57 protein-coding genes, 3 pseudogenes and 1 other annotated feature (1 of these 61 cut by a window edge) are annotated in these 56,281 nt (G+C 56.1%); of the genes and pseudogenes, 39 read left to right on the forward strand and 21 right to left on the reverse strand.

Features of this window, described 5'->3' with window-relative positions:
* Positions 1-212: 212 nt before the first annotated feature.
* The gene (locus APU11_RS26215) at positions 213-452 is read right to left on the reverse strand and encodes a BrxA family protein (protein WP_001353740.1); all 240 of its coding nucleotides are present in this window, start codon (positions 450-452) and stop codon (positions 213-215) included.
* A gap of 812 nt (positions 453-1,264) precedes the next feature.
* Between APU11_RS26215 and pstS the strand changes: the two genes are divergently transcribed.
* The 5 genes from pstS (at position 1,265) to phoU (ending at position 5,842) form a co-directional block, all read left to right on the forward strand.
* A complete protein-coding gene (gene pstS / locus APU11_RS00060) occupies positions 1,265-2,305 on the forward strand; it encodes a phosphate ABC transporter substrate-binding protein PstS (RefSeq protein ID WP_013099410.1) in 1,041 nt (346 codons plus the stop codon).
* A 126-nt stretch (positions 2,306-2,431) separates the two neighbouring features.
* On the forward strand, positions 2,432-3,391 hold the full coding sequence (gene pstC, locus APU11_RS00065; protein ID WP_013099411.1) for a phosphate ABC transporter permease PstC: 960 nt from the start codon (positions 2,432-2,434) through the stop codon (positions 3,389-3,391).
* The gene (gene pstA / locus APU11_RS00070) at positions 3,391-4,281 is read left to right on the forward strand and encodes a phosphate ABC transporter permease PstA (RefSeq protein WP_020690249.1); all 891 of its coding nucleotides are present in this window, start codon (positions 3,391-3,393) and stop codon (positions 4,279-4,281) included. The genes pstC and pstA overlap by 1 nt, the downstream gene beginning before the upstream one ends.
* A gap of 47 nt (positions 4,282-4,328) precedes the next feature.
* On the forward strand, positions 4,329-5,102 hold the full coding sequence (pstB, locus tag APU11_RS00075) for a phosphate ABC transporter ATP-binding protein PstB (protein ID WP_008500183.1): 774 nt from the start codon (positions 4,329-4,331) through the stop codon (positions 5,100-5,102).
* 14 nt (positions 5,103-5,116) lie between these two features.
* Positions 5,117-5,842 (forward strand): phosphate signaling complex protein PhoU, encoded by a 726-nt coding sequence (phoU, locus tag APU11_RS00080; RefSeq protein ID WP_008500182.1) that lies wholly within the window; start codon positions 5,117-5,119, stop codon positions 5,840-5,842.
* Positions 5,843-5,892: 50 nt separating this feature from the next.
* Here the strand turns inward: phoU and yieH are convergent, their stop codons facing one another.
* Positions 5,893-6,558 carry a 6-phosphogluconate phosphatase gene (gene yieH, locus APU11_RS00085; protein WP_038982282.1) on the reverse strand — a complete coding sequence of 222 codons (666 nt, stop codon included), beginning with the start codon at positions 6,556-6,558 and terminating at the stop codon, positions 5,893-5,895.
* A gap of 165 nt (positions 6,559-6,723) precedes the next feature.
* Between yieH and adeP the strand changes: the two genes are divergently transcribed.
* Complete coding sequence (adeP, locus tag APU11_RS00090; protein ID WP_023621401.1) at positions 6,724-8,061, forward strand: adenine permease AdeP; 1,338 nt, start codon at positions 6,724-6,726, stop codon at positions 8,059-8,061.
* Between the two features lie 61 nt (positions 8,062-8,122).
* Here the strand turns inward: adeP and APU11_RS00095 are convergent, their stop codons facing one another.
* The 8 genes and pseudogenes from APU11_RS00095 to rpmH all read right to left on the reverse strand — a co-directional run bounded on the left by APU11_RS00095 (position 8,123) and on the right by rpmH (position 13,846).
* On the reverse strand, positions 8,123-8,689 hold the full coding sequence (locus tag APU11_RS00095) for an NADPH-dependent FMN reductase (protein WP_013099415.1): 567 nt from the start codon (positions 8,687-8,689) through the stop codon (positions 8,123-8,125).
* Positions 8,690-8,725: 36 nt separating this feature from the next.
* Complete coding sequence (locus tag APU11_RS00100; RefSeq protein ID WP_013099416.1) at positions 8,726-9,472, reverse strand: hypothetical protein; 747 nt, start codon at positions 9,470-9,472, stop codon at positions 8,726-8,728.
* A 149-nt stretch (positions 9,473-9,621) separates the two neighbouring features.
* Positions 9,622-9,927 (reverse strand): annotated as a pseudogene (locus tag APU11_RS00105) (hypothetical protein); the annotation flags it as partial.
* Positions 9,928-10,028: 101 nt separating this feature from the next.
* Complete coding sequence (mnmE, locus tag APU11_RS00110) at positions 10,029-11,393, reverse strand: tRNA uridine-5-carboxymethylaminomethyl(34) synthesis GTPase MnmE (RefSeq protein ID WP_058650550.1); 1,365 nt, start codon at positions 11,391-11,393, stop codon at positions 10,029-10,031.
* Positions 11,394-11,465: 72 nt separating this feature from the next.
* Positions 11,466-13,106 (reverse strand): membrane protein insertase YidC, encoded by a 1,641-nt coding sequence (gene yidC / locus APU11_RS00115; protein ID WP_020685445.1) that lies wholly within the window; start codon positions 13,104-13,106, stop codon positions 11,466-11,468.
* 2 nt (positions 13,107-13,108) lie between these two features.
* Positions 13,109-13,366: a membrane protein insertion efficiency factor YidD gene (gene yidD, locus APU11_RS26220; RefSeq protein WP_001307474.1), complete on the reverse strand. Its 258-nt coding sequence runs from the start codon at positions 13,364-13,366 to the stop codon at positions 13,109-13,111.
* Positions 13,330-13,689, reverse strand: a complete 360-nt coding sequence (gene rnpA / locus APU11_RS00120) for a ribonuclease P protein component (protein WP_028028049.1) — start codon at positions 13,687-13,689, stop codon at positions 13,330-13,332. The genes yidD and rnpA overlap by 37 nt, the downstream gene beginning before the upstream one ends.
* 16 nt (positions 13,690-13,705) lie before the next feature.
* The gene (gene rpmH / locus APU11_RS00125) at positions 13,706-13,846 is read right to left on the reverse strand and encodes a 50S ribosomal protein L34 (protein WP_000831330.1); all 141 of its coding nucleotides are present in this window, start codon (positions 13,844-13,846) and stop codon (positions 13,706-13,708) included.
* A gap of 637 nt (positions 13,847-14,483) precedes the next feature.
* On the opposite strand from rpmH, the gene dnaA reads away from it, so the two are divergent.
* The 4 genes from dnaA to gyrB are packed head-to-tail and all read left to right on the forward strand — an operon-like array spanning position 14,484 to position 20,499.
* Positions 14,484-15,881, forward strand: coding sequence for a chromosomal replication initiator protein DnaA (dnaA, locus tag APU11_RS00130; protein WP_014830027.1), 1,398 nt, complete (start codon positions 14,484-14,486; stop codon positions 15,879-15,881).
* Between the two features lie 4 nt (positions 15,882-15,885).
* Complete coding sequence (dnaN, locus tag APU11_RS00135) at positions 15,886-16,986, forward strand: DNA polymerase III subunit beta (protein ID WP_008500170.1); 1,101 nt, start codon at positions 15,886-15,888, stop codon at positions 16,984-16,986.
* A complete protein-coding gene (gene recF / locus APU11_RS00140; protein ID WP_013094779.1) occupies positions 16,986-18,059 on the forward strand; it encodes a DNA replication/repair protein RecF in 1,074 nt (357 codons plus the stop codon). The genes dnaN and recF overlap by 1 nt, the downstream gene beginning before the upstream one ends.
* Positions 18,060-18,087: 28 nt before the next feature.
* Positions 18,088-20,499: a DNA topoisomerase (ATP-hydrolyzing) subunit B gene (gene gyrB, locus APU11_RS00145; protein WP_013094780.1), complete on the forward strand. Its 2,412-nt coding sequence runs from the start codon at positions 18,088-18,090 to the stop codon at positions 20,497-20,499.
* A gap of 33 nt (positions 20,500-20,532) precedes the next feature.
* Here gyrB and APU11_RS00150 read toward each other — a convergent pair whose 3' ends face one another.
* The gene (locus APU11_RS00150; protein WP_058650551.1) at positions 20,533-21,468 is read right to left on the reverse strand and encodes a LysR family transcriptional regulator; all 936 of its coding nucleotides are present in this window, start codon (positions 21,466-21,468) and stop codon (positions 20,533-20,535) included.
* A 110-nt stretch (positions 21,469-21,578) separates the two neighbouring features.
* Between APU11_RS00150 and APU11_RS00155 the strand changes: the two genes are divergently transcribed.
* From APU11_RS00155 to APU11_RS00190, 8 genes are all read left to right on the forward strand, one after another.
* A complete protein-coding gene (locus APU11_RS00155) occupies positions 21,579-22,604 on the forward strand; it encodes an NAD(P)-dependent alcohol dehydrogenase (protein WP_058650552.1) in 1,026 nt (341 codons plus the stop codon).
* Positions 22,605-22,718: 114 nt separating this feature from the next.
* A complete protein-coding gene (gene yidA / locus APU11_RS00160; protein ID WP_020685441.1) occupies positions 22,719-23,531 on the forward strand; it encodes a sugar-phosphatase in 813 nt (270 codons plus the stop codon).
* A gap of 226 nt (positions 23,532-23,757) precedes the next feature.
* Positions 23,758-24,447 carry a D-galactonate utilization transcriptional regulator DgoR gene (gene dgoR, locus APU11_RS00165; protein WP_003861109.1) on the forward strand — a complete coding sequence of 230 codons (690 nt, stop codon included), beginning with the start codon at positions 23,758-23,760 and terminating at the stop codon, positions 24,445-24,447.
* Positions 24,444-25,322 (forward strand): 2-dehydro-3-deoxygalactonokinase, encoded by an 879-nt coding sequence (locus APU11_RS00170; RefSeq protein WP_058650553.1) that lies wholly within the window; start codon positions 24,444-24,446, stop codon positions 25,320-25,322. Before dgoR ends, APU11_RS00170 begins: the two co-directional genes overlap by 4 nt.
* Positions 25,306-25,923 carry a 2-dehydro-3-deoxy-6-phosphogalactonate aldolase gene (locus tag APU11_RS00175; RefSeq protein ID WP_020685439.1) on the forward strand — a complete coding sequence of 206 codons (618 nt, stop codon included), beginning with the start codon at positions 25,306-25,308 and terminating at the stop codon, positions 25,921-25,923. The genes APU11_RS00170 and APU11_RS00175 overlap by 17 nt, the downstream gene beginning before the upstream one ends.
* A complete protein-coding gene (gene dgoD, locus APU11_RS00180; protein WP_038982421.1) occupies positions 25,920-27,068 on the forward strand; it encodes a galactonate dehydratase in 1,149 nt (382 codons plus the stop codon). The genes APU11_RS00175 and dgoD overlap by 4 nt, the downstream gene beginning before the upstream one ends.
* A 180-nt stretch (positions 27,069-27,248) precedes the next feature.
* Positions 27,249-28,586, forward strand: coding sequence for an MFS transporter (locus APU11_RS00185; RefSeq protein WP_162780502.1), 1,338 nt, complete (start codon positions 27,249-27,251; stop codon positions 28,584-28,586).
* A 50-nt stretch (positions 28,587-28,636) separates the two neighbouring features.
* Complete coding sequence (locus tag APU11_RS00190; RefSeq protein ID WP_058650555.1) at positions 28,637-29,866, forward strand: DUF3748 domain-containing protein; 1,230 nt, start codon at positions 28,637-28,639, stop codon at positions 29,864-29,866.
* Here APU11_RS00190 and APU11_RS00195 read toward each other — a convergent pair.
* A complete protein-coding gene (locus APU11_RS00195; RefSeq protein WP_020685435.1) occupies positions 29,863-30,195 on the reverse strand; it encodes a YceK/YidQ family lipoprotein in 333 nt (110 codons plus the stop codon). The two genes, APU11_RS00190 and APU11_RS00195, sit on opposite strands and share 4 nt — an antisense overlap.
* A 248-nt stretch (positions 30,196-30,443) precedes the next feature.
* Positions 30,444-30,516 (forward strand) — a sequence feature (ROSE (Repression Of Heat Shock gene Expression) occurs in the 5'-region of heat shock genes and acts as an RNA thermometer to modulate expression.).
* Here APU11_RS00195 and ibpA point away from each other — a divergent pair.
* The 3 genes from ibpA to APU11_RS00210 all read left to right on the forward strand — a co-directional run bounded on the left by ibpA (position 30,510) and on the right by APU11_RS00210 (position 33,311).
* Positions 30,510-30,920, forward strand: a complete 411-nt coding sequence (ibpA, locus tag APU11_RS00200; protein ID WP_006177605.1) for a small heat shock chaperone IbpA — start codon at positions 30,510-30,512, stop codon at positions 30,918-30,920. Its footprint overlaps the feature before it by 7 nt.
* A gap of 136 nt (positions 30,921-31,056) precedes the next feature.
* Positions 31,057-31,485, forward strand: coding sequence for a small heat shock chaperone IbpB (ibpB, locus tag APU11_RS00205; protein WP_013094790.1), 429 nt, complete (start codon positions 31,057-31,059; stop codon positions 31,483-31,485).
* 164 nt (positions 31,486-31,649) lie between these two features.
* Positions 31,650-33,311 (forward strand): putative transporter, encoded by a 1,662-nt coding sequence (locus APU11_RS00210; protein WP_013094791.1) that lies wholly within the window; start codon positions 31,650-31,652, stop codon positions 33,309-33,311.
* On the opposite strand, the gene APU11_RS00215 is transcribed toward APU11_RS00210, so the two are convergent.
* On the reverse strand, positions 33,279-34,025 hold the full coding sequence (locus APU11_RS00215) for a GntR family transcriptional regulator (protein ID WP_013094792.1): 747 nt from the start codon (positions 34,023-34,025) through the stop codon (positions 33,279-33,281). The genes APU11_RS00210 and APU11_RS00215 overlap by 33 nt on opposite strands.
* 222 nt (positions 34,026-34,247) lie before the next feature.
* On the opposite strand from APU11_RS00215, the gene APU11_RS00220 reads away from it, so the two are divergent.
* The 4 genes from APU11_RS00220 (at position 34,248) to APU11_RS00235 (ending at position 37,966) form a co-directional block, all read left to right on the forward strand.
* Entirely contained in the window at positions 34,248-35,870 is a 1,623-nt protein-coding gene (locus tag APU11_RS00220; RefSeq protein ID WP_013094793.1) for an alpha-glucoside-specific PTS transporter subunit IIBC, read from the forward strand.
* Entirely contained in the window at positions 35,867-37,189 is a 1,323-nt protein-coding gene (locus tag APU11_RS00225) for a 6-phospho-alpha-glucosidase (RefSeq protein WP_013094794.1), read from the forward strand. The genes APU11_RS00220 and APU11_RS00225 overlap by 4 nt, the downstream gene beginning before the upstream one ends.
* Before the next feature lie 92 nt (positions 37,190-37,281).
* Positions 37,282-37,629, forward strand: coding sequence for a DUF202 domain-containing protein (locus APU11_RS00230; protein WP_058650556.1), 348 nt, complete (start codon positions 37,282-37,284; stop codon positions 37,627-37,629).
* Positions 37,619-37,966, forward strand: a complete 348-nt coding sequence (locus APU11_RS00235) for a DUF202 domain-containing protein (protein ID WP_013094796.1) — start codon at positions 37,619-37,621, stop codon at positions 37,964-37,966. Before APU11_RS00230 ends, APU11_RS00235 begins: the two co-directional genes overlap by 11 nt.
* A 32-nt stretch (positions 37,967-37,998) precedes the next feature.
* Here APU11_RS00235 and dsdA read toward each other — a convergent pair whose 3' ends face one another.
* From dsdA to APU11_RS29105, 3 genes and pseudogenes are all read right to left on the reverse strand, one after another.
* Entirely contained in the window at positions 37,999-39,285 is a 1,287-nt protein-coding gene (gene dsdA / locus APU11_RS00240; RefSeq protein WP_058650557.1) for a D-serine ammonia-lyase, read from the reverse strand.
* Positions 39,286-39,302: 17 nt separating this feature from the next.
* Positions 39,303-39,554: pseudogene (locus APU11_RS00245) on the reverse strand (D-serine transporter DsdX); the annotation flags it as partial.
* A pseudogene (locus APU11_RS29105) lies at positions 39,555-39,677 on the reverse strand (hypothetical protein); the annotation flags it as partial.
* Between the two features lie 204 nt (positions 39,678-39,881).
* On the opposite strand from APU11_RS29105, the gene dsdC reads away from it, so the two are divergent.
* Both dsdC and APU11_RS00255 read left to right on the forward strand, forming a co-directional pair.
* Complete coding sequence (gene dsdC / locus APU11_RS00250; protein ID WP_013094799.1) at positions 39,882-40,808, forward strand: DNA-binding transcriptional regulator DsdC; 927 nt, start codon at positions 39,882-39,884, stop codon at positions 40,806-40,808.
* An 84-nt stretch (positions 40,809-40,892) separates the two neighbouring features.
* Positions 40,893-41,981 carry a cellulase family glycosylhydrolase gene (locus APU11_RS00255; protein ID WP_058650558.1) on the forward strand — a complete coding sequence of 363 codons (1,089 nt, stop codon included), beginning with the start codon at positions 40,893-40,895 and terminating at the stop codon, positions 41,979-41,981.
* Here the strand turns inward: APU11_RS00255 and emrD are convergent.
* The 4 genes from emrD to tisB form a co-directional block, all read right to left on the reverse strand.
* The gene (gene emrD / locus APU11_RS00260) at positions 41,884-43,068 is read right to left on the reverse strand and encodes a multidrug efflux MFS transporter EmrD (protein WP_023620624.1); all 1,185 of its coding nucleotides are present in this window, start codon (positions 43,066-43,068) and stop codon (positions 41,884-41,886) included. The genes APU11_RS00255 and emrD overlap by 98 nt on opposite strands.
* Before the next feature lie 175 nt (positions 43,069-43,243).
* On the reverse strand, positions 43,244-44,077 hold the full coding sequence (locus tag APU11_RS00265) for an EamA family transporter (protein WP_029881854.1): 834 nt from the start codon (positions 44,075-44,077) through the stop codon (positions 43,244-43,246).
* Between the two features lie 62 nt (positions 44,078-44,139).
* Positions 44,140-44,586, reverse strand: coding sequence for a GNAT family N-acetyltransferase (locus APU11_RS00270; protein WP_013094803.1), 447 nt, complete (start codon positions 44,584-44,586; stop codon positions 44,140-44,142).
* 64 nt (positions 44,587-44,650) lie between these two features.
* Positions 44,651-44,740, reverse strand: coding sequence for a type I toxin-antitoxin system toxin TisB (gene tisB, locus APU11_RS26230; protein ID WP_020684667.1), 90 nt, complete (start codon positions 44,738-44,740; stop codon positions 44,651-44,653).
* 488 nt (positions 44,741-45,228) lie between these two features.
* On the opposite strand from tisB, the gene APU11_RS00280 reads away from it, so the two are divergent.
* The 10 genes from APU11_RS00280 to APU11_RS00320 all read left to right on the forward strand — a co-directional run bounded on the left by APU11_RS00280 (position 45,229) and on the right by APU11_RS00320 (position 54,475).
* Positions 45,229-45,543, forward strand: coding sequence for a type II toxin-antitoxin system HigB family toxin (locus tag APU11_RS00280; RefSeq protein ID WP_020684666.1), 315 nt, complete (start codon positions 45,229-45,231; stop codon positions 45,541-45,543).
* Positions 45,543-45,959 (forward strand): helix-turn-helix domain-containing protein, encoded by a 417-nt coding sequence (locus APU11_RS00285; RefSeq protein WP_058650614.1) that lies wholly within the window; start codon positions 45,543-45,545, stop codon positions 45,957-45,959. Before APU11_RS00280 ends, APU11_RS00285 begins: the two co-directional genes overlap by 1 nt.
* 146 nt (positions 45,960-46,105) lie before the next feature.
* Positions 46,106-46,204, forward strand: coding sequence for an ilvB operon leader peptide IvbL (gene ivbL, locus APU11_RS27580; protein WP_071830013.1), 99 nt, complete (start codon positions 46,106-46,108; stop codon positions 46,202-46,204).
* Positions 46,205-46,308: 104 nt separating this feature from the next.
* Positions 46,309-47,997: an acetolactate synthase large subunit gene (gene ilvB, locus APU11_RS00290; RefSeq protein ID WP_048972063.1), complete on the forward strand. Its 1,689-nt coding sequence runs from the start codon at positions 46,309-46,311 to the stop codon at positions 47,995-47,997.
* A 3-nt stretch (positions 47,998-48,000) separates the two neighbouring features.
* Complete coding sequence (gene ilvN / locus APU11_RS00295; protein WP_001171659.1) at positions 48,001-48,288, forward strand: acetolactate synthase small subunit; 288 nt, start codon at positions 48,001-48,003, stop codon at positions 48,286-48,288.
* A gap of 82 nt (positions 48,289-48,370) precedes the next feature.
* Positions 48,371-48,964, forward strand: a complete 594-nt coding sequence (gene uhpA / locus APU11_RS00300; protein ID WP_058650559.1) for a transcriptional regulator UhpA — start codon at positions 48,371-48,373, stop codon at positions 48,962-48,964.
* Positions 48,961-50,466, forward strand: a complete 1,506-nt coding sequence (gene uhpB / locus APU11_RS00305) for a signal transduction histidine-protein kinase/phosphatase UhpB (RefSeq protein ID WP_058650560.1) — start codon at positions 48,961-48,963, stop codon at positions 50,464-50,466. The genes uhpA and uhpB overlap by 4 nt, the downstream gene beginning before the upstream one ends.
* Positions 50,459-51,778: an MFS transporter gene (locus APU11_RS00310; RefSeq protein ID WP_013094811.1), complete on the forward strand. Its 1,320-nt coding sequence runs from the start codon at positions 50,459-50,461 to the stop codon at positions 51,776-51,778. Before uhpB ends, APU11_RS00310 begins: the two co-directional genes overlap by 8 nt.
* Before the next feature lie 140 nt (positions 51,779-51,918).
* A complete protein-coding gene (gene uhpT / locus APU11_RS00315; protein WP_013094812.1) occupies positions 51,919-53,310 on the forward strand; it encodes a hexose-6-phosphate:phosphate antiporter in 1,392 nt (463 codons plus the stop codon).
* A 160-nt stretch (positions 53,311-53,470) separates the two neighbouring features.
* The gene (locus APU11_RS00320) at positions 53,471-54,475 is read left to right on the forward strand and encodes an alpha/beta hydrolase (RefSeq protein ID WP_038418263.1); all 1,005 of its coding nucleotides are present in this window, start codon (positions 53,471-53,473) and stop codon (positions 54,473-54,475) included.
* Here APU11_RS00320 and APU11_RS00325 read toward each other — a convergent pair.
* Positions 54,463-55,365 (reverse strand): LysR family transcriptional regulator, encoded by a 903-nt coding sequence (locus APU11_RS00325; RefSeq protein WP_045293109.1) that lies wholly within the window; start codon positions 55,363-55,365, stop codon positions 54,463-54,465. The genes APU11_RS00320 and APU11_RS00325 overlap by 13 nt on opposite strands.
* A gap of 99 nt (positions 55,366-55,464) precedes the next feature.
* Here APU11_RS00325 and APU11_RS00330 point away from each other — a divergent pair, with 99 nt between their 5' ends.
* A complete protein-coding gene (locus APU11_RS00330) occupies positions 55,465-55,917 on the forward strand; it encodes a DUF1198 domain-containing protein (protein ID WP_014830062.1) in 453 nt (150 codons plus the stop codon).
* A gap of 96 nt (positions 55,918-56,013) precedes the next feature.
* Positions 56,014-56,281, forward strand: the 5' portion of a protein-coding gene (locus APU11_RS00335) for a hypothetical protein (RefSeq protein WP_058650561.1). 260 nt of this gene lie beyond the right edge of the window; the window shows 268 of its 528 coding nt (coding positions 1-268); it begins with the start codon at positions 56,014-56,016; its stop codon lies off the right edge, out of view.

A 56,281-nucleotide genomic window follows, 5' to 3' on the forward strand; every position in this document is an offset into this window, starting at 1 on the left:
CGCGATCAACAACCTGTTTGACTGCTTCAGTTTTAAACTCTTCAGGATAACGCTTACCGCTCATGGGCACCTCTCTTTAAGTCATCTTAAATGACTCTGAGGTGTCTGTTAAACGCGTGGCGATTCAATTGTTCAGATAAGTTTAAGCAAGATACTGTCAATCACAGTGACCATTCATGGTCATTACACTTCCTCCAGTTGCCAGACAATGCCTAACATAAAAACGCAAAAGCCCAAAAGTCAGAGCTTAGGTGTTCTAGGCGTTTTCTAAGCGCTGAAGAAATACGTCTTACCGTAGATTGCGTGCGTTTCTGAAGCACATTTTCCTTATACATGGCTTTATCCCAGGCAGCTTCATCAAGCTCTTGGAGTAACAAGCCAGTAATAATGCGACACTCTCGGGTTTGTAGCGAGCCGCTGGTGAGATCGGAGTTATAGCGGAAAGGGGTCATTTGTAATTATTTGTGGGTGGAGGATAGTTAACTTATTATTGTAGTTGGAAGAGGCTGCTTTCCAAACATTAGCACCTCGTAATGCTTGTTACTGTATATTAATTTATGCTCTTAGCGCATGTTAATGGGCTATTACAATGCATAATGTCCACATCAAGATAACTGTGGCTTAACACCTGTACAAGCGAAAAAAATCAATCACCTGTCCGGAAATACGGGATCACTGTAAAGTGTTGGTGAGGCAGTCTAGGAGGGGGATTTAATTTGGGATACTGATGAAAGGATTATGATCAGTTGGATATAGGATCGTACTAAGCTGAGCGGCAGGTTAGCTAGATTAGTTAACCAGATAAGTGAAATCTAGTTCCAAACTATTTTGTCATTTTTAATTTTCGTATTAGCTTACGACGCTACACCCAGTTCCCATCTATTTTGTCACTCTTCCCTAAATAATCCTTAAAAACTCCATTTCCACCCCTCCCAGTTCCCAACTATTTTGTCCGCCCACACGGGTGGAGCTTTTTTACCCTGCCTGGTTTGTTTTTAATCAACGCATTCGCGTTTTTATTTATGACAATCTGTCATCTTCAGCTACTTTTTTCAGTGTCACATAAAGAAAATATTTCTGAAAAGTTGTTGTCATGATTGTGGCTAACATGATGATAAATCAGGAATCTTTCGCTGGTTTTTAAGCTAAATTTCCATTGTCATAAAACTGTCATAATTCGTACATTTATCTGTCACCTGTTTGTCCTATTTTGCTCATCGTAGCCACTTAAACAATGATTTACGAAATCCTTGCAGGAGACATTATGAAAGTTATGCGTACCACTGTCGCAACTGTTGTCGCCGCGACCTTATCTCTGAGCGCTTTCTCTGTATTCGCAGAAGCAAGCCTGACTGGCGCTGGTGCAACCTTCCCTGCGCCGGTGTATGCCAAATGGGCGGATACCTACCAGAAAGAAACCGGTAACAAGGTTAACTATCAGGGTATCGGCTCCTCCGGTGGCGTGAAACAAATTACCGCAAACACCGTTGATTTCGGCGCATCCGACGCTCCGCTGTCTGATGACAAACTGGCTCAGGAAGGCCTGTTCCAGTTCCCGACCGTAATCGGTGGTGTAGTTCTGGCGATCAACCTGCCGGGCGTGAAGTCGGGTGAGCTGGTGCTGGACGGCAAAACCCTGGGTGATATCTACCTGGGCAAAATCAAAAAATGGGATGACGAAGCCATCGCTAAGCTCAACCCTGGCCTGAAGCTGCCTTCTCAGAACATCGCCGTGGTTCGCCGCGCGGATGGTTCTGGTACCTCTTTCGTCTTCACCAGCTACCTGGCGAAGGTGAACGAAGAGTGGAAATCTAAAGTCGGTTCCGGCTCTACCGTTAACTGGCCAACCGGTCTGGGCGGTAAAGGGAACGACGGTATCGCCGCGTTCGTACAGCGTCTGCCGGGCTCTATCGGTTACGTAGAATATGCGTACGCCAAGCAGAACAACCTGTCCTACACCAAACTGGTTTCTGCTGATGGCAAACCTGTCAGCCCGACTGAAGAGAACTTTGCCAACGCTGCAAAAGGCGCTGACTGGAGCAAATCCTTCGCTCAGGACCTGACTAATCAGAAAGGTGAAGACGCGTGGCCAATCACCTCTACCACCTTCATTCTGGTTCACAAAGAGCAGAAGAAACCTGAGCAGGGTGCAGAAGTGCTGAAGTTCTTCGACTGGGCATACAAAAACGGCGGCAAACAGGCTAATGACCTGGATTATGCCAGCCTGCCAGACAGCGTGGTTGAGCAGATTCGTGCTGCATGGAAAACCAACGTGAAAGACAGCAGCGGTAAAGCGCTGTACTAACAGGATATATTTAACGAAGATGGCGGGTGGCGCTACGCTTACCCGCCCTACGGTTAACGCTGTAGGCCCGGTAAGCGTAGCGCCACCGGGCATATTCGTAAAACGTCTCAAACAGAAGAGTAATTTATGGCTGCAACCAAGCCTGCATTTAACCCTCCGGGTAAAAAAGGTGACATGATTTTCAGCGCGCTGGTGAAACTGGCTGCGCTGATTGTGCTATTGCTGCTGGGCGGCATTATCGTGTCTCTGATTTTCTCCTCCTGGCCGAGCATTCAGAAATTCGGTTTCTCCTTCCTGTGGACCAAAGAGTGGGACGCGCCGAATGATATCTACGGTGCGCTGGTGCCGATTTACGGCACGCTGGTCACCTCGTTCATCGCCCTGCTGATTGCAGTTCCGGTAAGCTTTGGTATCGCCCTGTTCCTGACGGAACTGGCACCGGGCTGGCTGCGACGCCCGCTGGGTATCGCCATTGAACTGCTGGCGGCCATTCCAAGTATCGTGTACGGCATGTGGGGTCTGTTTATCTTTGCGCCACTGTTTGCCACGTATTTCCAGGAGCCGGTGGGTAATGTTCTTTCCGCTATTCCGTTTGTGGGGGCGCTGTTCTCCGGCCCGGCATTCGGTATCGGTATTCTGGCGGCTGGTGTGATCCTCGCCATCATGATTATTCCGTACATTGCGGCAGTTATGCGCGATGTGTTCGAACAAACCCCGGTGATGATGAAAGAGTCGGCTTACGGCATTGGCTGCACCACCTGGGAAGTGATCTGGCGTATCGTTCTTCCGTTCACCAAAAATGGGGTGATTGGGGGCGTGATGCTGGGCTTAGGGCGTGCGTTGGGTGAGACCATGGCGGTGACCTTTATCATCGGTAACACCTACCAGCTCGACAGTGCCTCGCTCTATATGCCGGGTAACAGTATTACCTCCGCACTGGCGAACGAATTCGCCGAAGCGGAATCCGGGCTGCACGTGGCGGCGCTGATGGAGCTGGGTCTGATCCTGTTCGTGATTACCTTCATCGTACTGGCGATCTCCAAGCTGATGATCCTGCGTCTCGCGAAAAATGAGGGGGCACGCTAATGGCAACTCTCGAAATGCAAAGCACTGCTCAGCTTGCGGAATCCCGCCGCAAAATGCAGGCGAAGCGTCGTTTCAAAAACCGTATCGCGCTGACGCTCTCGATGGCAACGATGGCATTCGGTCTGTTCTGGCTGATCTGGATCCTCTTCTCTACCGTGGTTCGCGGTATCGACGGCATGTCTCTGGCGCTGTTCACCGAAATGACGCCTCCGCCGAACACGGCGGGTGGTGGACTGGCGAACGCCCTGGCAGGCAGCGGATTGCTGATCCTGTGGGCGACGGTATTCGGTACGCCGCTTGGCATCATGGCGGGTATCTATCTGGCGGAATATGGCCGTAAATCCTGGCTCGCAGAAGTGATTCGTTTCATTAACGACATTCTGCTCTCTGCGCCGTCTATTGTGGTGGGTCTGTTTGTTTACACCATTGTTGTGGCACAAATGGAACACTTCTCCGGCTGGGCGGGTGTGATTGCGCTGGCGCTGCTGCAGGTGCCTATCGTCATTCGTACTACCGAGAACATGCTCAAACTGGTGCCGGACAGTCTGCGTGAAGCGGCGTATGCGCTGGGTACACCAAAGTGGAAAATGATCTCCGCGATTACGCTTAAAGCCTCTGTTTCCGGGATCATGACCGGTATTCTGCTGGCCATTGCCCGTATCGCGGGTGAAACGGCACCGCTGCTGTTTACCGCCCTCTCCAACCAGTTCTGGAGCACGGACATGATGCAGCCGATCGCCAACCTGCCGGTGACGATCTTTAAATTTGCGATGAGCCCATTCGCGGAATGGCAGCAGCTGGCCTGGGCCGGGGTGCTGATCATCACCCTTTGCGTATTGTTGCTGAACATTCTGGCGCGCGTCATTTTCGCGAAGAAGAAACACGGTTAATTTTTTACGGCGCGGCAGCTCGCGGCGCCGAATGAGGAAATGAGTCAATGAGTATGGTTGATACTGCCCCGGGTAAGATTCAGGTTCGTGATTTGAACTTCTACTACGGCAAATTCCATGCCCTGAAGAATATCAACCTGGATATCGCGAAGAACCAGGTAACGGCATTCATCGGTCCGTCCGGCTGTGGTAAATCCACGCTGCTGCGCACCTTTAACAAAATGTACTCGCTCTATCCAGAGCAGCGTGCCGAAGGCGAAATCATCCTGGACGGTGAAAACATTCTGACCCAGGCTCAGGATATCGCCCTGCTGCGCGCCAAAGTGGGCATGGTTTTCCAGAAACCGACGCCGTTCCCGATGTCGATATACGACAACATCGCGTTTGGTGTACGCCTTTTTGAAAAGCTCTCCCGTGCCGATATGGACGAGCGCGTGCAGTGGGCCTTGACCAAGGCCGCATTATGGAACGAAACCAAAGATAAGTTGCACCAGAGCGGTTACTCTCTCTCCGGCGGGCAGCAGCAGCGTCTGTGCATTGCGCGTGGAATCGCGATCCGCCCGGAAGTGTTGCTGCTGGATGAGCCGTGTTCAGCGCTGGACCCGATCTCAACCGGTCGTATCGAAGAGCTGATCACCGAGCTGAAGCAGGATTACACCGTGGTTATCGTGACCCACAACATGCAGCAGGCTGCGCGTTGCTCCGACCACACGGCATTTATGTACCTGGGCGAGTTGATTGAGTTCAGTAACACGGACGATCTGTTCACCAAGCCCGCTAAAAAGCAAACAGAAGACTATATCACCGGTCGTTACGGTTGATTCAGGAGCGCGCTATGGACAATCTCAATCTTAATAAACACATTTCCGGCCAGTTCAACGCAGAGCTGGAAAGTATTCGCACTCAGGTCATGACCATGGGTGGCATGGTCGAGCAACAGCTTTCTGATGCGATCACGGCGATGCACAACCAGGACAGCGAACTGGCGAAGCGCGTTATCGAAGGCGATAAAAACGTCAACATGATGGAAGTGGCGATTGACGAAGCGTGTGTGCGCATCATCGCCAAGCGTCAGCCGACGGCGAGCGACCTGCGTCTGGTGATGGCCATCATCAAAACCATCGCCGAGCTGGAACGTATCGGTGACGTTGCGGATAAAATCTGCCGCACCGCGCTGGAGAAATTCTCTCAGCAGCATCAGCCGCTGCTGGTAAGCCTGGAGTCGCTGGGCCGCCACACGGTGCAGATGCTGCACGACGTGCTGGATGCCTTTGCGCGTATGGATCTGGATGAAGCGGTACGTATCTACCGTGAAGACAAGAAAGTCGACCAGGAGTATGAAGGCATTGTGCGCCAGCTGATGACCTACATGATGGAAGATTCACGTACGATCCCAAGCGTACTGACCGCCCTGTTCTGCGCGCGCTCTATCGAGCGTATCGGCGACCGCTGCCAGAACATTTGCGAATACATTTTCTACTTCGTGAAAGGTCAGGACTTCCGTCACGTGGGCGGCGACGAACTGGACAAACTGCTGGCGGGTAAAGATCCGAAAGAGTAATCAGTGGTTAAAATGCCCGGTGGCGCTGCGCTTACCGGGCCTACAAAAACCTATCGTGTAATATTCCACCCGCGCGCCTTCCACAATTCCGGCAACTGCGCCAGATCGGTAAAGGTCGTCACTTTTGGATGATCGATCGGCTTGTTGTGCGGGTCGGCACAGAAATAAAACACTTCCATTCCTGCATCAATGCCCGACTGCGCGCCCGCGGACGAGTCATCCACCAGAATACAGTTCTCTACGTTGACGTTCATTGCGTTTGCCGCATGGAACATCAGCGCAGGATCTGGCTTCCAGCGTTGAATATCGTAGCCGCTGAACAGTTTTTCCGGGAAGTGGTGCAGCATCTCAAGCTTACCCAGCGAGTGCTGCATTTTGCTGACCGGTCCGTTAGACACCACGCAGATCGGTACCGTCATGGCATCCAGCAGCGCGTTTGCGCCAGCAATGACCTCCAGCTCAGAATCGAACAGGCGTGCGACCTCGGCGCGGTACACCGGTTCCAGATCCGTTTTCGCCAGATCCACACCGTGTTCGGCGTTAATGATGTCGATGATCTCGTACAGCTTCACGCCCTTAAAGCGTTTGAACACCTCGTCGAGATTGAGCGTAATACCAAATTCCTGGAACATGGCGACATACGCGCGGGAACAAATGACCTCACTGTCGACCAGCGTACCGTCGCAGTCGAAAAATACCGCTTCAATTCCGGACATGCCTTTCCCTTTTTACAAGTTTAACGTTTACGTACTGCAGTTCAACGAGACGCAATCGTTGCCGTATAAGCAAAATCAATGAAAAAAGTATCTCGTAACCGCCACTATTGTCGCATTTTGGTATAGGATAGCGACGAATTTTCCCTCCTTGTTCGGAAATTGATGATGAGTCAACAACACACAACCCAGACATCGGGTCAGGGTCTGCTTGAGCGCGTGTTTAAACTGCGCGAGCACGGCACAACGGCACGCACCGAAGTGATCGCCGGTTTTACTACCTTCCTGACGATGGTCTATATCGTTTTTGTTAACCCACAAATTCTGGGCGTTGCTGGCATGGATACCAGCGCCGTCTTCGTGACAACCTGCCTGATCGCTGCACTTGGCAGCATTCTGATGGGCGTATTCGCTAACCTGCCGGTTGCGCTGGCTCCGGCGATGGGTCTTAACGCATTCTTTGCGTTCGTAGTAGTTCAGGCGATGGGGCTGCCGTGGCAAGTCGGCATGGGCGCTATCTTCTGGGGCGCGGTTGGTCTGCTGCTGCTGACTATTTTCCGCGTGCGTTACTGGATGATTGCTAACATTCCTGTCAGCCTGCGCGTGGGTATCACCAGCGGTATCGGTCTGTTCATCGGTATGATGGGGCTGAAAAATGCCGGTGTTATCGTCGCTAACCCGGAGACGCTGGTCAGCATCGGTCACCTGACCTCCCATAACGTGCTGCTGGGCGTGCTGGGCTTCTTTATCATCGCGATCCTCGCTTCCCGCAATATTCATGCGGCGGTGCTGGTGTCCATCGTAGTGACCACCCTGCTGGGCTGGATGCTGGGTGACGTTCACTATAACGGCATTGTCTCCGCACCACCGAGCGTCTCTACCGTTATTGGTCATGTTGATCTGGCGGGTTCCCTGAATCTGGGTCTGGCGGGGGTGATTTTCTCCTTTATGCTGGTGAACCTGTTTGACTCCTCCGGCACGCTGATCGGCGTGACCGACAAAGCGGGCCTGGCGGATGAGAAGGGTAAATTCCCGCGCATGAAGCAGGCGCTGTTTGTGGACAGCATCTCCTCTGTCAGCGGTGCTTTTATCGGGACCTCTTCTGTTACCGCTTATATTGAGTCCTCTTCCGGTGTCTCCGTAGGGGGCCGTACCGGTCTGACCGCGGTGGTGGTGGGTATTCTGTTCCTGCTGGTGATCTTCCTTTCTCCACTGGCTGGCATGGTTCCACCGTATGCGGCTGCCGGTGCGCTGATTTACGTGGGGGTACTGATGACCTCCAGCCTGTCGCGCGTGAAGTGGGATGATTTAACCGAAGCGGTACCGGCGTTTATTACCGCGGTAATGATGCCGTTCAGTTTCTCTATTACTGAAGGTATCGCGCTGGGCTTTATCTCTTACTGCGTGATGAAGATTGGCACCGGTCGTTTCCGCGACCTCAGCCCGTGCGTCATCATTGTGGCGCTGCTGTTTGTGCTGAAGATTGTGTTTATCGACGCCAAATAAACATGTTTGCACCCTCTCCCGTGGGAGAGGGCTGGGGTGAGGGCATCAGCCCGCACCTCACTTAAGCCTTCACCCTCTTGATATAATCCCCAAACGCCGTCAACTGGCCAGAGAGATGGTCACGCGTGCTCTGGTCCACCACTTCACCCGTCTGCGGGTCGACCTTATTCTGAATCACTCCACCCATAAATTCCGGCTTGTTCATGACCATTGCATCCAGGAATACCAGGATCTGGCGCAGATGATACTGGCAGCGCGCACCGCCAATGGCACCCATTGAACTGGTCTGAATCAGCACCGGCTTACCGGAAAGCGGCTGCTCCGGCAGGCGGGATAGCCAGTCAATTGCGTTTTTCAGACCACCCGGAACCGAGTAGTTATACTCTGGCGTCACAATCACCACCCCGTCAGCCTGGCGAATCTGCTCGGCCAGCGCTTCGACGCTCTGCGGAAAGCCTTCTTCCTGCTGCACGTCCGCATCGTAAAGGGGAATGTCACCAATGGACGGCAGGGCGCTAATCTCCATACCCGCCGGAGCCAACTGTGGCAACGTACGGGCAACCATCCCGTTAAATGAACCTTTGCGCAGGCTTCCCAGTAATGTAACGACTTTCAACGTTTCAGACATGATTACTCCTGTTTCATCATGATGACCCTGAACGGATCAGCTAAGGGTATATGCTTTTTCTGCCGGTAAACTGGTTAATCTCATCAGGCGCGCGGCGGGCTCGTTGGCACGTTCGGGCACATCCGGAAGGCTACTCCATCCCTGTTTACTGTCAAATTCCCAGATTTTCAGCCGTTCAATGGCAGGTGTGACTGCTACAGACCAGATCAGTACATCCTCAACATCGCTGAGCGCTTCTACCAGCGCGGCTTGCGTGGAGCGCAGGCGTCCGGAGCCCGGCAGGAGTTGCAGCTGACTGGCATCGTCTGACGCGCAGCCACAGAGCTTACGAATGCTCTGACGCAAGGTGATAAGCTGAGCCCGGGCTTCAGTGGGATCGTTCTGGTTGCGCACCCACAGCTGTTCATTGCTGGAGAGCGGGTAATCATCATGCGGGCTGGCGCCGTGAAAACCGCGTGTCGCGCGCTGAAGCTCCATATCCAGCCCGCAATCGCCTTCAGTGGTGAGTGCTACGCCAATAATATTGCCCGTATAGGCAATGGAGAAACGCGGCAGCTCCGGGTCGGCAAAGACCGGACGACCTTCAGGTTGGATGATGATGTCCGGCAGCTCACTGGTGCCGTACAGCATAAACAGCAGTTCAGCAAGAAGCGCCCGGGACGCCAAAAAACGCGACCGACGGTGCTCAGGAAGTTTGAGCGCTTCACTGTGACACGCTGAAGAAATTCTGGCCGATACGAGACGACCTTCTGTCAGTATCCCTCTTGCAAAGTGCGTAGCCATTTTTCGCTCCTTGATAATGGTCGTAGTCGGTTAAACGGTTACATCATTATCGCTTAACTCAACTCCTGTTTTAATCAGTAAATGATAGTAAGAAAAGGCTGAGGACCGAACTTTACATTTTCTTAGGTGAAAATTGGATCGCTGACACCCTATAACGCCTTGATGGTCTCGCGTAGCCAGAGGATTTTCGGATTATGGCTGTTCCGTTTATGCCAGATCTGCGTGAAGGGCTGGAGGACCATAAGTAAAAGGATGCAGAGCATGCTACAGCCAATCATAATCCCGATCAGCATATTGCGCGCAAACGGCGTCAAGAACGAGACCGCCATACTGACCATCGTGGAATACTGCTCGCGATTAAAACCCATGGTTTCCATCAGCAGCACCGGGGAAACGGTTACATAGGTGAGAATCGCCGCCACGCACAGGGTAGCGTTCAATAACCGGCTAATAAAAAACGGTTCAGTAGCTTTCGGCCGGATGGCTCTCTTTGAGTACGGCAATCGACTGGACAAGGGTGATTTCCTGGGGGGAAATCACCCTTCAGTAACGGGAGTCACTTACCAATACAGAAGCTCGAGAAGATCCTCCCAAGCAGATCGTCCGACGTAAACTCCCCGGTGATCTCACTCAGATTCTGCTGCGCCAGGCGCAGCTCTTCCGCCAGCAATTCTCCCGCCCATGCGCCAATCAGCTGCGCTTTGCCCTGCTCGAGGTGACGTGCCGCCTCTTCCAGCGCCTGCAGGTGGCGACGCCGCGCCAGGAAGCCGCCTTCCATGCTGGTGTCAAAGCCCATGCTCTGCTTGAGATGGTTACGCAGGTCGTCAACGCCCTCGCCGGTGCGGGCCGACAGACGGATAAGTGAGTGACCATTCACATCGCTGATGCCCAGCATTTCGCCGGTGACGTCTGCTTTGTTACGCACCACGGTGATCGGCAGTTTAGCTGGCAGACGGGCGATAAAGTCCGGCCAGATCTCCGCCGGGTCTACGGCGTCGGTCGTGGTGCCATCCACCATAAACAGCACACGGTCGGCCTGCTCAATCTCCTGCCAGGCGCGCTCGATACCAATACGCTCCACTTCGTCGCTGGCATCACGCAGACCCGCAGTGTCGATGATATGCAACGGCATGCCATCGATGTGAATATGCTCACGCAGCACGTCGCGGGTGGTCCCGGCGATGTCGGTCACGATCGCCGCCTCACGGCCCGCGAGGGCGTTCAGCAGGCTCGATTTCCCGGCGTTTGGACGACCCGCGATGACCACCTTCATCCCTTCACGCAGCAGGCTCCCCTGGCGCGCTTCGGCGCGAACGGCATCGAGATCGGCCATCACATCATTGAGCTGGGCTTCAATTTTACCGTCAGAGAGAAAGTCGATTTCTTCATCCGGGAAGTCAATCGCTGCTTCGACGTAGATCCTGAGGTGAGTAAGTGCTTGCACAAGGTGATTTACACGTGCGGAAAACGCGCCCTGCAACGAGTTCAGTGCGGAGCGGGCCGCCTGTTCAGAGCTGGCGTCGATCAGGTCTGCAATCGCCTCGGCTTGCGCCAGGTCGAGCTTGTCGTTGAGGAAGGCACGTTCGGAGAACTCGCCCGGCTTCGCAATGCGCAGGCCCGGCAGAGTCAGAATACGTTTTAACAGCAGGTCGAGGATGACCGGGCCACCGTGACCCTGCAGCTCCAGCACGTCTTCACCGGTAAAGGAGTTCGGGCCGGGGAACCACAGCGCAATGCCCTGGTCCAGTGGGGTACCGTCGCTGTCTTTAAACGGCAGATAATCAGCGTAGCGCGGCTTTGGCAGTTTACCCAGCACCGCTTCAGCGACCTCGCGCGCCTTCAGGCCGGAGATACGCAAAATGCCTACACCACCGCGTCCCGGTGGGGTTGCCTGGGCGACGATAGTGTCGTTATGGCTCATGGTTGCTCTCGTTCAATACAAATAAAAAAGGCGGTCAATCGACCGCCCTTATTTTAGCGTTAACTTACCGAATCAGGACTTTTTCTTTTCGCGGCTGTGCAGGCCACGTTTTTCCAGACCACGGTAAATCAGCTGCTGTTGGATGATGGTCACCAGGTTGCTGACGATATAGTACAGCACCAGACCTGACGGGAACCACAGGAAGAACACGGTGAAGATGACCGGCATAAAGGTCATGATCTTCTGCTGCATCGGGTCGGTCACGGTGGTCGGAGACATTTTCTGGATGAAGAACATCGTCACGCCCATCAGGATCGGCAGGATGTAGTATGGGTCCTGTGCGGACAGATCATGGATCCACAGGGCGAACGGCGCATGGCGCAGCTCAACGGAACCCATCAGCATGTAGTACAGCGCAAGGAAGATTGGCATCTGAATCAGCAGCGGGAAGCAGCCACCCAGCGGGTTCACTTTCTCTGCTTTATACAGGGCCATCATCTCCTGGCTCTGACGCTGTTTGTCATCGCCCAGACGCTCGCGCATTGCCTGAATCTTCGGCTGCAGCATACGCATCTTCGCCATGGAGGTGTACTGCGCTTTGGTCAGCGGGTACATGATGCCACGTACGATGAAGGTGATAACGATGATGGAGAAGCCCCAGTTACCCAGGAAGCTGTGGATGAACTTCAGCAGCTTGAACAGCGGCTGAGAGATGAACCACAACCAGCCGTAGTCAACGGTCAGATCCAGGTGCGGTGCAACAGCAGCCATTTTGTCCTGGATTTCCGGGCCGACCCACAGGGTGCTTGCCAGCTTACCGGTTTGACCCGGCTGAACCAGAACCGGCTGAGATTTGTAGCCGATAGCCGCAATACCGTTGCCCAGATTCGCGGTGTAGAAGTTATTGGTACCGTCGTTATTTGGGATCCATGCCGTTGCGAAATACTGCTGCAACATTGCCACCCAACCGCCTTTGGAGCTGACGTTCAGGTTTTCGTTATCGGCAATGGTGTCGAATTTGTATTTCTCATACTTCGCGTCAGGCGTGGAGTATGCCGCGCCACGGAAGGTATGCAGCGCAAAGTTGCTGCTTCCGGTGTCACGGTGAGACGGCAGATTGATGGACTGCTTCAGCTGACCAAAGGTCGATACTTCAAGCGGTTTCGCACCGGCGTTCTGTACGCTGTAGCCCACGTTCACTGCATATTCACCGCGTTTCAGGGTGAAGGTTTTAGTGAAGGTGTTGCCTGCCGCGTCGGTGTAGGTCATCGGAATAACGAGTTCGTTCTGGCCATCAGCCAGTACAAAGGTGTCGTTTTCGACGTTGTACAGTGGACGCGCACCGTTAGCCGGGTTATCCGGGCCATCACGACCGGTCAGGCCGCTCTGCGCCTGGTAGATAAACTCTGGCGTGGTTTCCAGTAACTGGAACGGCTCGGTAGACTTCAGCTCTTTCGGGTAGGTCAACAGCAGCGCCTGCTCAACATCACCACCACGGGTGTTGATAGTCAGCTCAAGCACATCGGTCTTAACCGTAATCTGTTTCCCCTGGCCACTGGCCGGTACGCCCTGGTCGGCGGCACTCCCCTGGCTGCTCGTTGTCTGCGTGGTCTGCTGCTGGGGTTGAGGATTTTTATCCTGCTCCCATGCCTGCCAGATCATGAAAGACACGAACAACAAAGCGATGATAAGAAGATTGCGTTGCGAATCCATCGTTAGTGTTCTCTGGTATCAAAGGGTCCTGGGGGGACGGGGTCGTCTCCACCTGGGTGTAAAGGGTGGCATTTTAATACGCGTTTCACCGTCAACCAACTGCCTTTTATCACTCCAAACCTGCGCAATGCCTCAATTCCGTAGCTTGAGCATGTTGGCGTGAAACGGCAGTGTGGCCCGAGTAGCGGACTAATCAGGCGTTGATAGACCCGAATGAGGGCTATCAGGACCCGCGAGCCAGGCGACAGTGGCGGCGCCATAATTTTTCCAACGCTTCCGAGAGAGCACGGTTATCGAGGTCGGCAACCCCTTTTTTCGCCACCACCACGAAATCCATAGAAGGCAGTTCGTGCTGACGTAAACGGAAGCTTTCACGCGTCAGACGTTTAATCCGGTTGCGTTCATGCGCACGCTTAACGTTTTTCTTGGCGACAGTAAGACCGATGCGGGGATGCCCCAGCGAATTTTGGCGGCCGAGGATGGTGATTTGCGGCGTGCCAGCCCGTAGTGGCTGCTGGAAGACGAAAGTGAAATGAGCGGGAGTTAACAAACGTAACTCCCTGGGAAATGCTAGCTTAACCACTCAGGGGTTAGCTTTATTACTTGGAAACGGTCAGACGAGCGCGGCCTTTAGCACGACGACGTGCCAGAACCTGACGACCATTTTTAGTAGCCATACGAGCACGGAAGCCGTGAGAACGGTTGCGCTTCAGTACAGACGGTTGAAAAGTGCGTTTCATGGCGATTTCTACCTAAACTTGAATAAATTCACTGACTTTTGCGTATACCCGAACGAGATTCGAACGACTAACGCCTCAGCGTGGGTGATTAAAGAGGCCGGATTGTAATAATTGTACACTCCGGAGTCAATTCTCTTTCCTTATTTCCCGCGTATTTCCGCACGATTTCGCGTGGAAAATGAGCAACGGACGACGCAGGAAGAAGAGCATCACGCGCCGGGTCGAGGATTATACGGTCTCATCAACAAAGCGCAAGGATCGTCCTGGATCTTCGTTAGATCATTTAAGCAAAAAATTGTCTGTTCTCATTAAATTTTCCAATATGCGGGCTAAATCGTGGGGCACTCCCGCCAGGATCGTTTACACTTACCCGGTTTCGGATCTTCCTGTGGATAAATCGGGAAGAATCTGTGAGAAACAGAAGATCTCTGGCTCAGTTTAGGCTATGATCCGCGGTCCCGATCGGGATCCAGCGATCCTGGCCGGGCATAAACACAATATCGTTCAGGTTGTTTCAACGATGGCGTGTATAACCGCAGATAGCGGTTCGCACATCCCCCTCATTGGGTCATGTCGATGTGCGCCAACAATCATGAATATTCAATAGTTTTCTTTTATTGTTCGAGTGGAGTCCGCCGTGTCACTTTCGCTTTGGCAGCAGTGTCTTGCCCGATTGCAGGATGAGTTACCAGCCACAGAATTCAGTATGTGGATCCGCCCGTTGCAGGCGGAACTGAGCGATAACACGCTGGCTTTGTATGCGCCAAACCGTTTTGTGCTCGATTGGGTAAGGGACAAGTACCTTAATAACATCAACGGACTGCTGAATGATTTCTGCGGGTCAGATGCCCCGCAGCTGCGCTTTGAAGTGGGCACAAAGCCGGTTACCCAGACGGTGCGCGAAACCGTAAACGTGGCAGCGCCTGCTCAGGCGGCACCCGCTCCGGCTCCTCGCGTTGCTCCTGCTGCACGTCCGGGTTGGGATAATGTGCCTGCCCCGGCAGAACCGACCTACCGCTCTAACGTTAACGTCAAACACACCTTCGATAACTTCGTGGAAGGTAAATCGAACCAGCTGGCACGCGCGGCGGCTCGCCAGGTGGCAGACAACCCCGGTGGAGCCTATAACCCGCTGTTCCTCTATGGCGGCACGGGTCTGGGTAAAACGCACCTTCTGCACGCGGTGGGTAACGGCATTATGGCGCGCAAGCCAAATGCGAAAGTGGTGTATATGCACTCCGAGCGCTTCGTTCAGGACATGGTAAAGGCCCTGCAAAACAATGCGATCGAAGAGTTTAAACGCTATTATCGTTCTGTTGATGCGCTGCTGATCGATGACATTCAGTTCTTTGCGAATAAAGAACGATCGCAGGAGGAGTTTTTCCACACCTTTAATGCGCTGCTAGAAGGTAACCAGCAGATCATTTTAACCTCGGATCGTTATCCAAAAGAGATCAACGGTGTGGAAGATCGTCTGAAATCCCGCTTCGGCTGGGGCCTGACCGTGGCGATCGAGCCGCCGGAACTGGAAACCCGCGTCGCGATCCTGATGAAAAAAGCCGATGAGAACGACATTCGCCTGCCGGGTGAAGTGGCGTTCTTTATTGCCAAGCGTCTGCGTTCCAACGTTCGTGAGCTGGAAGGGGCGCTGAACCGCGTCATCGCCAATGCCAACTTTACCGGCCGCGCGATCACCATCGATTTTGTGCGTGAAGCGCTGCGCGATCTGCTGGCACTGCAGGAAAAACTGGTCACTATCGACAACATTCAGAAGACGGTGGCCGAGTACTACAAAATCAAAGTGGCAGATTTACTGTCTAAACGTCGTTCCCGCTCGGTGGCGCGCCCGCGTCAGATGGCGATGGCGCTGGCAAAGGAGTTAACCAACCACAGTCTGCCGGAGATCGGCGATGCGTTTGGTGGCCGTGACCATACGACCGTGCTGCACGCTTGTCGCAAGATTGAGCAGTTACGCGAAGAAAGCCACGACATAAAAGAAGATTTTTCCAATTTAATCAGAACATTATCATCGTGACGCTATGAAATTTACCGTTGAACGTGAACATTTATTAAAACCGCTGCAACAGGTGAGTGGCCCATTAGGTGGCCGCCCAACGCTGCCTATTCTCGGAAACCTGCTGCTTCAGGTCGCGGACGGTACGCTGTCGCTGACCGGCACAGACCTGGAAATGGAAATGATCGCGCGCGTTACGCTGACTCAGCCGCATGACGCAGGCGCGACCACGGTTCCGGCACGTAAATTCTTTGATATCTGCCGCGGGCTGCCGGAAGGCGCAGAGATCGCGGTGCAGCTGGAAGGCGACCGCATGCTGGTGCGCTCTGGCCGCAGCCGTTTCTCCCTCTCCACGCTGCCTGCTGCGGACTTCCCGAACCTGGACGACTGGCAAAGTGAAGTCGAATTCACCCTGCCGCAGGCGACGATGAAGCGTCTGATTGAAGCCACGCAGTTCTCTATGGCGCACCAGGACGTTCGTTACTATTTAAACGGCATGCTGTTCGAAACCGAAGGGGAAGAGCTGCGTACCGTGGCCACCGACGGCCACCGTCTGGCGGTCTGTTCCATGCCAATTGGCGACTCACTACCAAACCATTCGGTGATCGTGCCGCGTAAAGGCGTAATTGAGCTGATGCGTATGCTCGACGGTGGCGACACGCCGCTGCGCGTGCAGATCGGCAGCAACAACATCCGCGCTCACGTGGGCGATTTCGTCTTCACATCCAAGCTGGTTGACGGTCGTTTCCCGGATTATCGCCGCGTATTGCCGAAGAACCCGGACAAAACGCTGGAAGCGGGTTGCGATAGCCTCAAGCAGGCATTTGCCCGTGCGGCCATTCTCTCGAACGAGAAATTCCGCGGTGTGCGCCTGTACGTAAGTGAAAACCAGATCAAAATCACCGCCAACAACCCGGAGCAGGAAGAGGCAGAAGAGATTCTGGACGTCACCTACGCCGGGGCTGAGATGGAAATCGGGTTTAACGTCAGCTACGTGCTGGACGTGCTGAATGCACTGAAATGCGAGAACGTTCGCATTCTGCTGACTGACTCCGTTTCGAGCGTACAGATTGAAGATGCCGCATCACAGTCGGCTGCGTATGTTGTTATGCCAATGAGACTGTAATGTCGCTCACCCGTCTGTTGATCCGCGACTTTCGCAATATCGAAAGCGCGGATCTCGCTTTATCCCCTGGCTTTAACTTCCTGGTTGGCGCAAACGGCAGCGGCAAAACCAGCGTGCTTGAAGCCATCTATACGCTCGGCCATGGCCGGGCGTTTCGCAGTTTGCAGATTGGTCGCGTGATTCGCCACGAACAGGAATCCTTTGTCCTGCACGGGCGTTTGCAGGGTGAGGAGCGGGAAACCGCCATTGGCCTGACCAAAGACAAGCAGGGCGACAGCAAGGTGCGCATCGACGGTACCGACGGCCACAAAGTGGCGGAGCTGGCGCTGCTGATGCCGATGCAGCTGATCACGCCGGAGGGGTTTACTTTACTCAACGGCGGCCCCAAATACAGAAGAGCGTTCCTCGACTGGGGATGCTTTCACAACGAAGCCGGTTTCTTTAACGCCTGGAGCAACCTGAAGCGTCTGCTTAAGCAGCGTAACGCCGCATTGCGCCAGGTCACGCGCTACGCCCAGCTGCGCCCGTGGGACATGGAATTAATTCCTCTTGCGGAACAAATCAGCCGCTGGCGTGCCGAATACAGCGCAGGCATCGCCGAAGATATGGCCGACACCTGCAAACAGTTTTTACCTGAATTTTCTCTCACCTTCTCCTTCCAGCGCGGCTGGGAAAAAGAGACGGATTATGCCGAGGTGCTGGAGAGAAACTTCGAGCGCGACCGTATGTTGACCTACACCGCGCACGGCCCGCACAAGGCGGATTTCCGCATTCGTGCTGACGGTGCGCCGGTAGAAGACACCCTGTCGCGCGGGCAGCTCAAGCTCCTGATGTGCGCGCTGCGCCTGGCGCAGGGGGAGTTCCTCACCCGCGAAAGCGGGCGACGCTGCCTGTACCTGATAGATGATTTTGCCTCGGAACTTGACGACGCGCGGCGCGGGCTGCTTGCCAGCCGCCTGAAAGCCACGCAGTCGCAGGTTTTCGTCAGCGCCATTAGCGCTGAACACGTTATGGACATGTCGGACGAAAATTCGAAGATGTTTACCGTGGAAAAGGGTAAAATAACGGATTAACCCAAGTTGAAATGAGCGAGAAACGTTGATGTCGAATTCTTATGACTCCTCCAGTATCAAAGTCCTGAAAGGGCTGGATGCGGTGCGTAAGCGCCCGGGTATGTATATCGGCGATACGGATGACGGCACCGGTCTGCACCACATGGTATTCGAGGTGGTAGATAACGCTATCGACGAAGCGCTCGCGGGTCACTGTAAAGACATTATCGTCACCATCCACGCCGATAACTCTGTTTCCGTACAGGATGACGGCCGTGGTATCCCCACCGGTATCCACCCGGAAGAGGGCGTGTCTGCTGCAGAAGTGATCATGACCGTTCTGCACGCAGGCGGTAAATTTGACGATAACTCCTATAAAGTCTCCGGCGGCCTGCACGGCGTAGGTGTTTCCGTGGTAAACGCCCTGTCGCAGAAACTGGAACTGGTTATCCAGCGCGAAGGCAAAATTCACCGCCAGATCTATCAGCACGGCGTGCCTGAAGCGCCGCTGGCCGTGACCGGCGATACCGAAAAAACCGGTACCATGGTGCGTTTCTGGCCGAGCCTCGAAACCTTCACCAACGTCACCGAGTTCGAGTACGACATCCTGGCAAAACGCCTGCGTGAACTGTCGTTCCTGAACTCCGGCGTCTCAATTCGTCTGCGTGACAAACGCGACAACAAAGAAGACCACTTCCACTATGAAGGTGGTATCAAAGCGTTCGTTGAATACCTGAACAAGAACAAAACGCCAATTCACCCAAATATCTTCTATTTCTCTACGGAAAAAGACGGTATCGGCGTGGAAGTGGCTCTGCAGTGGAACGACGGTTTCCAGGAAAACATCTACTGCTTCACCAACAACATTCCACAGCGTGACGGTGGTACGCACCTTGCGGGCTTCCGTGCGGCGATGACCCGTACCCTGAACGCCTACATGGACAAAGAAGGCTACAGCAAAAAAGCGAAAGTCAGCGCCACCGGTGATGACGCCCGTGAAGGCCTGATTGCTGTTGTCTCCGTGAAAGTGCCGGATCCGAAGTTCTCCTCACAGACCAAAGACAAGCTGGTCTCCTCTGAGGTGAAATCGGCGGTTGAACAGCAGATGAACGAACTGCTGAGCGACTACCTGCAGGAAAACCCGAACGACGCGAAAATTGTTGTCGGTAAAATTATCGATGCAGCGCGTGCCCGTGAAGCGGCGCGTAAAGCCCGTGAAATGACCCGCCGTAAAGGCGCGCTGGACTTAGCGGGTCTGCCGGGCAAACTGGCTGACTGCCAGGAACGCGACCCGGCGCTGTCCGAACTGTACCTTGTGGAAGGGGACTCCGCGGGCGGTTCTGCGAAGCAGGGCCGTAACCGTAAGAACCAGGCCATCCTGCCGTTGAAAGGTAAAATCCTCAACGTTGAGAAAGCGCGTTTCGACAAAATGCTCTCTTCTCAGGAAGTGGCGACGCTGATCACCGCGCTGGGCTGCGGCATTGGTCGTGACGAATACAACCCGGACAAGCTGCGCTATCACAGCATCATCATCATGACCGATGCGGACGTCGACGGCTCGCACATCCGTACGCTGCTGTTGACCTTCTTCTACCGTCAGATGCCGGAAATCGTTGAACGCGGCCACGTCTACATTGCACAGCCGCCGCTGTACAAAGTGAAGAAAGGCAAACAGGAACAGTACATCAAAGATGACGACGCGATGGATCAGTACCAAATCGCGATCGCACTTGATGGTGCGACCCTGCATGCGAACTCCAGCGCTCCGGCACTGGCAGGTGAGCCGCTGGAGCGTCTGGTGTCTGAGTTCAACGCCACGCAGAAAATGATTGGTCGTATGGAGCGTCGCTATCCAAAAGCGCTGCTGAAGGAGCTGATCTATCAGCCAACCCTGACTGAAGCCGATCTGAGCAACGAGCAGGCGGTGACCCGCTGGGTGAACGCGCTGGTGAGCGAGCTGAACGAGAAAGAGCAGCACGGTAGCCAGTGGAAGTTCGACGTTCAGCAGAACGCGGCGCAGCAGTTTGAGCCGATTATTCGCGTGCGTACCCACGGCGTCGATACCGATTACCCGCTGGAGCACGAGTTTGTGACCGGCCCGGAATACCGTCGTATCTGCACTCTCGGCGAGAAGCTGCGTGGTCTGATTGAAGACGATGCGTTCATCGAACGTGGCGAACGTCGTCAGCCGGTGGCCAGCTTCGAACAGGCGCTGGAATGGCTGGTGAAAGAGTCCCGTCGCGGCCTCTCTATCCAGCGTTATAAAGGTCTGGGCGAAATGAACCCGGATCAGCTGTGGGAAACCACCATGGATCCGGAAAGCCGTCGCATGCTGCGCGTTACCGTTAAAGACGCGATTGCTGCCGACCAGCTGTTCACGACCCTGATGGGCGATGCGGTTGAACCTCGTCGTGCCTTCATCGAAGAGAACGCACTGAAAGCGGCGAATATCGATATTTAATCGTTGTTATACAGCACGACTCAGGCCGCGCATTTAGCGCGGCTTTTTTTTGGGCGAAGGCATATCCAGCGACAGCACTGACGGTAAACGGCTGGCAAGCGTATCGATGGCAATTCTGACTCTGAGTGGCAGATGCGGCGTCTGTTGCCAGACTGCATGAACGTCGAAGCGTACGTCCGGCGCCTGCTTTAAAAGCGGGATGAGTTTCCCCTGCTGTATTTCTCTGCGGGCCATCCAGCAGGGCAACCATGCAATGCCGTATCCTGCCAGCGCTGCGTCGCAAATCGCCTGTAAATCATCCATATTGAGGGATGAGCGGGGAGTAAAGGTGTGCGATCTCCCTTCGTTATCCATCAGCTGCCAGGGTAACACTCTGCCTGCTCGCAGATAGTTAATGGCAGTATGGTGGGGTAAATCAGCAACGGTGTCTGGCTGACCGCTTTTTTGCAGATATTCTGGCGCAGCACAGAGCACCATGCGGTGTTCTCCCAGCCTTCTGGCGACCAGAACGCTACTGTCCTGCAGCGTGCCGTTGCGCACCGCCATATCAAACCCTTCCTCTACGAGATCCACCACGCGGTCGCTGAATGACATTTCCAGTTCAAGACCGGGATGTTCCTGCGCCAGTTCTATCAGCAGTGGCGCGACGCACTGGCGACCAAACAGCACCGGCATGGCCACACGCAGGCGGCCGCTGACCTGCTGCTTCCCCGTTTCCAGCAGCGACTCCGCGCCCCTAATCTCCTCCAGCGCACGCAGGCAGCGCTCGTAAAAAAGCGCCCCGTTATCGGTCAGGCTTTGGCTGCGGGTGGTGCGGTGAAACAGACGGACTCCCAGCCGCTCTTCCAGGCGAGCGATGCTTTTTCCCACCGCGGAGCGCGACAAATGCAGGCGGATCGCGGCCTGCGCAAAACTGCCCGCCTCCACGGCGGCCACGAAAACGGGAATATCCTTCAGCGTACTGGTCATGGATTGTTTCCATTATGGCGTCAATAGTGGGAAAAGTTATCGCCACTGGCAACAAGGAGTCAACGGTAGACTGTCGATACTGAAGCTTATTTAACGGCAGGAGAAAAACGATGGCAGAGACAATGCAACGCTGGTCAATGAACGCTCTCGGACGGGAGAATCTTAAACTCACCCAGGAACCTGTTCCGAAGCCAGGTCCAGGCGAAGTGCGCGTGCGGGTGAATGCCGTTGCGCTCAACTATCGCGATAAAATGGTTATTGAAGGCATGATGCCGATCCCGCTTTCCTTCCCGTTCACACCGGCGTCTGACATGGCCGGCGTGGTGGACAGCATTGGTGAAGGCGTGACGCGTTTTCAACCCGGCGCTCGCGTCATCTCGACGTTCTTCCCGGAGTGGATCGATGGCAGGCCGCAGGCGGATGCCCGTCATTTGCCCTATAAAACGAGCGGAGGGTACTTCCCGGGGATGCTGGCTGAGTACGTGATCGTGAATGAAAACGGGCTGGTGGCCGCTCCGGAAACCCTGGATGACGTTGAGGCCAGCACATTACCTTGTGCAGGGCTAACCGCCTGGTTTGCGCTGGTGGAGCGCGGGAACTTGCGAGCCGGACAATCGGTGCTGGTACAAGGCACCGGCGGGGTGGCGATTTTCGCACTGCAAATTGCAAAAGCACTCGGTGCGGAGGTTTACGTGACTTCGGGGAGTGATGAAAAGCTGGCGCGGGCTAAAAAACTGGGAGCCGATCGGGGTATCAACCGGCTGAAAGGCGACTGGGCTGAAGCGCTTTTAACGCTGACTCAGGATCGCGGCATTGACCACATAATTGAAACCGTGGGGGGAGAAAACCTGCAGTACTCCCTGCGTGCCGTCGCCGTTCATGGACGCATCTCGGTGATTGGCGTGCTGGCCGGGAGCGAGATTACGCTATCAGCGGGTGAGTTGTTGCTGAAATCCCCGGTTATTCAGGGGATTGGTGTCGGGCATCGCCGTGCGCTGGAAGAGTTTGTCCGCGCCGTGGAGGTGACAGGGCTGAAACCGGTCATTGAGCAGCGCTACCGTTTTGACCAGCTGGAGCAGGCGCTGGAACACCTCGATCGCGGCGCGTTTGGTAAAATCGTCCTCACCCGCGAGTGAACCAACGTTCCCCGGGATTGCGGAAAAAGGGGTTTTCTGTTGCGCAATGTAGCTCTATTTTTGTGTGCTTAATCGCGTTAGCATGAGGTAGCACTCATTTATCCCGGGGATCTCATGGCTATCAAACTCATTGCAATCGATATGGACGGCACGCTGCTGCTGCCAGACCACACTATCTCTCCAGCCGTTAAAAACGCAATCGCCGCGGCGCGCGCAAAGGGCGTGAATGTGGTCCTGACCACCGGGCGTCCGTATGCGGGCGTGCACAGCTACCTCAAAGAGCTACACATGAATCAGCCGGGTGATTACTGCATCACCTATAACGGCGCGCTGGTGCAGAAAGCGGCGGACGGCAGCACGGTTGCGCAAACCGCGCTGAATTATGATGACTATCTGTTCCTGGAAAAACTGTCCCGTGAAGTCGGGTCTCACTTCCACGCGCTCGATCGTACAACGCTCTACACCGCTAACCGCGACATCAGCTATTACACCGTGCACGAATCGTATGTCGCCACCATTCCGCTGGTGTTCTGTGAAGCAGAAAAAATGGATCCGAACACTCAGTTCCTGAAAGTGATGATGATCGATGAGCCTGAGATCCTCGATAAAGCCATTGCGCGCATCCCGGCGGAGGTCAAAGAGAAATACACCGTGCTGAAAAGCGCACCGTACTTCCTCGAAATCCTCGATAAACGCGTCAATAAGGGCACCGGCGTGAAGTCGCTTGCCGACGCGCTGGGCATTAAGCCTGAAGAGATCATGGCCCTGGGCGATCAGGAAAACGACATCGCAATGATTGAATACGCGGGTATGGGCGTGGCGATGGAAAACGCCATCCCGTCAGTGAAAGAAGTGGCGAACTTCGTCACCAAATCTAACCTGGAAGACGGCGTGGCTTACGCGATTGAGAAATTTGTCCTGTCTTAGCAGTCGCCCTTAATCATCAGCCTCGGTTATCAACCGGGGCTTTTTTTGGCCCTGAGTTTATTGAATTGTTCTTTTTGTGATCTGGATTGTAGTACAACATTAACTGATTGTACTACATTGTCACCACAGCAAAGGCGAAAGGCCTCACGTTTGTACTGCAAAAGTGAGGCGAAATTCAGCGGTCGCGGTAAAGTAGTGATGGACTTACAGAGCACAAGGACTCTCCATGACTCTCAATAAAACCGATCGCATTGTCATCACGCTGGGTACACAGATTGTGGGTGGCAAATATGTTCCCGGCTCGCCACTGCCGGCAGAGGCAGAACTGTGTGAGGAGTTTGAAACCTCCCGCAACATCATCCGGGAAGTGTTCCGCTCGCTGATGGCGAAGCGGCTGATTGAAATGAAACGCTATCGCGGCGCGTTTGTTGCCCCGCGTAACCAGTGGAACTACCTCGATACCGATGTTCTGCAGTGGGTACTGGAAAACGATTACGACCCGCGGCTGATTGGCGCCATGAGCGAGGTACGAAACCTGGTAGAACCGGCTATCGCCCGCTGGGCGGCAGAGCGCGCCACCTCAGGTGACCTGGCGCAGATTGAGTCGGCGCTGAACGACATGATCGCCAATAACCAGAACCGTGAGGCATTTAACGAGGCGGATATTCGCTACCACGAGGCGGTACTGCAGTCGGTGCATAACCCGGTGTTACAGCAGCTTAGCGTGGCGATCAGCTCGCTACAGCGAGCAGTATTTGAACGTACCTGGATGGGTGATGAGGCCAATATGCCAAAAACGCTCCAGGAACATAAAGCGCTGTTCGATGCGATACGGCATCAGGACGGCGATGCGGCAGAGCAGGCGGCGCTCACCATGATTGCCAGCTCGACACGAAGGCTGAAGGAAATTACATGACATCACGCTACATCGCAATTGACTGGGGATCGACCAATCTGCGCGCCTGGCTGTACCAGGGCGAGCAGTGCCTGGAGAGCAGGCAATCAGAAGCAGGCGTGACGCGTCTGAACGGAAAATCCCCCGAGGCGGTGTTAGCAGAGGTCACACAAAACTGGCGCGACAGCGCCACGCCCGTGGTGATGGCGGGGATGGTGGGCAGCAACGTGGGCTGGAAAATCGCGCCTTATCTGCCTGTTCCTGTCTCTTTCTCCGCCATTGGCAAGCAGTTAACGTCCGTTGGCGACAATATCTGGATTGTTCCCGGTTTGTGCGTCTCGCGCGACGATAACCATAACGTGATGCGCGGTGAAGAGACACAGCTGCTCGGTGCGCGCACGCTTTCTCCTTCTTCTGTCTACGTCATGCCCGGCACGCACTGCAAGTGGGTCCAGGCAGATGCAGAGCATATCCACGATTTTCGCACCGTAATGACCGGCGAATTGCACCATTTGCTGCTTAATCATTCGCTGTTGGGGGCCGGTTTACCGGAGCAGGTTCCGTCGCCGGAGGCGTTTGCTGCTGGCCTTGCTCGTGGGATCGCTTCTCCTGATGTTTTGCCGCAACTTTTTGAGGTTCGCGCCTCGCACGTGCTGGGAAATCTCCCGCGCGAGCAGGTCAGCGAGTTTCTTTCTGGCCTGCTGATTGGCGCAGAAGTCGCCAGCATGCGTGAGTTCGTCGGGTGCGAGCAGGCTGTCACGATTGTCGCTGGTGCAGCGCTGACGTCGCGCTACGAGCAGGCGTTTCGCGCGATTGGCCGTGAAGTATCAACGGTATCCGGCGACACGGCATTTCAGGCAGGAATAAGGAGCATCGCTCATGCAGTGGCAAACTAGTCTTCCCCTTATCGCAATCTTGCGCGGCATTACCCCCGACGAGGCGCTGGCGCACGTCGGTGCCGTGATCGACGCCGGATTCGACGCGGTGGAAATCCCGCTCAACTCCCCCGAATGGGAAAAAAGCATTCCGACAGTGGTAGAGGCCTTTGGTGATAAAGCGCTGATTGGCGCAGGAACCGTCCTGCAGCCGGAGCAGGTGGAGAGGCTGGCAAAGATGGGCTGCAAACTCATCGTCACCCCCAACATCAACCCCGAGGTGATCCGCCGCGCGGTGAGCTATGGAATGACCGTGTGTCCAGGATGCGCGACGGCAACCGAAGCCTTTACCGCCCTCGATGCGGGTGCACAGTCGCTCAAAATTTTCCCCTCTTCGGCCTTTGGTCCTGACTATATCAAAGCACTGAAAGCGGTCTTGCCCGCCAGCGTGCCGGTCTTTGCCGTGGGCGGCGTGACGCCAGAAAACCTGGCGCAGTGGATTAACGCTGGTTGTGTGGGCGCGGGGCTGGGCAGCGATCTCTATCGCGCCGGACAGTCCGTTGAGCGTACCGCGCAGCAGGCGGCAGCATTTGTGAAAGCGTATCGAGAGGCAGTGCAATGAAAATAACCAAACTCACCACGTACCGTTTACCCCCGCGCTGGATGTTCCTGAAAATTGAAACCGATGAAGGCGTGGTTGGCTGGGGCGAACCGGTGATAGAAGGGCGCGCGCGCACCGTGGAGGCCGCGGTGCATGAGCTAGGGGAATACCTGATTGGACAGGATCCGGCACGCATTAACGACCTGTGGCAGGTGATGTACCGGGCGGGCTTTTATCGCGGTGGCCCAATCCTGATGAGCGCCATCGCCGGTATTGACCAGGCGCTGTGGGATATCAAAGGCAAAGTGCTGAATGCCCCGGTCTGGCAGCTGATGGGCGGCCTGGTACGCGACAAAATCAAAGCCTACAGCTGGGTGGGTGGCGACCGCCCTGCGGAAGTGATCGACGGCATTACGCAGCTGCGCAATATCGGCTTCGATACTTTTAAGCTCAACGGCTGTGAAGAGATGGGCGTGATTGACAACTCGCGCGCGGTGGACCGGGCGGTGAATACCGTGGCGCAAATCCGTGAAGCTTTCGGTAACGAGATTGAGTTTGGTCTGGACTTCCACGGACGCGTCAGTGCGCCAATGGCCAAAGTGCTGATTAAAGAGCTGGAGCCCTATCGTCCGCTGTTTATTGAAGAGCCCGTCCTGGCCGAGCAGGCGGAGTACTATCCAAAACTGGCTGAACAGACCCATATTCCTATCGCCGCGGGTGAGCGTATGTTCTCGCGCTTCGAGTTCAAACGTGTGCTGGAGGCAGGCGGTGTTGCGATCCTGCAACCGGATCTCTCCCATGCGGGCGGTATCACCGAATGCTACAAAATTGCCGGGATGGCAGAAGCCTACGATGTGGCGCTGGCACCGCACTGTCCGCTGGGGCCCGTCGCGCTGGCGGCCTGCCTGCACGTGGATTTTGTCTCCCGCAATGCCGTGTTCCAGGAACAAAGCATGGGTATTCACTATAACAAGGGCGCGGAATTGCTCGACTTTGTGAAAAACAAAGAAGACTTCAGCATGGAAGGCGGTTTCTTCAAACCATTAATGAAGCCGGGCCTTGGCGTGGACATTGACGAAGCCAAAGTCATTGAGCTCAGTAAAAATGCGCCGGACTGGCGTAACCCGCTGTGGCGTCATGAAGACGGCAGCGTAGCGGAATGGTAAATGCGCGTCATACTTCGCGCTGGTGATGCGTTGGCTGCGTTTTCTTACCCCGGTCACATACTTTTGTATGCTCCCGGGGATGCGAAAACTTGCCGCCTTCCCCCAGCACGAATTATTTAGCGCATTCTGTTTACGTTTTTAATTAAAAAAACCAAATACACCCTCTGTAAATTACAGGGCATGGTGAGCGGCTTCGCTATGCCCAAAATCTGGAGACAGATTGCGATGGATATTCCAGTTACTGCTACAAAGACCGGGCGTCGCCGCTACCTGACGCTAATCATGATCTTTATTACCGTGGTCATTTGCTATGTTGACCGCGCCAACCTTGCCGTGGCCTCGGCCCATATTCAGGAAGAGTTTGGGATCACCAAAGCGGAAATGGGCTACGTCTTCTCGGCGTTTGCCTGGCTCTATACGCTCTGCCAAATCCCCGGCGGCTGGTTCCTCGACCGCGTGGGGTCGCGTCTGACCTACTTCATCGCCATTTTAGGCTGGTCCGTGGCGACCCTGTTCCAGGGCTTCGCGACCGGGCTGATGTCGCTGATTGGCCTGCGTGCTATCACCGGCGTTTTCGAGGCACCCGCGTTCCCCACCAACAACCGTATGGTCACCAGCTGGTTCCCGGAGCATGAGCGTGCCTCTGCGGTGGGCTTTTACACCTCCGGGCAGTTTGTCGGCCTGGCGTTCCTGACCCCGCTGCTGATCTGGATCCAGGAGCTGCTAAGCTGGCACTGGGTGTTTATCGTCACAGGTGGGATCGGCATTATCTGGTCCCTGATCTGGTTCAAGGTCTATCAACCGCCGCGTCTGACAAAAAATATCACCAAAGCGGAACTGGACTACATCCGCGACGGTGGCGGCCTGGTAGACGGCGATGCGCCAGTGAAAAAAGAGGCGCGTCAGCCGCTGACCCGCGCGGACTGGAAGCTGGTCTTCCATCGTAAGCTGGTGGGGGTTTATCTCGGCCAGTTTGCGGTTACGTCGACGCTGTGGTTCTTCCTGACCTGGTTCCCGAATTACCTCACCCAGGAAAAGGGGATTACCGCGCTGAAAGCGGGCTTTATGACCACCGTGCCGTTCCTTGCCGCATTCTTTGGCGTGCTGCTCTCGGGCTGGCTGGCGGATAAGCTGGTCAAAAAAGGCGTCTCATTAGGTGTTGCGCGTAAAACGCCGATTATCTGCGGGCTGCTGATCTCAACCTGTATCATGGGCGCCAACTACACCAACGATCCGGTGTGGATTATGACCCTGATGGCGCTCGCGTTCTTCGGCAACGGTTTTGCCTCTATCACCGGGTCGCTGGTGTCGTCTCTGGCGCCGATGCGTCTGATTGGCCTGACCGGTGGTGTGTTCAACTTCGTCGGTGGACTCGGCGGGATTACTGTGCCGCTGGTCATCGGCTACCTGGCGCAGGACTACGGCTTTGGCCCGGCCCTGGTCTACATCTCTGCCGTGGCGTTGATTGGCGCGCTCTCCTACATCCTGCTGGTCGGCGACGTGAAACGAGTAGGCTAATCCCTTCGGATGTTTTACCCTGATGCGATAACTGCGCATCAGGGTATCCCATGAAACAAATCACCTTTGCTTCCCGCAACCACCAGCTCACCAATACCAATACCTGGACACCGGACAGCCAGTGGCTGGTCTACGATGTGCGCCCGTCCGGGGCATCGTTCACCGGCGAAACCATAGAGCGGGTAAACGTCAGTACGGGCGAGGTTGAGGTGATTTATCGTGCTACGCACGGCGCGCATGTCGGGGTGGTGACCGTTCATCCTGCACAAGACAAATACGTCTTTATCCACGGCCCGAAAAACCCGGATGCAGACTGGCAATACGATTTTCACCATCGCCAGGGCGTGATTGTCCATAACGGCCAGGCGAGCAACCTCGATGCCATGGATATCACCGCGCCCTATACCGCAGGCGCACTCCGTGGCGGCAGCCATGTACACGTCTTTAGCCCGAACGGGCAGTTCGTCAGCTTCACCTATAACGACCATGTGTTGCATGAGCGCGATCCAAAGCTCGATTTACGTAACGTTGGCGTCGCCGCACCCTATGGCCCGGTCACCCCGCAGGGCAACCATCCTCATGAATATCCGGGCACCTTCTGGAGCGTGCTGGTAAGCCGCACGACGCCAAACCCACAGCCGGGCAGCGATGAGATCAACCGCGCCTATGAAGAGGGCTGGGTGGGCAACGGCAGGCTGGCGTTTATTGGCGATACCCTGTCTGTGAAAGGCGAAAAAGTGCCTGAACTGTTTATTGTCGATCTGCCCAAAGACGAGCAGGGCTGGAAACAGGCAGGCGATGCGCCATTGCAGGGCACGCCAGAGACGATGCCAGCACCGCCTGCTGGCGTGCTGCAGCGCCGTCTGACTTTCACCCATCAAAAGGCGTATCCGGGGCTGGTGAACGTGCCGCGCCACTGGGTGCGCAGCAACCCGCAGGGTACGCAGATTGCTTTTCTGATGCGTGATGATAACGGCATTGTCCAGCTGTGGCTGGTCTCACCGGAGGGGGGCGAGCCGCGTCAGTTAACGCATACCGAAAGCGGTATCCAGTCGGCATTCAACTGGCATCCTTCGGGCGACAGTCTGGGATTTGTGCTGGAAAATCGTATCGCCTGCTGCGATGCGCAGACCGGAGAGGTCACGTTTTTGACGTCCGATCACGGCAATCCGCCGTCTGCCGATGCGGTCGTCTTTTCCCCGAACGGGCGCGCTATTGCATGGATGGAGGAGAAAGAGGGTTTCCGCCAGCTGTGGCTAACGGAAACCGCACAGGATTAGCGTCGCGGCATCTCGGCGGGCGGGATAACGGCGTTGGTTGCCAGATTTTGCTGCTCGCTTTTCTCAACGCGCGAGCGTACAGAACTGTCCGTGCGGAACATATCCCAGGGCAGCAAAAGCGTATCGGCCACTGCCGTGAACGGCATATCGAGGATCACCAGGGATTTGGTGCCCCAGTTCGTGTCATCATCGGAGATCATCGCCGCGCTGGCGCGCGTCCCCGGATATGTTCCTTCTTTACCGCCGGTGTGAGACATCACGCTCGAACACCCGCAAAGTAAAACCACCCCGCTGAACATCGTCAGCTTAATCAGAACATTTTTCATCATCACTCAGTCATCGTTAATGGCACTGCATAGACCTGCAACTCTGGGTTATAGCGAGCCTTGTTGAAAATGAATAGTCCAATAACCCCGCACTGTGGCAGCCATCGCAATTTAACCCTTTGTGCTGTTGTCCCAGTCTAAGCGAGAAGCACAAAAGTGCAAAAAAAAGTGCGAACGTCGCGGTTGAAAACACCGGTTCCAGACCCATTTTAAGAATGTAACCCGATAACGAACACGCCTGATGGGTGTTCGGGGGCGCAATGGCCTGTCCATGGTGGAAGGCTAAAATTTCTCGCTGATTTCAGGAGCTTTTATTTATGCGTAACTTCGATCTTTCCCCGCTATACCGTTCTGCAATTGGTTTTGACCGCCTGTTTAACCATTTAGAAAATAACCAAAGCCAGAGCAACGGCTACCCTCCATACAATGTTGAGCTGGTTGATGAAAACCACTACCGCATCGCCATTGCTGTCGCCGGTTTTGCAGAGAGCGAACTGGAGATCACCGCGCAGGACAACCTGCTGGTGGTGAAAGGTTCACATACGGCCGAGCAGAAAGAACGTACCTACCTTTACCAGGGCATTGCCGAGCGCAACTTTGAACGCAAGTTCCAGTTAGCTGAGAACATTCACGTTAAAGGCGCGAATCTGGTCAACGGTCTGCTGTTTATCGAGCTGGAACGTGTGATTCCGGAAGAGAAAAAACCGCGCCGTATCGAAATTAATTAATGCCGCGGGTCGCGTCAGCGGCCCACTCAGAATTGCTTGCCGAACCGGGAGCATATGCGAATCCACAAGGATTTGCAGGAACAACTGTGCACAAAAATAAACTGTGCCGAACTCGCTTCTCAGAAGGAGATTTAGTATGCGTAACTACGATTTATCCCCCCTGCTGCGTCAGTGGATTGGTTTTGACAAACTGGCTAACGCCCTGCAAAGCACCACTGAGCACCAGACGTTTCCGCCGTACAACATCGAAAAAAGCGACGATAACCACTATCGCATCACGCTGGCGCTGGCCGGGTTCCGCCAGGACGATCTGGATATCCAGCTCGAAGGCACGCGTCTGACCGTGAAAGGGTCGCCGGAAAAACAAGAAACCGAGACCAAATGGCTGCATCAGGGGTTGGTGACTCAGCCGTTTAGCCTGAGCTTTACCCTGGCAGATCATATGGAAGTCTCCGGCGCGACCTTTACCAACGGGTTGCTGCATATTGACCTGGTCCGTAACGTGCCGGAAGCCATCGCGCCACAGCGTATCGCCATTAGCGAGCGGCCGGCGCTGAATAGCTAATGCTGTGCGGGCTGGTGCCCTCACCCCGGCCCTCTCCCACAGGGAGAGGGTGAAAAGTTAAAGCCCTGCCCCGGCAGGGCTTTTTTGTGCGCCATCACCCATACAACGCCCTTTACCTCTGAGAGAATCCTTAACATAACTAAGGTTATGCAAGGAAGTGGATCATGAGTGATATCGCGTTAACCGTCAGCGTGTTGGCCCTGGTCGCTGTTGTTGGACTATGGATTGGCAACATCAAAATCCGTGGCGTCGGGTTTGGGATCGGTGGGGTGCTGTTTGGCGGCATTTTTGTCGGACACTTTGCTGACAAACTCGGGCTGGTTCTCAGCGCCGATATGCTCCACTTTACGCAGGAGTTCGGCCTGATCCTCTTCGTCTATACCATAGGCATTCAGGTCGGGCCGGGCTTTTTCGCCTCATTGCGGGTTTCCGGATTACGCCTCAATCTGTTTGCCCTCGGCATCGTCGTAATGGGCGGGCTGGTCACCGCTATCCTGCATAAACTCTTCGCAATTCCGCTGCCCGTGGTGCTGGGCATTTTCTCCGGGGCCGTGACTAACACGCCCGCGCTGGGTGCGGGCCAGCAAATCCTGCGCGATTTAGGTATCGAACCCGGCATTGTCGACCAGATGGGGATGAGCTATGCGATGGCTTATCCGTTCGGGATTTGCGGCATTCTGCTCTCCATGTGGCTGGTTCGGGTGCTCTTTCGCATTAACGTCGACAAAGAGGCGAAGGACCACGAAACCACGCTTACCAACGGCCATATGCCGATCAAAACCATCAACATCCGCGTCGATAACCCCAATCTGAACAACATGGCGATTCAGGACGTGCCGATCCTGAACAGCGCCAATATTATCTGCTCGCGCCTGAAACGTGACGAAATGCTGATGGTGCCCGCGCCTGGCACCATTATCCGGCAAGGCGATCTGCTGCACCTTGTCGGGCAGCCCGGGGATTTAAACAACGCGCGGCTGGTGATTGGTCAGGAAGTGGATACCTCGCTCTCTACCCGCGGCACCGACATGCGCGTGGAGCGTGTGGTGGTGACTAACGAGCACGTTCTGGGCAAGAAAATACGCGATTTGCAGGTAAAAGAACGTTACGACGTGGTTATCTCTCGTCTCAATCGCGCCGGTGTTGAACTGGTCGCCAGCCCGGAAGCCAGCCTGCAGTTCGGCGATATTCTTAACCTGGTCGGGCGTCCGTCGTCCATTGACGCCGTGGCGGATATGGTCGGTAACGCTCAGCAAAAACTGCAGCAGGTCCAAATGCTGCCGGTGTTTATCGGTATCGGGCTGGGCGTGCTGCTTGGCTCCATTCCGCTGTATATACCGGGGTTCCCGGTGGCCCTCAAGCTGGGTCTGGCGGGCGGGCCGCTGATTATGGCGCTGATCCTCGGGCGAATCGGCTGTGTCGGTAAGCTCTACTGGTTTATGCCGCCGAGCGCCAACCTGGCGCTGCGCGAGCTGGGCATTGTGCTGTTTCTGGCGGTCGTCGGGCTAAAATCCGGTGGCGATTTTGTCGATACCCTGGTCAGGGGGGAAGGGATGAGTTGGGTCGGCTATGGCATCTTCATCACCGCGATCCCGCTGCTGACGGTCGGCATACTGGCGCGAATGTTCGCTAAAATGAACTATCTGACGCTGTGCGGCATGCTGGCGGGGTCGATGACGGATCCACCGGCGCTGGCCTTTGCCAATAGCCTGCACGCCACCAGCGGCGCGGCGGCGCTGTCGTACGCTACGGTCTATCCGCTGGTCATGTTCCTGCGCATCATCACCCCGCAGCTACTGGCGGTGCTGTTCTGGGGGATGAGTTAGCAGGTCGTCCGGGTGGATGCGCCGCAGATGGTAGTCCACCTGGTAATCACTGGTATTTCGGAACATCACGGAATAGTTAAGGAACTCGCCGCTGTCGCTGTAGGAGAGAGAGGTAATGCGCAGCAGCGGCGTTTGCTCCGGCAGGTTCATGTAACCAGCGAGTTGTTTATCGGCCAGTACCGGCGTCAGGCTCTCGTAATTGCCGCTGATTGTAATTCCGCACTCCTTCTCGATGTAATCAAACTTTGACCCTTCCAGATGCGCCAGCGAGAGGTTGCGAAACAGCTTCACGGGCATAAAGCTGTCCTCCAGCATCAGCGGTTTTCCGTCCACGTAGCGCACCCGGCGGGAAAAGTAGATCCGCTCATCCACCTGGATCCGCAGCTGGCTGGCGATGGCGGGCGGGGCGGGCATCACTTCAAACTGCAACACCTTGCTCTGTACCTCTTTGCCCTGCTGACGCAGTACCTCCACCAGCCCGGTGAGGTTGGTGGTTTCATGGTGCACATCTTTGCGTGCTACAAACGTCCCGCTGCCGTGCCGCCGCTCAACCAGCCCCCAGCTCACCAGCAGATCCAGCGCCTTGCGAATGGTCATGCGCGCCACGCCAAACTCCTGCGCCAGCGCTTTCTCACCCGGAATGGGGCTGCCGATGTTGTAGTCCGATGAATTCAGCCGTAGCCGTAATCGGTCGGCAATGGATTTGTAGATCACCAGTAGACCTCTCTGCCCGTATCAGGGCGTGGATTGCATCCTGACATGTCCATATTTACAGCGAAAAGTAGACCTGATTGGTCAAAATAAAACCATGAATGCGATCACGAATCGCAGCGGCACGCCATGTTCGCGCATCAGTAACTTCTTATGCTCACCTCAGGCCAGCACAAAACCATAAAGGCCTCTCTCCCCTACAGGTTGTTACGTGAGGATTTAAAGATGCTCAGTCAAATACAACGTTTTGGTGGTGCCATGTTTACCCCGGTGTTGCTGTTTCCCTTTGCCGGGATCGTGGTGGGAATCGCCATCATGCTTCGTAATCCGCTTTTCGTGGGCGAAGCCTTAACGGCTCCTGATAATCTGTTCGCGCAGATCGTGCACATCATTGAAGAGGGCGGCTGGGCGGTGTTCCGCAATATGCCGCTAATTTTTGCCGTTGGCTTACCGATTGGTCTGGCGAAACAGGCGCAGGGCCGCGCCTGTCTGGCGGTGCTGATAAGCTTCCTGACCTGGAACTACTTCATCAACGCGATGGGGATGACCTGGGGCCACTTCTTTGGCGTCGACTTTTCCGCCGAACCGACGGCGGGAAGCGGGCTGGCGATGATTGCCGGGATCAAAACCCTTGATACCAGCATTATTGGGGCGATTGCGATTTCCGGTATTGTCACTGCGATCCATAACCGCTTTTTCGAGAAACCACTGCCGGTTTTCCTGGGCATTTTCCAGGGCACCTCGTTTGTGGTGATTATCGCGTTTTTCGTCATGATCCCCTGCGCCTGGCTGACGCTGCTGGGATGGCCGAAAGTGCAGATGGGCATTGAGTCCCTGCAGGCGTTCTTACGCTCCGCCGGTGCGCTCGGCGTCTGGGTGTATACCTTCCTGGAACGCATTCTGATCCCAACCGGGCTGCACCACTTCGTCTACGGTCCGTTTATCTTTGGCCCGGCCGCCGTTGAGGGCGGAATTCAGGTCTACTGGGCGCAGCATCTTCAGGCGTTCAGCCAGAGCACGCTGCCGCTGAAAACCCTGTTCCCGGAAGGTGGTTTCGCGCTGCACGGTAACGCTAAGGTGTTTGGATCGGTCGGGATTGCGCTGGCGATCTGGTACACCGCCTCACCAGAAAACCGCGTCAAGGTCGCGGGCCTGCTGATCCCGGCCACGCTTACCGCCGTGCTGGTGGGGATTACCGAACCGCTGGAGTTTACTTTCCTGTTTATCTCGCCGCTGCTGTTTGCCATTCACGCCGTGCTGGCGGCCACCATGGCGACGGTGATGTACACCTTTGGCGTGGTGGGCAACATGGGCGGTGGCCTGCTGGACCAGTTCCTGCCGCAAAACTGGATCCCCATGTTCCATAACCACGCTTCAACGGTATTCACCCAGATCGGCATCGGCGTCTGCTTTACCGGCCTTTACTTCGTGGTCTTCAAAACGCTGATTGAGCGTCTGAACCTCAAAACCCCGGGTCGTGAAGAGAGTGAAATCAAACTCTACAGCAAGGCGGACTATAAGGCGGCGCGCGGACAAACCACCGCCCCGGCTGCCGCCAGCCAGCAGGTCGGCCAAGCCGCCGGATTCCTGCAGGCGCTGGGCGGCGCGGCCAACATCGAAAGCATCAACAACTGCGCCACCCGCTTGCGTATCGCGCTGGTCGACATGGCGCAAACCCAAAGCGATGAGGTGTTCAAAGCCCTCGGCGCACACGGCGTAGTGCGACGCGGCAACGGCATACAGGTGATCGTTGGCCTGCACGTTCCGCAGGTGCGCGACCAGCTGGAATCGCTGATGAAAACCCCTTTAACGAATGAACAAACCACCCTGACAGAGGCTATATCATGAAAAAATTCTCAGTTGTCATTGCAGGCGGCGGCAGCACCTTTACGCCTGGTATCGTCCTGATGCTGTTAGCCAACCGTGACCGTTTCCCGCTGCGTGCCCTGAAGTTTTATGACAACGATGGCGCACGTCAGGAAACCATCGCCGAGGCGTGCAAAATTATCCTTAAGGAACAGGCACCGGAGATTGAGTTTAGTTACACCACCGATCCAAAAGCGGCGTTTACCGATGTGGATTTCGTGATGGCGCACATCCGCGTGGGCAAATACCCGATGCGCGAAAAAGACGAGAAAATTCCGCTGCGTCACGGTGTGCTGGGTCAGGAAACCTGCGGCCCGGGTGGGATCTCTTACGGCATGCGCTCCATCGGCGGCGTACTGGAACTGGTGGATTATATGGAGCAGTACTCCCCGAACGCGTGGATGCTGAACTACTCCAACCCGGCGGCGATTGTGGCGGAAGCGACGCGCCGCCTGCGTCCGCATGCCAAAATTCTCAACATCTGCGATATGCCAATCGGTATTGAAGGGCGCATGGCGCAGATTGTCGGCCTGAAAGACCGCAAACAGATGCGCGTGCGTTACTACGGCCTGAACCACTTCGGCTGGTGGACATCGATTGAAGATCTGAACGGTAACGATCTGATGCCGAAACTGCGCGAATACGTGGCGAAACACGGCTATGTTCCGCCTTCGGAAGATGCGCATACCGAAGCGAGCTGGAACGATACCTTCGCCAAAGCCAAAGACGTGCAGGCGCTCGATCCAGATACCATGCCAAACACCTATCTGAAGTATTACCTCTTCCCGGACTACGTGGTCGCGCACGCCAACCCGGAGCGGACCCGCGCCAATGAAGTTATGGATCACCGTGAGAAGCATGTATTCAGTTCGTGCCGGGCGATTATAGAAGCCGGAAAATCCTCTGCCGGGGAGCTGGAGATCGACGAACATGCCTCCTACATCGTCGATCTGGCGACGGCGATTGCCTTTAATACCCAGGAGCGGATGCTGCTGATTGTGCCAAACAACGGGGCCATTCATAATTTTGATGCCGACGCGATGGTGGAAATTCCGTGTCTGGTGGGCCATAACGGGCCAGAGCCGCTCACCGTGGGTGATATCCCGCACTTCCAGAAAGGGCTGATGAGCCAGCAGGTGGCGGTGGAAAAACTGGTGGTGGATGCCTGGGAGCAACGCTCGTACCAGAAACTCTGGCAGGCAATCACCTTGTCAAAAACCGTACCGAGCGCGTCGGTCGCGAAAGCGATTCTGGATGACCTGATCGAGGCCAATAAGGATTACTGGCCAGAGCTGCATTAACTCTCCTGACCGGCATCGCCTGATGCCGGTCTCCTTGTCCTGGCCGATTTACGCTATGCTGAAGCCTGCCTGCAGCATGACAAGGAGCCTTCATGAAAATTTCCCGCCTCGGTGAAGCCCCGGACTACCGCTTCTCGCTGGCCAATGAACGTACATATCTGGCGTGGATCCGTACCGCGCTGGGCTTTCTGGCCGCCGGCGTCGGTCTTGATCAGCTCGCGCCCGATTTCGCCACGCCGTTGATTCGTGAAGTGCTGGCGCTGTTGCTGTGCCTGTTTGCGGGCGTACTGGCGAGTTACGGCTATCTGCGCTGGCTGCGTAACGAAAAGGCGATGCGCCTGAAGCAGGATCTGCCCTATACGCGTGGGTTACTGATCATCAGTGCGATTTTGCTGACAGTGGCGGGCGTGGTGATGGTGCTGGTGGTGTATGGCGGATAGTCGCAAAGCGCGGCGCGAAGCGGACCCCGGCCTGCAGCCGGAGCGGACGTCGCTGGCGTGGCTGCGCACGCTGCTGGGGTATGGCGCGCTGATTGCCCTGGCGATTAAGCACAACTGGCACCGCACGGGGCTACCCTTCTGGATCTCACTGGTTGTGCTGGCGCTGGTGGCCATCATTTTATGGCGTTATACCCGCAGCCGTAACGTGATGGACGTGGCGCAGGACGATTTTGTGCAGCCGAAGGCGGTGCGGGATAAGTTCCTCATCGCCCTGGCCGTGCTGTCGCTATCACTGCTGTTTGCGGTAACTCACATTCAACAAATTGTGCACCTGTAGGCCGGGTAAGGCGCAGCCGCCACCCGGCATAATTACTTCCCTTTCGCCAGATACTTCGCCATCTCGTCTTCCGGCACCATGCCGCCGCCGGTCGCCCACACCAGATGGGTGACGTTGGCATCAGCCTGAACACGCAGCGGCCCGGCCATGCCCGCCAGCGCCGATGGCTCCAGACGAATCCCTTCCTCCTGCGCCAGCCAGCCGAGCATGTCGTACATGCTTTGATCGGAAAGGGTATAGAACCCGTCGAGCAGACGTTCCATCGCGCGGCCGACGAAGCCCGACGCGCGTCCGACCGCCAGCCCGTCCGCTGCCGTCACGTTGTTGATACCCAGATCCTGCACGGCAATCTCATCGTGCAGGCCGGTATAAACCCCCAGCAGCATGCACGGGGAGTGCGTGGGCTCGGCAAAGAAGCAGTGAACGTTGTCGCCAAACGCCAGCTTCAGACCAAACGCCACACCGCCAGGACCCCCGCCAACGCCGCACGGCAGATAGACATACAGCGGGTGCTCTGCATCCACCACACGGCCCTGTTCGGCAAACTGCGCCTTCAGGCGCTCGCCGGCAACGGCATAGCCCAGGAACAGGGTGCGGGAGTTTTCATCGTCGATAAAGAAGCAGTTCGGGTCGTTTTCCGCCGCTTTTCGCCCTTGTTCCACCGCCACGCCATAATCCTGCTCATATTCCACGACGGTAACGCCATGGCTGCGCAGTTTGGCTTTCTTCCACTCGCGGGCGTCGGCGGACATATGTACCGTCACCTTAAAGCCGATGCGTGCGCTCATGATGCCGATGGACATTCCCAGGTTGCCGGTTGAACCCACCGCAATGCTGTACTGGCTAAAGAAGTCTTTAAAGCGCGGTTCCAGCAGGATGCTGTAGTCATCTTCAGTGCTCAGCAATCCCGCTTCCAGCGCCAGTTTTTCCGCGTGGGTCAGCACCTCGTAGATGCCGCCGCGCGCTTTAATCGAGCCGGAGATGGGCAGATGACTGTCTTTTTTCAGCAGCAGCGTTCCGGGAAGAGCCTTGCCAGATTCTCTCTCCAGCCGTTTTTTCATGGCCGGAATAGCAACCAGCTCAGATTCGATAATCCCGCCCGTTGCCGCGGTTTCCGGGAAGGCTTTCGCCAGATACGGCGCGAAGCGGTTGAGACGCGCATGCGCGTCGTCCACGTCGGCTTTGGTCAGCCCGACATAGGGGAGCCCTTCTGCAAGCGAAGTGGTTCGCGGGTTAAGCCACGTGGTCTCTTTCAGAGCCATCAGATCCTCAACCAGAGGAAACTGTGCGGTTAAAGCAGTGATAGTTGCGTTTTCCATAATATGTCTCGTCGCGCTCAGATAATGAAAGAAAGCAGGAATGTGCCGCCAAGTGCAAGCACCGAGGCGATAAACGTCGCCGTCGTATAGTATTTGAAGGTCTCATTCAGGGTCGCGCCGCAGTATTGCTTGACCAGCCAGAAGAGCGAATCGGTCACGATCGTGCAGCCAATAGCGCCGGAACCGATGGCAATGGTGATGATCTCCGGGCTTACGTTCGGATAGAGCGGCAGCATCGGCGCCACTATTGCGGTCGCCCCCATCATCGCGCCGACGAAAAAGCTCGCCAGCAGCAGCGCGAGGAACGGGTGAAACTTCAGTTTTACGATGGTTAAAACAATCAACACAATGCTGACAAGCAGCGTTACCACAACCCAGACCGGCGATCCCATATCTCACCTCACCCTTATGTCATCTGTGGGTATTGGACGAAAAAACGGCGTGAGCTGACAAACGATAAAAATTGCCGTTCAGGTGAGCCAGATTGGATCAACTGAGTGACTGAACTCAAAAAAGCGCACTTATTTCGCTGTTGGTTCACATAAATTCATGCCTGGGCGGTATGCTGGGCGCAGAAATACCGTGTGAGAATTGTGATGACCGATGCGAATGAAGTCAGAAACCGGCTGCTAAATGGCTGGCAACTGTCAAAAATGTACACTTTTGAAGTGGCTGCCCGGCATGAATCCTTTGCGCTGGCGGCGGCGGAACTGTCGCTCAGCCCCAGCGCGGTGAGCCACCGCATTAACCTGCTGGAAGAGGAGCTGGGCATTCAGCTGTTTGTCCGCTCGCACCGTAAAGTTGAGCTAACGCTGGAAGGAAAGCGCGTTTACTGGACCCTAAAATCATCCCTCGACACCCTGAATCAGGAGATCCTGGATATTAAAAACCAGGCGCTGTCCGGTACGCTGACGGTGTATTCCCGGCCGTCAATCGCCCAGTGCTGGCTCGTCCCCATGCTGGGGGATTTTACCCGCCGTTATCCGTCGATATCTCTCACCATTCTCACCGGCAATGAGTACGTCAATATGCAGCGAACCGGCATCGATCTGGCCATCTATTTCGACGATACGCCGCCAAACTACCTTTCTCATCATTTCTTGATGGACGAGGAGATTTTGCCCGTCTGCTCGCCCGCATATGCCCGCGAGCATGCGCTGTTGAAAAACCCCGATAACCTCAGCCACTGCACGTTACTGCACGACCGTCAGGCCTGGAGTAATGATTCCGGTACGGATGAGTGGCTCAGCTGGGCGCAGCATTTTGCGATGAATATGCCGTCATCATCGGGTATTGGCTTCGATCGTTCCGATTTAGCGATAGTGGCAGCCATGAATCATGTGGGCGTGGCGATGGGGAGAAAGCGGCTGGTGCAAAAGCGCCTTGAGCGGGGCGAGCTTATCGCCCCGTTTGGCAACAAGACCCTCAAATGCCATCAGCACTATTACATCTCAACGCTTCCCGGCCGTCAGTGGCCGAAAATTGACGCCTTTATTGGCTGGCTAAGAGAACTGGCAGGCTGAAGAATTATTACGCTTTGACGCTACACCAAATACAAAAAAGCGTGCTAAATACAGGTAATGCTTTTGATTTATCCAGGGTAAGCCGTGTTAAAGCCTCTTATTGCGACCGCGTTACTTCTCTCTTCCGGCTGGGCGATAGCCGCCGAGCCGCCGCTGACGGCTGCGCTTTATGCACAAAAGCTGGGTGTGGGTATGGACGTGGACTGGGCGCGCACCGAGCGCGGGATACGGGAATTCGACCCGCTGGTGGTACGCGACTTTCGCGCGAAAGGCATCAGCCATGTGCGTATTCGCGTGGCCGATGAGCCGACCGAAGCACGGCTGATCCACCTGCGTAAGCTGGTGGAAGCCTGCGAGCAGTACGGCGTGATCCCGATTATCGCGTATCAGGCGGACAGCTATAAAAACGATCCGAAAGCCGATAACGAAAAAGAGGTTACCGACTGGTGGATTGCCGTGGCGCACTATTTCGGCAAACGTTCGCCGCTGCTGGGCTTTGACCTGATTTATGAGCCTGCGGACAAGCTCAACCACAACGCAGCCTCGCTCAACCGGGTGTATGAGAAAACCATTAAGGTCATCCACAGCATTGATGCGGACCGGATGATCTTCATCGCTCCCCGCCTGCGTGCGGCCCCCGAAGATCTCCCCAGCCTCAAGCTGCCTGCGCACAGCCAAAACTTCCTGCTGGCGGAGTGGCATATCTTTCCGTGGGGGCCGCTGAAAAATAACGGCAAATACCCGTGGACCTCCGGTACGGCGGCGGAGAAAGCGGTGATTCACAATCGCATCGCGACGGCGCTGCGCTGGCAACAAAAAACCGGACACGTCAGCTGGGTCGGGGGCTGGGGCGTGGGGGAGTCAAACCGCTTTACACCCACCGCGTCGCAAATGGCCTTTGCCACGTTTATGGCCTGCGAGCTGCAAAAGGCGAAAATACCCTACGCGATTAACGCCGATTTCCAGTTTTATGACGGAGAGGAGGGGGCCTGGCGGCCAGCGCCAGAGCCGCTGCTGGAGGCGATGATTGCCCCGGCGTGTGAAAAGCCCGGCGAGAAGCCGGGCCATCATGCGGTTAAACAGGCTGCTCGTGGTGGGGAACACGCGACGCCAGCGGCAGCCAGCACAGCAAAATCAGCAGCCCCATCAGCGTCATCAGTAAACCCAAACTAGCCTGCCCGGTTTGCGGCATCATGGCGGAGAGCCAGGCCAGCGCGCCGGAACCGATGTTTTGCAAACCGCCCACCAGCGCACCCGCCGTACCCGCGAGGAACGGGAACGGCTCCATGGCGCCGCTGGTGGCAAGCGGGAACAGCATCCCCGCGCCGAAGAAGAACAGCGCCGCCGGGATCAGCAGCGTCCAGACGGTCATTACGCCAAACAGACCCGGGATCCACATCATCAGGCCAGCCAGCAGGCAGCTGATTACAGACTGCCACATCAGCGTTGAGAAGCGTTTGTTCTGACGTCCGGCGAACCAGGCTCCAAAGAACGCCGCCGGGATCGGCAGGATAAACAGAATACTCACCACCATGCTGCTCAGGCCAAGCCCTGCTCCCAGCAGCACGCCGGAGCAAGCTTCGAACACCGCAATGCCCGCCAGACCGCCGATCAGCATCAGCAGGTAACAGGTAAAAGCCCCGTTGCCGAACAGCGTTTTGTAGCTGGCGAGAAGCTTCGTGCGCGGTGCGTCCTGGGGACGGGTTTCCGGCATCCAGCGCGCCATACTGAAGGTGACAATCACGCACAGCACCAGCAGGAAGGCATAGCAGGCGCGCCAGGACCACATTGTGTCCAGCAGGCCGCCAATCAGTGGTGCCAGCAGCGGGCTGACCAGAATACCCATATTCAACAGGCTGTTGGCATGGCGGAGTTGCGTGCCCTGATACATATCGCGCGGTAAGGTACGCGCCATCACCCCACCGACGCCCGTGCCTACCCCCTGCAGCGCGCTGGCGGCAATTAGTACGGTCAGGCTATGGGTGGTAATAGCAATCACCGTCGCGACCATGAAAATGCACATGCCGGTCAGAATGACCGGACGGCGGCCAATGCGGTCGGATAATGGCCCGTAGAACAGCTGCGAAACGCCATAGGTCAGCAGGTAGGCGGCCATCACGCTTTGTACCGCGCCCTCGCGGACGTTGAGTTCCTTTGCCATGTCGGCAATCGCCGGAATGTAGATGGTTTGCGCCATCTGACCGACGGCCACCAGTAACACCAGCATCAACAATAAGTTAACGTTCCTTTGTTTTTTCATGTCGCTGAATACTTTTGCCAAAAGAGAAAAATGAAGAATAAGTGACTACGCATTCCCATAAATGCGCGAGGAATCTACCACAATGAGATGACAAATTAAGCATTGTCATGATGAATGAAGAAGAGGATTAAGGCAGGTTTTGTAAACAAGAACGGCAACTAATGTTGCCAGTGAATTACGCCAGACGCAGCAGGATCGCACCGGCTGCAATACCCAACGCGGCAGCGATACGCAGACCGGCAACCTTTTCTTTTAAAAGCACAAATGCGATCAGCGCACCGAAGAGTATGGAGGTTTCACGCAGCGCAGCGACAACCGCCAGCGGAGCCTGTGTCATCGCCCATAAGGCCAGGCCATACGAGCCCATGGTTCCAACCCCGCCGAGCAACCCCTTTTTCCAGTGCAAACGCAGGTAGCTGGAAGCTTCGCGGCGTCGCGCCACCATTGCCCAGCACAGCAGGCAGAAGCCGTTCATAAAGAAGGTCCACAGCGTATAGCCCAGCGCGGTATCCGATAAACGTACGCCCGTTCCGTCCACCAGCGTATAGCCGGCGATAAAGCAGGCGTTCAGCAGTGCCAGCCAGATCCCTTTGCGGGACTGCAATCGGCCATTTATCGCCATCGCGAGGATCGACAGACAGATCACCCCGATGCCCGCCCAGGCGAGCCAGGAGAGGCTATCCCCGAGCACCAGCACGCTGATCAGCGCCACCAGCAGTGGGGCTGTTCCGCGCATCAGCGGATAGGTCTGGCTCATGTCTGAGACCTGATACGTCTTCGCCACCAGTACCGTGTACACCACCTGCAGCGCGCAAGAGACCACTAAAAATGGCCAGCTGGCTACGGAGGGTTGAGGAGAAAATGGCAATAAAACCAGTGCAATGAGCGTGGCGGAGCCGCTAACGCTGATCGCCGAGTAAAGCTTATCCGTTCCGGCTTTGACAATGGCGTTCCAGCTGGCGTGCAGCAGTGCGGCGAACAGCAAAATACAGAAAACGGAGAGGGTCATGGCGTCTTTGGCGGTGAATTGTCACTCAACTGTAACATTCACGACCTGATGTCGCCAGCCAGCTACACCGCGCAAAAGAGACGATGGGTAACCCGTGGCTCGTCTGACACCAGCCTGAAGCCTGCGCGACGGTAGAAGCCGCAGGCCGTATCGGGTGCATGGGTATTGAGGAAATCAAACCAGATGCTGGCATCGGCCATCACCACCGTTAACAGCTGTTTACCAATGCCCAGACCGCGGCACTTCTCGCTGACATAAAGATGGCGAATACGTCCGGCACGCGGCTGCTGGCTGAACGGATCGCGGTTAAGGCCGCAGACGCCCACCAGCTTGCCGTTTAAAAAGGCACCCAGCAGCTTTTCACCCGGCGCGTTAAAGCGGTTTTCACCACGCTGCCAGTTCTCTTCCAGCCTGCGCAGCATATTGAAATTCGCCGCGATGCTTTCGGCTTTCAGCGCGATATACCCGGGTTCTTCCGGCGTGATGGGTTCAATTAACAGACGCGACATAGCATTCCCTCGTTATTAAAGAGGGGCGGTTGCCCGCCCCTCTCAGGTGCGACTTGAACCTGAATCACCGAAGGTATTTCAGGACAGCATCAAGCAGTTGCAGAACAGCAACAATGAGTTTGAGGATAAGTATCACCATATCCACTACGCTCATACGCGTCTCCTTTTGGTAAAAAGGAGCACGATGCTGGCGTACCTTTCCGCCGCCTGTTGCCAGCACCTCGATTGACGTAACACAGTGTGCTCACTTCAGAGGGTTAAGGCACTGACGGCACCACCCGTTTCAGCCAGGACTTCGTTGCGCCGGTAGAACTGCGGCCCCCTCGCTCACTGCGAACATCCTCAGTATAGATAAATACTGTATGCATGAACAGTATTTTGTGGACAAAATTCGAAACCCATTCCATACTCAAAAACGTCAAAATCCGTGCCGGAATTGCGCGTTCGTCTTCGATCGCATATACTTCGTGCGTTGACGTAACACAGTGTGTTCTGCGGCAACCAACCGCAAAACCCTGAAAAAACCTCGCTCCGGCGGGGTTTTTTGTTTTCTGCTTTCTGTACCGAACGGGATGTTTGTTGACTTATTGGCAACGACTGCTATTGTTGCCATAATGGCAACGGACGCGGCAGGCATGCAGTATGCATTTAATCTCGATGAAGGCAATTTTGGATGCGGTTATCCAGTTTCCGCAGCACAGGGAAGAACTCCTCGTTTTGGGACGCACTCTTGAAAAGAGTCATTGCCCAACACCTGCTGCGTTAAAAAAACTATTTCCGACGCTGGATAACTTCAAGTATCTGGATAAGCATTATGTTATTGATATTGCGAACAACAATCTTAGGGTAGTGGCTCTCATATTCTTTGAAAGCCAAAAGTTTTATGTGCGCCATGTTTTTACTCATAAGGAATATGACCGTTTTACGGAAAAACATCGCACTAAGGGGAAGAAATGATGATCGTCGCTGATGCAATGAAAGCTACGCATGCCCTTGTTGAGGCCGTTCCTCTATTGGGAGAGCAGCCGAGCGAGAAAGATTATAACGATGCACTGGAGTTGGTTGAGTATCTGCTTATTAACGAACCTAATAGCCCATTGCTGGATATCGTGTGCGCCAGAATCAGCCGTTACGAAGCCAATCGGCCAAAGATCGTCGCGTTACGCAAGGAGATGGAACTCGTGCCTGTCGGTATCGCGGTTTTAAGAACCTTGATGGATCAGTATAAACTGACAACATCTGATTTTCAGGATGAAATTGGTAGTAAATCAATGGTTTCAAGGGTTCTGAATGGTCAGCGACAGCTTACTCTGAACCATATTAAAAAGCTGGCGTCCAGATTTGGTGTTTCACCAGCACTATTTATTGAATAAGGCAAAACGGCTTTTTTGCTTTCATCACCCAACAAACGAAATGTGATCCCTGACGCATTTTTGCGCAGATGAAAATATTTCCATTGTCACGCCCGAAAACCTGTGTTTGTATAAATTCAATCAATGATTCCAAACACAGGTCCCCCATGACTGCATCCATGAACACCGCGACCCTACTAAAAACTGCGCAACCAGCCGCAGTGGTCGTCGTGCGTGTGGTGGTGGTCGTCGGCAATGCGCCGTAGGGACTGGATCAACACACGAATCCAAAACCCCGCCGGCGCAAACCGGGCGGGGTTTTTCGTTTAGGACCCCTCCCCGGAAAGTCGGCCCATAAAAGGACTGGAGCATGGCAAGTTCGGGCACAACATCCACCAAGACGCGTTTTACGGGCGCGCAGTTGATTGTTCATTTACTGGAACGACAGGGCATTACCACGGTTGCGGGTATTCCGGGCGGTACGGTGCTGCCGCTGTATGACGCGTTAAGCCAAAGCACGAAGATCCGCCACGTGCTGGCGCGTCATGAGCAGGGAGCGGGTTTTATCGCTCAGGGCATGGCGCGTACGCAGGGTAAACCGGCAGTCTGTATGGCCTGTAGCGGTCCGGGGGCGACCAACCTGGTAACCGCCATCGCCGACGCGCGTCTCGACTCCATTCCGCTGATTTGCATTACCGGCCAGGTGCCGTCCTCAATGATCGGTACCGATGCGTTTCAGGAAGTGGATACCTACGGTATCTCTATCCCCATCACCAAACATAACTATTTAGTTCGCGATATTGCCGAGCTTCCTCAGGTTATCAGCGATGCGTTCCGCATTGCGCAATCCGGTCGTCCAGGCCCGGTGTGGATAGACATTCCTAAGGATGTCCAGACCGCAGAAATTGAGATCGACGTCCTGCCGGAGCCGGGCGAGCGGGCACCCGCGCCAGAATTCAGCGCTGAGAGCGTGCGCGATGCCGCGGCCATGATCAACGCCGCTAAGCGTCCGGTGCTCTATCTGGGCGGCGGGGCAATCAATGCCGCAGATGAAATCCGTCAGTTCGCTGAAAAAGCCAACCTGCCTACCACCATGACCCTGATGGCGCTCGGTATGCTGCCTAAAGCGCATCCGCTGTCATTAGGAATGCTGGGCATGCACGGCGCGCGCAGTACTAACTACATCCTGCAAGAGGCGGATTTGCTGATTGTGATGGGCGCGCGTTTTGATGACCGGGCGATTGGTAAAACCGAGCAGTTCTGCCCGAACGCAAAAATCATTCACGTGGATATCGACCGCGCTGAGCTGGGTAAAATCAAACAACCGCACGTGGCGATTCAGGGGGACGTGGCCGACGTGCTGGCACAGCTGATCCCGCAAACGGACGCAACTGACCGCGCCGACTGGCGTCAGATGGTGGCGGATCTGCAACGCGAGTTCCCGGGCGCGATCCCAACCGAAGGCGACCCGCTGAGCCACTACGGGCTGATTAACGCCGTGGCCGCCTGCGTGGACGACAGCGCGATTATTACCACCGACGTTGGGCAGCACCAGATGTGGACCGCCCAGGCCTATCCGCTGAACCGTCCGCGTCAGTGGCTGACCTCCGGTGGCCTGGGAACCATGGGCTTTGGTCTGCCTGCGGCAGTTGGTGCGGCGCTGGCGAACCCGGACCGCAAGGTGATCTGCTTCTCCGGTGACGGCAGCCTGATGATGAACATTCAGGAGATGGCCACCGCGGCCGAAAATCAGTTAGACGTTAAAATCATCCTGATGAACAACGAGGCGCTGGGGCTGGTACACCAACAGCAGAGCCTGTTCTACAAGCAGGGGGTGTTTGCGGCGACCTATCCGGGGATGATTAACTTTATGCAAATTGCCGCCGGTTTTGGCCTGCATACCTGCGATCTGAACGCAGAAGAGGACGCCCACGCAGCGCTGCAGGCGGCGATCTCTCGTCCGGGCCCGGCGCTGATCCACGTCCGTATCGACCCTGAACAAAAAGTGTATCCGATGGTGCCGCCGGGTGCGGCAAATACTGAGATGGTGGGGGAATAAGCCATGCAGAAACAACATGAAAACGTCATTCTGGAACTCACCGTCCGCAACCACCCTGGCGTCATGACCCACGTCTGCGGGCTGTTTGCCCGTCGCGCGTTTAACGTCGAAGGCATTCTCTGTCTGCCGATTCAGGGCAGCGAGCACAGCCGCATCTGGCTACTGGTCAATGACGATCAGCGTCTGGAGCAGATGATGGCCCAGATCGACAAGCTGGAAGACGTCACCAGAGTGGCGCGCAACCAGTCCGATCCCACCATGTTTAACAAAATTGCGGTGTTCTTCGAATAGATCGCTTAAGGTAAGCGTCTTTCGCTCTTGTAGGCCGGATAAGCGCAGCGCCATCCGGCGTTTTCAGACCGCAGGAACAGACATGACCACCATCGCTCTCATCGACGACCACCTTATCGTTCGCTCCGGCTTTGCCCAGCTTCTAAACCTCGAACCGGATTTTCAGGTGGTAGCAGAGTTCGGCTCGGGGCGCGAGGCGCTGGCAGGCCTGCCGGGGCGTGGCGTACAGGTCTGTATCTGTGACATCTCAATGCCGGATCTCTCCGGGCTGGAGCTGCTAAGTCAGTTACCGAAAGGGATGGCGATTATCATGCTCTCGGTTCATGACAGCCCGGCGCTGGTGGAGCAGGCGCTCAATGCCGGTGCGCGTGGGTTTCTGTCAAAACGCTGTAGCCCGGATGAGCTGATCGCCGCTGTGCGCACCGTCTCGACGGGCGGCTGCTACCTGACGCCGGATATCGCCCTCAAGCTGGCGGCCGGACGTCAGGATCCGCTTACCCGGCGTGAGCGTCAGGTGGCAGAAAAACTCGCTCAGGGGATGGCGGTGAAAGAGATTGCCGCCGAACTGGGTTTGTCGCCCAAAACCGTGCACGTTCACCGCGCTAACCTGATGGAAAAACTCGGCGTCAGCAACGACGTCGAGCTGGCGCGCTGTATGTTCGATAGCTGGCAATGAACCCGTTGATTTCGCGGCTGATCGCCGTTGTTGCCAGCTTTTTTATCTTCTCTGCCGCCTGGTTCTGCCTGTGGAGCATCAGCCTGCACCTGGTGGAACGCCCGGAGCTGGCGGTGCTGCTGTTTCCCTTTGGCCTGCGTCTGGGGCTGATGTTGCAATGCCCGCGCGGCTACTGGCCGGTTTTGTTGGGCGCAGAGTGGCTGATGCTGATCTGGTTGTCGCAGGAGGTCGCCCTCGCGCATCTGCCCTTATTGATGACCGGAAGCCTGCTCACGCTCCTCCCGGTTGCGTTGATTTCCCGCTATCGTCACCAGCGCGACTGGCGCACGCTGCTGCGCCAGGGGGCGGCGCTGATTGCCGCCGCGCTGCTGCAATCCCTGCCGTGGGTAGGCGAAAAGGAGATGCTTAATGCCTTGCTGCTGACCCTGACCGGCGGCCTGACGCTGGCACCCACCTGTCTGGTTTTCTGGCACTATCTCACCAGCACTGTCTGGCAGCCGCTCGGGCCATCGCTGGTCTCCCAGCCGGTTAACTGGCGCGCCCGGCATCTCATCTGGTATCTGCTGCTGTTTGTGGTGAGCCTGTGGCTGCAGCTTGGCCTGCCTGCTGAGCTTTCCCGTTTTACCCCGTTTTGTCTGGCGCTGCCGATCATTGCTCTCGCTTGGCATTACGGCTGGCAGGGGGCGTTGATCGCCACGCTGATGAACGCCATCGCGCTGATTGCCAGCCAGACCTGGCACGATCACCCGGTCGATTTACTGCTCTCTCTGCTGGCGCAGAGCCTGACCGGGCTGCTGCTCGGGGCAGGTATTCAGCGCCTGCGTGAGCTGAACCAGTCCCTGCAAACCGAACTGTCGCGCAATCGCCGCCTGGCAGAACGCCTGCTGGAGACCGAAGAGAGCGTGCGCCAGGAGGTGGCGCGCGAACTGCATGACGACATCGGCCAGACCATTACCGCCATTCGCACCCAGGCGGGCATTGTTCAGCGCCTGGCGGCGGATAACGCCGGAGTGAAGCAGGGCGGGGCGCATATCGAACAGCTCTCTCTTGGCGTGTACGATTCGGTGCGTCGCCTGCTGGGCAGGCTCCGTCCGCGCCAGCTGGACGATCTCTCTCTTGAACAGGCGGTGCGCTCCCTGATGCGCGAGATGGAGCTGGAAAGCCGCGGAATTGTCAGCCATCTCGACTGGCGCATTGATGAATCACTGCTGAGTGAAGGCCAGCGCGTCACGCTGTTCCGCGTCTGTCAGGAAGGGCTGAACAATATCGTCAAACACGCCAACGCCAGCGCGGTGACGCTGCAGGGCTGGCAGCAGGATGAAAGCCTCAGGCTGGTGATGGAGGACGACGGCTGCGGCCTGCCGCCGGGCTCCGGGCAGCAGGGCTTTGGCCTGGCGGGCATGCGCGAGCGCGTGAAGGCGCTGGGCGGCACGCTGAATATCTCCTGCACCCACGGGACGCGCGTCAGCGTCAGCCTGCCGCTAAGGAGCCATCATGTTTAAAACCCCCGCAAACGCCGCGCCGATAGGCAACAAAGCGGAGATCGACGCCCGCTACCGCTACTGGCGTCGTCATATCCTGATCACTATCTGGCTCGGCTACGCGTTGTTCTACTTTACCCGCAAAAGTTTCAACGCCGCCGCGCCGGAAATCCTTGCCAGCGGCGTGATGACGCGCACCGATATCGGCCTGCTGGCGACGCTGTTCTACATCACCTACGGCCTGTCGAAGTTCTTCTCCGGCATCGTCAGCGACCGCTCCAATGCCCGCTACTTTATGGGCTTTGGGCTAATCGCAACTGGAGTGGTGAATATTCTGTTTGGCTTTTCCACCTCGCTCTGGGCGTTTGCCCTGCTGTGGGCGCTGAACGCCTTTTTCCAGGGCTGGGGCGCGCCGGTCTGCGCCCGCCTGCTCACGGCGTGGTACTCGCGCAACGAGCGCGGCGGCTGGTGGGCCATCTGGAACACCGCGCATAACGTCGGTGGCGCGCTGATCCCAATGGTGGTGGGCGCAGCGGCGCTGCACTACGGCTGGCGCGCGGGGATGATGATTGCCGGTGGTCTGGCGATCCTGGCCGGGTTGTTCCTCTGCTGGCGGCTGCGCGACAGGCCACAAACCGTGGGGCTGCCCGCGGTGGGCGACTGGCGGCACGATGAAATGGAAGTGGCGCAACAGCTTGAGGGGGCGGGGCTGACGCGCAAAGAGATCCTCACCAAATACGTGCTGTTAAACCCGTATATCTGGCTGCTGTCGCTTTGCTACGTGCTGGTCTACGTGGTGCGCGCGGCCATCAACGACTGGGGTAACCTGTACATGTCCGAGACGCTGGGGGTGGACCTGGTGACCGCCAACTCGGCGGTGACGATGTTCGAGCTGGGCGGGTTTATCGGTGCGCTGGTGGCGGGCTGGGGCTCGGATAAGCTCTTCAACGGCAACCGTGGCCCAATGAACCTCATCTTTGCGGCAGGAATTTTACTCTCCGTCGGTTCGCTGTGGTTGATGCCATTCGCCAGCTACGTGATGCAGGCGGCGTGCTTCTTTACCATCGGCTTCTTCGTGTTTGGCCCGCAGATGCTGATCGGCATGGCGGCGGCAGAATGCTCGCATAAAGAGGCGGCGGGTGCGGCGACGGGCTTCGTCGGGCTGTTCGCCTACCTGGGCGCGTCCCTCTCCGGCTGGCCGCTGGCGCGGGTGATCGACATCTGGCACTGGAGCGGTTTCTTTGCCGTGATCGCCATCGCGGCGGGGATATCGGCCCTGCTGCTGCTGCCGTTTTTGCATGCGCAGGCGCCGCGTGAAGCCAGTGTGATGTGATGCGCCTCACCTTTTCACCCCGAGTGGCGCAAAACTAAGAAATTTTCCCGGTTTTACCTGGACGCTGTCTCAGGCATCTCTCCTGGCTGATTTTTACAATGCCTGCCATTCGCAGGTAAAAATCAGCTCAGGAGCAAACCATGCTGGCCTTCCTTAATCAGGTGCGCAAGCCGACCCTGGATCTGCCGCTCGACGTGCGGCGCAAAATGTGGTTCAAACCGTTCATGCAGTCCTATCTGGTGGTCTTTATCGGCTACCTGACCATGTACCTGATCCGCAAAAACTTTAACATCGCGCAGAACGACATGATCTCCACCTACGGGCTGAGCATGACGCAGCTGGGGATGATTGGCCTGGGCTTCTCCATCACCTACGGCGTGGGCAAAACCGTTGTCTCGTACTATGCAGACGGCAAAAACACCAAGCAATTCCTGCCGTTTATGCTGATCCTCTCCGCCATCTGTATGCTCGGCTTCAGCGCCAGCATGGGCGCGGGCTCCGTCAGCCTGTTCCTGATGATCGCCTTCTACGCCCTGAGCGGTTTCTTCCAGAGTACCGGTGGGTCGTGCAGCTACTCCACCATTACCAAATGGACCCCGCGCCGTAAGCGTGGTTCATACCTTGGTATGTGGAACATCTCCCACAACCTCGGCGGGGCGGGTGCAGCAGGCGTGGCGCTGTTCGGTGCTAACTACCTGTTTGACGGTCACGTCATCGGCATGTTTATCTTCCCGTCGATTATCGCCCTGATTGTCGGCTTTATCGGTCTGCGTTTCGGCAGTGACTCTCCGGAATCTTACGGCCTCGGCAAAGCCGAAGAGCTGTTCGGCGAGGCGATCAGCGAAGAGGACAAAGAGACCGAAGAGAACGAGATGACAAAATGGCAGATCTTTGTTGAGTACGTGCTGAAAAACAAAGTGATCTGGCTGCTCTGCTTCTCCAACATTTTCCTGTACGTGGTGCGCATCGGTATTGACCAGTGGTCGACCGTGTATGCCTTCCAGGAGCTGAAGCTATCAAAAGAAGTCGCGATTCAGGGCTTCACCCTGTTTGAGGTGGGTGCGCTGGTCGGTACGCTGCTGTGGGGCTGGCTCTCTGACCTCGCCAACGGTCGTCGTGCGCTGGTGGCCTGCGTCGCGCTGGCGCTGATTATCGCTACCCTGGGCGTCTACCAGCACGCCAGCAACCAGTACGTTTACCTGGCGTCTCTGTTTGCGCTCGGCTTTCTGGTGTTTGGTCCGCAGCTGTTGATCGGCGTAGCGGCGGTAGGTTTTGTACCGAAAAAAGCGATCGGCGCCGCCGATGGTATTAAAGGCACCTTCGCTTACCTGATCGGCGACAGCTTCGCCAAGCTGGGTCTGGGGATGATTGCCGACGGCACGCCGATTTTCGGCCTCACCGGCTGGGCAGGCACCTTTGCGGCGCTGGATGCCGCCGCCATCGGCTGTATCGTCCTGATGGCGATGGTTGCGGTGCTCGAAGAACGTAAAATTCGCCGTGAAAATCGTGTGCAGAAATTAAAAGCAGCCTGAGTGTGCAGGTGACTTCTTTGCCCGGTGTGTGATGCCGGGCTTTTTTGTTTTAAATTCCAGTTTTTACCCCGCTTTACACACTCGCCCCTCTCCTTGCTCTACAGTTTTTTTGCTGCCGCCTTTCGCGCAGCCTTATTCCTTTTGCTATGGGAGAGCTTGCATGTTGACCCGACGATTATCCTGCCTGGCGCTGTTGATGGCGCTGGCAACCCCCGCAATGGCTACGGATGCGCCCACCTACGGCGAGAAGCTGGAAGGTTTCGACTACGGCTGGCCGGTAAAACACTTTACGTTTACCTCCCAGGAACAGTCTCTGGATATGGCTTATCTGGACGTGAAGCCGGAAAAACCCAATGGCCGCACCGTGGTGCTGATGCACGGCAAAAACTTCTGCGCCGGTACCTGGGACGGCACTATCCGTGCGCTCTCAGCCAGCGGTTATCGGGTGATCGCTCCCGACCAGATTGGCTTTTGTAAATCCACCAAACCGGAGCACTATCAGTACACCTTTCAGCAGCTGGCTGATAACACCCACGCCTTGCTGAAAACGCTCGGCGTCGATCGCGTGACGGTTATCGGCCACTCGACCGGCGGCATGCTGGCGACCCGTTACGCGCTGATGTGGCCGCAGCAGGTGGAGCAGCTAGTGATGGTCAACCCAATTGGTCTGGAAGACTGGAAAGCGCGCGGCGTGCCGCATATTACGGTCGACCAGTGGTACCAGCGCGAGCTGAAGGTCAGCGCCGACGGCATTCGTCAGTATGAGAAAAATACCTACTACGCCGGAGAGTGGAAGCCGGAGTACGAGCGTTGGGTCACCATGCTCGCCGGGCTGAACAACGGGCCGGGAAAAGAACGTGTGGCCTGGAACTCGGCGCTGCTCTACGACATGATTTACACCCAGCCGGTGATCTACGAATTTAGTGAACTAAAGATGCCGGTATTATTGATGATCGGCACGAAGGACAACACCGCCATCGGGAAAGATCTCGCCCCGCCTGAGATCCGCAAAACGCTCGGCAACTATGCGGTGCTGGGGAAGGAGACGGCGAAACGCATCCCGCACGCGACGCTGGTCGAGTTCAACGATATGGGGCACGCGCCGCAGATGCAGGATCCTGCACGCTTCCACGAGGCACTGCTGAAAGGGCTTCAGGCGCGCTGACAGGTTTCCAGCAACAACCCGCGCAGCCACATCTGCGCGGGGTTACGGTGTGTTCTTGCGTGCCAGGCCATGCACTTGGTGAAACCCGGCACCGGAACCGGTGTGTCGCAGACAAACATTCCCGTCTGGTTTTCCGCTATCCGTGACGGTACCACGGCGATCATATCGCTTATCGCCAGTACATCCGGCAGTACCAGGAAGTTGCTCACCGATAACCCCACGTGCCGCGTCCGGCCCATTTTTTCCAGCGCGCCATCCGTCACGCCGCGAAAACTGTCACCCTCATAAGAGACCAGCACGTGCTCAAGGGCGCAAAAGCGCGCCAGAGAGAGCGGTTTGCCCGCGTCCGGGTGGTCGGCACGCATCATGCAAACGTACCGTTCATCATAAAGCGCCCGGCTGTGCAGGTCGTCTGGCGTGGTGTGGGGCGTGATCAGCGCCACGTCAACGTTCCCGCGTTCAAGCTGGTTCATCATGCGCTCGGAATCGACAGGTATAACCCGCACGCGTATTGCCGGTGCCCGCACCTTCAGTGCCGCGATAAACGGCACCGCGATCGCGCGGAGCGCGTAATCGGTGGCAGCAAGCGTGAAGGTGAGGGTGGCCTGCAGTGGGTCAAACGCCACCGGCTGCAGCAGGAGGTCGATATCTGCCAGGATGCGCTTCACCGGCGCGGCCAGCTCTTCCGCACGCGTCGTGGGTACGATACCGTGGGGCGCACGGATAAACAGCGGGTCGTCGAAGTAATCCCGCAGGCGGTTCAGCATGCCGCTGACCGCCGGCTGGGTCAGGGCCAGACGCGCCGCCGCGCGGGTGACGCTGCGTTCATCCAGCAGGGCGTCGAGCGTTTTCAGCAGGTTAAGATCCAGCGTGCGCAGATCCGTTTTCATGACGATGTTCTACCTTTTTTCAGTTCACTATTATGGCCGTGCCCGCTGTCGATACCCTGCGTTTCCCGCTATGATGAGCGGCTATTCAAAGGAGAACGCATGGTCTGGATAATGCTGGCAACGCTTGCCGTGGTGTTTGTGGTTGGGTTTCGTGTACTGACCTCGGATTCCCGCCGCGCCATCAAACGCTTGAGCGAACGGCTGGGTATCACCCCGATGCCGGTAGAATCGATGATCGATCAGTTCGGTAAAACGCCCGGCAATGAGTTTATCCGCTATCTTGAACGCCCGGACGAGGCGCATCTGCAAAACGCTGCCCAGGTGCTGCTCATCTGGCAGGTCTGTATCGTCGACGGTAGCGAAGAGAATCTCCACACCTGGCACCGCATGTTGCGTAAAGCCCGTCTGGCCGCGCCGATCACCGATGCGCAAATTCGTCTGGCCCTTGGCTTTATGCGCGAGATGGAGCCGGACCCGCAGGAGTTGAACGCTTTCCAGCTGCGTTACAACCAGCTTTTTCTGCCGGAAGAGGGTGTGTTTTACCTGCACTGATATCACGAACCGTGATGATGAGTATAAGGCATCATCATTAGATTTATACCACTCACGGGCGCACCATCACCTCATCCACTCACGATGAGGTGAACCATGAAACAATCCGCCATTATCTGGCCAGACGATTACCTGCCAGGCACCACCGATAACTTTGCATCCAACGAAATCATTGTCGCCGGGCTGAGCGCAAAAGAGATTTGGGCGCAGCTTAACGACTCTACCCTGTGGCCGAACTACTACAGCAACGCCGAAGATATTCGTTTTCACGACGGCAGCGGTCCGGAACTGAGCGCCAACGCCCGCTTCCGCTTCACGACCTTTGGCTTTCCGGTTGAGGCGCAGGTGACGGAGTATGTTCCGC

It is taken from the genome of Enterobacter sp. 50793107 (genome assembly GCF_001463365.1).
Classification (GTDB): Bacteria; Pseudomonadota; Gammaproteobacteria; order Enterobacterales; family Enterobacteriaceae; genus Enterobacter; species Enterobacter cloacae.

Excerpts from the sequence above, each read along its gene's own strand:
- APU11_RS26215 (WP_001353740.1), bottom strand. The coding sequence starts at position 452 with ATGACCCCTTTCCGCTATAACTCCGATCTCACCAGCGGCTCGCTACAA.
- pstS (WP_013099410.1), top strand. The coding sequence starts at position 1,265 with ATGAAAGTTATGCGTACCACTGTCGCAACTGTTGTCGCCGCGACCTTA.
- pstC (WP_013099411.1), top strand. The coding sequence starts at position 2,432 with ATGGCTGCAACCAAGCCTGCATTTAACCCTCCGGGTAAAAAAGGTGAC.
- pstA (WP_020690249.1), top strand. The coding sequence starts at position 3,391 with ATGGCAACTCTCGAAATGCAAAGCACTGCTCAGCTTGCGGAATCCCGC.
- pstB (WP_008500183.1), top strand. The coding sequence starts at position 4,329 with ATGAGTATGGTTGATACTGCCCCGGGTAAGATTCAGGTTCGTGATTTG.
- phoU (WP_008500182.1), top strand. The coding sequence starts at position 5,117 with ATGGACAATCTCAATCTTAATAAACACATTTCCGGCCAGTTCAACGCA.
- yieH (WP_038982282.1), bottom strand. The coding sequence starts at position 6,558 with ATGTCCGGAATTGAAGCGGTATTTTTCGACTGCGACGGTACGCTGGTC.
- adeP (WP_023621401.1), top strand. The coding sequence starts at position 6,724 with ATGAGTCAACAACACACAACCCAGACATCGGGTCAGGGTCTGCTTGAG.
- APU11_RS00095 (WP_013099415.1), bottom strand. The coding sequence starts at position 8,689 with ATGTCTGAAACGTTGAAAGTCGTTACATTACTGGGAAGCCTGCGCAAA.
- APU11_RS00100 (WP_013099416.1), bottom strand. The coding sequence starts at position 9,472 with ATGGCTACGCACTTTGCAAGAGGGATACTGACAGAAGGTCGTCTCGTA.
- mnmE (WP_058650550.1), bottom strand. The coding sequence starts at position 11,393 with ATGAGCCATAACGACACTATCGTCGCCCAGGCAACCCCACCGGGACGC.
- yidC (WP_020685445.1), bottom strand. The coding sequence starts at position 13,106 with ATGGATTCGCAACGCAATCTTCTTATCATCGCTTTGTTGTTCGTGTCT.
- yidD (WP_001307474.1), bottom strand. The coding sequence starts at position 13,366 with ATGGCGCCGCCACTGTCGCCTGGCTCGCGGGTCCTGATAGCCCTCATT.
- rpmH (WP_000831330.1), bottom strand. The coding sequence starts at position 13,846 with ATGAAACGCACTTTTCAACCGTCTGTACTGAAGCGCAACCGTTCTCAC.
- dnaN (WP_008500170.1), top strand. The coding sequence starts at position 15,886 with ATGAAATTTACCGTTGAACGTGAACATTTATTAAAACCGCTGCAACAG.
- recF (WP_013094779.1), top strand. The coding sequence starts at position 16,986 with ATGTCGCTCACCCGTCTGTTGATCCGCGACTTTCGCAATATCGAAAGC.
- gyrB (WP_013094780.1), top strand. The coding sequence starts at position 18,088 with ATGTCGAATTCTTATGACTCCTCCAGTATCAAAGTCCTGAAAGGGCTG.
- APU11_RS00150 (WP_058650551.1), bottom strand. The coding sequence starts at position 21,468 with ATGACCAGTACGCTGAAGGATATTCCCGTTTTCGTGGCCGCCGTGGAG.
- APU11_RS00155 (WP_058650552.1), top strand. The coding sequence starts at position 21,579 with ATGGCAGAGACAATGCAACGCTGGTCAATGAACGCTCTCGGACGGGAG.
- yidA (WP_020685441.1), top strand. The coding sequence starts at position 22,719 with ATGGCTATCAAACTCATTGCAATCGATATGGACGGCACGCTGCTGCTG.
- dgoR (WP_003861109.1), top strand. The coding sequence starts at position 23,758 with ATGACTCTCAATAAAACCGATCGCATTGTCATCACGCTGGGTACACAG.
- APU11_RS00170 (WP_058650553.1), top strand. The coding sequence starts at position 24,444 with ATGACATCACGCTACATCGCAATTGACTGGGGATCGACCAATCTGCGC.
- APU11_RS00175 (WP_020685439.1), top strand. The coding sequence starts at position 25,306 with ATGCAGTGGCAAACTAGTCTTCCCCTTATCGCAATCTTGCGCGGCATT.
- dgoD (WP_038982421.1), top strand. The coding sequence starts at position 25,920 with ATGAAAATAACCAAACTCACCACGTACCGTTTACCCCCGCGCTGGATG.
- APU11_RS00185 (WP_162780502.1), top strand. The coding sequence starts at position 27,249 with ATGGTGAGCGGCTTCGCTATGCCCAAAATCTGGAGACAGATTGCGATG.
- APU11_RS00190 (WP_058650555.1), top strand. The coding sequence starts at position 28,637 with ATGAAACAAATCACCTTTGCTTCCCGCAACCACCAGCTCACCAATACC.
- APU11_RS00195 (WP_020685435.1), bottom strand. The coding sequence starts at position 30,195 with ATGATGAAAAATGTTCTGATTAAGCTGACGATGTTCAGCGGGGTGGTT.
- ibpA (WP_006177605.1), top strand. The coding sequence starts at position 30,510 with ATGCGTAACTTCGATCTTTCCCCGCTATACCGTTCTGCAATTGGTTTT.
- ibpB (WP_013094790.1), top strand. The coding sequence starts at position 31,057 with ATGCGTAACTACGATTTATCCCCCCTGCTGCGTCAGTGGATTGGTTTT.
- APU11_RS00210 (WP_013094791.1), top strand. The coding sequence starts at position 31,650 with ATGAGTGATATCGCGTTAACCGTCAGCGTGTTGGCCCTGGTCGCTGTT.
- APU11_RS00220 (WP_013094793.1), top strand. The coding sequence starts at position 34,248 with ATGCTCAGTCAAATACAACGTTTTGGTGGTGCCATGTTTACCCCGGTG.
- APU11_RS00225 (WP_013094794.1), top strand. The coding sequence starts at position 35,867 with ATGAAAAAATTCTCAGTTGTCATTGCAGGCGGCGGCAGCACCTTTACG.
- APU11_RS00230 (WP_058650556.1), top strand. The coding sequence starts at position 37,282 with ATGAAAATTTCCCGCCTCGGTGAAGCCCCGGACTACCGCTTCTCGCTG.
- APU11_RS00235 (WP_013094796.1), top strand. The coding sequence starts at position 37,619 with ATGGCGGATAGTCGCAAAGCGCGGCGCGAAGCGGACCCCGGCCTGCAG.
- dsdA (WP_058650557.1), bottom strand. The coding sequence starts at position 39,285 with ATGGAAAACGCAACTATCACTGCTTTAACCGCACAGTTTCCTCTGGTT.
- dsdC (WP_013094799.1), top strand. The coding sequence starts at position 39,882 with ATGACCGATGCGAATGAAGTCAGAAACCGGCTGCTAAATGGCTGGCAA.
- emrD (WP_023620624.1), bottom strand. The coding sequence starts at position 43,068 with ATGAAAAAACAAAGGAACGTTAACTTATTGTTGATGCTGGTGTTACTG.
- APU11_RS00265 (WP_029881854.1), bottom strand. The coding sequence starts at position 44,077 with ATGACCCTCTCCGTTTTCTGTATTTTGCTGTTCGCCGCACTGCTGCAC.
- APU11_RS00270 (WP_013094803.1), bottom strand. The coding sequence starts at position 44,586 with ATGTCGCGTCTGTTAATTGAACCCATCACGCCGGAAGAACCCGGGTAT.
- tisB (WP_020684667.1), bottom strand. The coding sequence starts at position 44,740 with ATGAGCGTAGTGGATATGGTGATACTTATCCTCAAACTCATTGTTGCT.
- APU11_RS00280 (WP_020684666.1), top strand. The coding sequence starts at position 45,229 with ATGCATTTAATCTCGATGAAGGCAATTTTGGATGCGGTTATCCAGTTT.
- APU11_RS00285 (WP_058650614.1), top strand. The coding sequence starts at position 45,543 with ATGATCGTCGCTGATGCAATGAAAGCTACGCATGCCCTTGTTGAGGCC.
- ivbL (WP_071830013.1), top strand. The coding sequence starts at position 46,106 with ATGACTGCATCCATGAACACCGCGACCCTACTAAAAACTGCGCAACCA.
- ilvB (WP_048972063.1), top strand. The coding sequence starts at position 46,309 with ATGGCAAGTTCGGGCACAACATCCACCAAGACGCGTTTTACGGGCGCG.
- ilvN (WP_001171659.1), top strand. The coding sequence starts at position 48,001 with ATGCAGAAACAACATGAAAACGTCATTCTGGAACTCACCGTCCGCAAC.
- uhpA (WP_058650559.1), top strand. The coding sequence starts at position 48,371 with ATGACCACCATCGCTCTCATCGACGACCACCTTATCGTTCGCTCCGGC.
- uhpB (WP_058650560.1), top strand. The coding sequence starts at position 48,961 with ATGAACCCGTTGATTTCGCGGCTGATCGCCGTTGTTGCCAGCTTTTTT.
- APU11_RS00310 (WP_013094811.1), top strand. The coding sequence starts at position 50,459 with ATGTTTAAAACCCCCGCAAACGCCGCGCCGATAGGCAACAAAGCGGAG.
- uhpT (WP_013094812.1), top strand. The coding sequence starts at position 51,919 with ATGCTGGCCTTCCTTAATCAGGTGCGCAAGCCGACCCTGGATCTGCCG.
- APU11_RS00320 (WP_038418263.1), top strand. The coding sequence starts at position 53,471 with ATGTTGACCCGACGATTATCCTGCCTGGCGCTGTTGATGGCGCTGGCA.
- APU11_RS00325 (WP_045293109.1), bottom strand. The coding sequence starts at position 55,365 with ATGAAAACGGATCTGCGCACGCTGGATCTTAACCTGCTGAAAACGCTC.
- APU11_RS00330 (WP_014830062.1), top strand. The coding sequence starts at position 55,465 with ATGGTCTGGATAATGCTGGCAACGCTTGCCGTGGTGTTTGTGGTTGGG.